The sequence below is a fragment of the Novosphingobium sp. RL4 genome, from assembly GCF_035658495.1.
GTDB lineage: Bacteria > Pseudomonadota > Alphaproteobacteria > Sphingomonadales > Sphingomonadaceae > Novosphingobium.
In genome coordinates this window covers 402699-460369 of the sequence record NZ_CP141945.1, presented here as the reverse complement: position 1 = coordinate 460369, position 57671 = coordinate 402699, and the positions used below count along the sequence as shown (strand labels likewise).

General features: G+C 65.0%; 46 protein-coding genes (2 of these 46 cut by a window edge). 20 read left to right on the top strand and 26 right to left on the bottom strand.

Going from position 1 to position 57671, the window contains the following annotated elements:
- Positions 1-320 carry the 5' end (the start) of a phosphatase PAP2 family protein gene (locus tag U9J33_RS19270; protein WP_420719915.1) on the bottom strand. 730 nt of this gene lie to the left of the window's left edge, so only the first 320 of its 1050 coding nucleotides appear in the window; the start codon lies at positions 318-320; the stop codon falls past the left edge of the window.
- 220 nt (positions 321-540) lie between these two features.
- Between U9J33_RS19270 and U9J33_RS19265 the strand changes: the two genes are divergently transcribed.
- A complete protein-coding gene (locus tag U9J33_RS19265) occupies positions 541-1311 on the top strand; it encodes a S1/P1 nuclease (RefSeq protein ID WP_420719914.1) in 771 nt (256 codons plus the stop codon).
- Positions 1312-1371: 60 nt separating this feature from the next.
- Here U9J33_RS19265 and proP read toward each other — a convergent pair whose 3' ends face one another.
- Both proP and U9J33_RS19255 read right to left on the bottom strand, forming a co-directional pair.
- Positions 1372-2862, bottom strand: a complete 1491-nt coding sequence (gene proP / locus U9J33_RS19260; RefSeq protein WP_054435993.1) for a glycine betaine/L-proline transporter ProP — start codon at positions 2860-2862, stop codon at positions 1372-1374.
- Between the two features lie 236 nt (positions 2863-3098).
- A complete protein-coding gene (locus tag U9J33_RS19255; RefSeq protein WP_324699719.1) occupies positions 3099-5159 on the bottom strand; it encodes an AsmA family protein in 2061 nt (686 codons plus the stop codon).
- A 169-nt stretch (positions 5160-5328) separates the two neighbouring features.
- Between U9J33_RS19255 and U9J33_RS19250 the strand changes: the two genes are divergently transcribed.
- The 6 genes from U9J33_RS19250 to U9J33_RS19225 all read left to right on the top strand — a co-directional run bounded on the left by U9J33_RS19250 (position 5329) and on the right by U9J33_RS19225 (position 14219).
- Positions 5329-5679, top strand: coding sequence for a hypothetical protein (locus U9J33_RS19250; RefSeq protein ID WP_054435994.1), 351 nt, complete (start codon positions 5329-5331; stop codon positions 5677-5679).
- Positions 5680-5835: 156 nt separating this feature from the next.
- Positions 5836-6543, top strand: a complete 708-nt coding sequence (locus U9J33_RS19245) for a TetR/AcrR family transcriptional regulator (protein ID WP_054435995.1) — start codon at positions 5836-5838, stop codon at positions 6541-6543.
- Between the two features lie 170 nt (positions 6544-6713).
- A complete protein-coding gene (locus U9J33_RS19240) occupies positions 6714-9503 on the top strand; it encodes a TonB-dependent receptor plug domain-containing protein (protein WP_324699718.1) in 2790 nt (929 codons plus the stop codon).
- Positions 9504-9519: 16 nt separating this feature from the next.
- Positions 9520-11064: a hypothetical protein gene (locus U9J33_RS19235; RefSeq protein WP_324699717.1), complete on the top strand. Its 1545-nt coding sequence runs from the start codon at positions 9520-9522 to the stop codon at positions 11062-11064.
- Between the two features lie 39 nt (positions 11065-11103).
- Positions 11104-12654, top strand: a complete 1551-nt coding sequence (locus tag U9J33_RS19230) for a long-chain-fatty-acid--CoA ligase (protein ID WP_324699947.1) — start codon at positions 11104-11106, stop codon at positions 12652-12654.
- Between the two features lie 17 nt (positions 12655-12671).
- Entirely contained in the window at positions 12672-14219 is a 1548-nt protein-coding gene (locus U9J33_RS19225; protein WP_324699716.1) for a hypothetical protein, read from the top strand.
- A 61-nt stretch (positions 14220-14280) separates the two neighbouring features.
- Here U9J33_RS19225 and U9J33_RS19220 read toward each other — a convergent pair whose 3' ends face one another.
- From U9J33_RS19220 to U9J33_RS19185, 8 genes are all read right to left on the bottom strand, one after another.
- The gene (locus U9J33_RS19220; protein ID WP_324699715.1) at positions 14281-14880 is read right to left on the bottom strand and encodes a biliverdin-producing heme oxygenase; all 600 of its coding nucleotides are present in this window, start codon (positions 14878-14880) and stop codon (positions 14281-14283) included.
- Positions 14881-14942: 62 nt separating this feature from the next.
- Positions 14943-17177, bottom strand: a complete 2235-nt coding sequence (locus U9J33_RS19215) for a TonB-dependent hemoglobin/transferrin/lactoferrin family receptor (protein ID WP_324699714.1) — start codon at positions 17175-17177, stop codon at positions 14943-14945.
- Between the two features lie 208 nt (positions 17178-17385).
- Positions 17386-18399: a zinc-dependent alcohol dehydrogenase family protein gene (locus U9J33_RS19210; RefSeq protein ID WP_054435999.1), complete on the bottom strand. Its 1014-nt coding sequence runs from the start codon at positions 18397-18399 to the stop codon at positions 17386-17388.
- Positions 18396-19310 carry a polysaccharide deacetylase family protein gene (locus U9J33_RS19205; RefSeq protein ID WP_324699713.1) on the bottom strand — a complete coding sequence of 305 codons (915 nt, stop codon included), beginning with the start codon at positions 19308-19310 and terminating at the stop codon, positions 18396-18398. The genes U9J33_RS19210 and U9J33_RS19205 overlap by 4 nt, the downstream gene beginning before the upstream one ends.
- Positions 19307-20197, bottom strand: coding sequence for a polysaccharide deacetylase family protein (locus tag U9J33_RS19200; RefSeq protein WP_054436001.1), 891 nt, complete (start codon positions 20195-20197; stop codon positions 19307-19309). The genes U9J33_RS19205 and U9J33_RS19200 overlap by 4 nt, the downstream gene beginning before the upstream one ends.
- Entirely contained in the window at positions 20197-20877 is a 681-nt protein-coding gene (locus U9J33_RS19195) for an isochorismatase family protein (protein WP_324699712.1), read from the bottom strand. The genes U9J33_RS19200 and U9J33_RS19195 overlap by 1 nt, the downstream gene beginning before the upstream one ends.
- A gap of 111 nt (positions 20878-20988) precedes the next feature.
- Entirely contained in the window at positions 20989-23211 is a 2223-nt protein-coding gene (locus tag U9J33_RS19190; protein ID WP_185999834.1) for a TonB-dependent receptor, read from the bottom strand.
- 93 nt (positions 23212-23304) lie between these two features.
- Positions 23305-24573 (bottom strand): MFS transporter, encoded by a 1269-nt coding sequence (locus U9J33_RS19185; RefSeq protein ID WP_292636561.1) that lies wholly within the window; start codon positions 24571-24573, stop codon positions 23305-23307.
- 164 nt (positions 24574-24737) lie between these two features.
- Between U9J33_RS19185 and U9J33_RS19180 the strand changes: the two genes are divergently transcribed.
- The gene (locus U9J33_RS19180) at positions 24738-25031 is read left to right on the top strand and encodes a DUF1330 domain-containing protein (protein WP_054436004.1); all 294 of its coding nucleotides are present in this window, start codon (positions 24738-24740) and stop codon (positions 25029-25031) included.
- 47 nt (positions 25032-25078) lie between these two features.
- On the opposite strand, the gene U9J33_RS19175 is transcribed toward U9J33_RS19180, so the two are convergent.
- The 4 genes from U9J33_RS19175 to U9J33_RS19160 form a co-directional block, all read right to left on the bottom strand.
- Positions 25079-25603, bottom strand: coding sequence for a DUF3598 domain-containing protein (locus U9J33_RS19175; RefSeq protein WP_185999832.1), 525 nt, complete (start codon positions 25601-25603; stop codon positions 25079-25081).
- Positions 25604-25676: 73 nt separating this feature from the next.
- A complete protein-coding gene (locus U9J33_RS19170) occupies positions 25677-26363 on the bottom strand; it encodes a DedA family protein (RefSeq protein ID WP_054436006.1) in 687 nt (228 codons plus the stop codon).
- A 70-nt stretch (positions 26364-26433) separates the two neighbouring features.
- Complete coding sequence (locus U9J33_RS19165; RefSeq protein ID WP_185999831.1) at positions 26434-27663, bottom strand: glycosyltransferase family 4 protein; 1230 nt, start codon at positions 27661-27663, stop codon at positions 26434-26436.
- A gap of 103 nt (positions 27664-27766) precedes the next feature.
- Positions 27767-28417 (bottom strand): hypothetical protein, encoded by a 651-nt coding sequence (locus tag U9J33_RS19160; protein ID WP_324699711.1) that lies wholly within the window; start codon positions 28415-28417, stop codon positions 27767-27769.
- A gap of 182 nt (positions 28418-28599) precedes the next feature.
- Between U9J33_RS19160 and U9J33_RS19155 the strand changes: the two genes are divergently transcribed.
- The 3 genes from U9J33_RS19155 (at position 28600) to U9J33_RS19145 (ending at position 33717) form a co-directional block, all read left to right on the top strand.
- On the top strand, positions 28600-29280 hold the full coding sequence (locus tag U9J33_RS19155) for a response regulator transcription factor (protein ID WP_054436018.1): 681 nt from the start codon (positions 28600-28602) through the stop codon (positions 29278-29280).
- Complete coding sequence (locus U9J33_RS19150) at positions 29280-30626, top strand: ATP-binding protein (protein WP_185999830.1); 1347 nt, start codon at positions 29280-29282, stop codon at positions 30624-30626. Before U9J33_RS19155 ends, U9J33_RS19150 begins: the two co-directional genes overlap by 1 nt.
- Positions 30627-30792: 166 nt before the next feature.
- Positions 30793-33717: a TonB-dependent receptor domain-containing protein gene (locus U9J33_RS19145; RefSeq protein ID WP_185999829.1), complete on the top strand. Its 2925-nt coding sequence runs from the start codon at positions 30793-30795 to the stop codon at positions 33715-33717.
- Positions 33718-33813: 96 nt separating this feature from the next.
- Here U9J33_RS19145 and U9J33_RS19140 read toward each other — a convergent pair whose 3' ends face one another.
- Both U9J33_RS19140 and U9J33_RS19135 read right to left on the bottom strand, forming a co-directional pair.
- Entirely contained in the window at positions 33814-34992 is a 1179-nt protein-coding gene (locus U9J33_RS19140) for an amidohydrolase family protein (protein WP_324699710.1), read from the bottom strand.
- Positions 34989-36440 carry an amidohydrolase family protein gene (locus U9J33_RS19135; protein WP_054436011.1) on the bottom strand — a complete coding sequence of 484 codons (1452 nt, stop codon included), beginning with the start codon at positions 36438-36440 and terminating at the stop codon, positions 34989-34991. The genes U9J33_RS19140 and U9J33_RS19135 overlap by 4 nt, the downstream gene beginning before the upstream one ends.
- Before the next feature lie 97 nt (positions 36441-36537).
- On the opposite strand from U9J33_RS19135, the gene U9J33_RS19130 reads away from it, so the two are divergent.
- On the top strand, positions 36538-37374 hold the full coding sequence (locus tag U9J33_RS19130; RefSeq protein WP_132469237.1) for a LysR family transcriptional regulator: 837 nt from the start codon (positions 36538-36540) through the stop codon (positions 37372-37374).
- On the opposite strand, the gene U9J33_RS19125 is transcribed toward U9J33_RS19130, so the two are convergent.
- The 5 genes from U9J33_RS19125 to U9J33_RS19105 form a co-directional block, all read right to left on the bottom strand.
- Positions 37371-37994: a GGDEF domain-containing protein gene (locus tag U9J33_RS19125; RefSeq protein ID WP_324699709.1), complete on the bottom strand. Its 624-nt coding sequence runs from the start codon at positions 37992-37994 to the stop codon at positions 37371-37373. The two genes, U9J33_RS19130 and U9J33_RS19125, sit on opposite strands and share 4 nt — an antisense overlap.
- A complete protein-coding gene (locus tag U9J33_RS19120) occupies positions 37937-39178 on the bottom strand; it encodes an MASE1 domain-containing protein (protein ID WP_420719913.1) in 1242 nt (413 codons plus the stop codon). The genes U9J33_RS19125 and U9J33_RS19120 overlap by 58 nt, the downstream gene beginning before the upstream one ends.
- A 381-nt stretch (positions 39179-39559) precedes the next feature.
- The gene (locus U9J33_RS19115) at positions 39560-41692 is read right to left on the bottom strand and encodes a TonB-dependent siderophore receptor (RefSeq protein ID WP_185999825.1); all 2133 of its coding nucleotides are present in this window, start codon (positions 41690-41692) and stop codon (positions 39560-39562) included.
- Positions 41693-41895: 203 nt separating this feature from the next.
- On the bottom strand, positions 41896-42081 hold the full coding sequence (locus tag U9J33_RS19110) for a YbdD/YjiX family protein (protein WP_054436014.1): 186 nt from the start codon (positions 42079-42081) through the stop codon (positions 41896-41898).
- Positions 42078-44123 (bottom strand): carbon starvation CstA family protein, encoded by a 2046-nt coding sequence (locus tag U9J33_RS19105; RefSeq protein WP_185999824.1) that lies wholly within the window; start codon positions 44121-44123, stop codon positions 42078-42080. The genes U9J33_RS19110 and U9J33_RS19105 overlap by 4 nt, the downstream gene beginning before the upstream one ends.
- Positions 44124-44355: 232 nt before the next feature.
- Here U9J33_RS19105 and U9J33_RS19100 point away from each other — a divergent pair, with 232 nt between their 5' ends.
- The 8 genes from U9J33_RS19100 (at position 44356) to U9J33_RS19065 (ending at position 52949) form a co-directional block, all read left to right on the top strand.
- On the top strand, positions 44356-45459 hold the full coding sequence (locus U9J33_RS19100; RefSeq protein WP_185999823.1) for a fumarylacetoacetate hydrolase family protein: 1104 nt from the start codon (positions 44356-44358) through the stop codon (positions 45457-45459).
- Positions 45456-46223: an SDR family NAD(P)-dependent oxidoreductase gene (locus U9J33_RS19095; RefSeq protein WP_207906131.1), complete on the top strand. Its 768-nt coding sequence runs from the start codon at positions 45456-45458 to the stop codon at positions 46221-46223. The genes U9J33_RS19100 and U9J33_RS19095 overlap by 4 nt, the downstream gene beginning before the upstream one ends.
- Position 46224: 1 nt before the next feature.
- Complete coding sequence (locus U9J33_RS19090) at positions 46225-47085, top strand: SMP-30/gluconolactonase/LRE family protein (protein ID WP_231636023.1); 861 nt, start codon at positions 46225-46227, stop codon at positions 47083-47085.
- Between the two features lie 68 nt (positions 47086-47153).
- Positions 47154-48575, top strand: a complete 1422-nt coding sequence (locus U9J33_RS19085) for a sugar porter family MFS transporter (RefSeq protein WP_054439100.1) — start codon at positions 47154-47156, stop codon at positions 48573-48575.
- Between the two features lie 212 nt (positions 48576-48787).
- Positions 48788-49867 carry an acyltransferase family protein gene (locus tag U9J33_RS19080; protein WP_186000159.1) on the top strand — a complete coding sequence of 360 codons (1080 nt, stop codon included), beginning with the start codon at positions 48788-48790 and terminating at the stop codon, positions 49865-49867.
- Positions 49868-49937: 70 nt separating this feature from the next.
- Positions 49938-50948: a rhodanese-related sulfurtransferase gene (locus U9J33_RS19075; protein WP_185999821.1), complete on the top strand. Its 1011-nt coding sequence runs from the start codon at positions 49938-49940 to the stop codon at positions 50946-50948.
- Positions 50945-51607: a glutathione S-transferase gene (locus U9J33_RS19070; protein WP_185999820.1), complete on the top strand. Its 663-nt coding sequence runs from the start codon at positions 50945-50947 to the stop codon at positions 51605-51607. The genes U9J33_RS19075 and U9J33_RS19070 overlap by 4 nt, the downstream gene beginning before the upstream one ends.
- Positions 51608-51638: 31 nt before the next feature.
- Complete coding sequence (locus U9J33_RS19065) at positions 51639-52949, top strand: MFS transporter (protein WP_324699707.1); 1311 nt, start codon at positions 51639-51641, stop codon at positions 52947-52949.
- Positions 52950-52998: 49 nt separating this feature from the next.
- Here the strand turns inward: U9J33_RS19065 and U9J33_RS19060 are convergent, their stop codons facing one another.
- From U9J33_RS19060 to U9J33_RS19045, 4 genes are all read right to left on the bottom strand, one after another.
- Positions 52999-55233, bottom strand: coding sequence for a TonB-dependent receptor (locus tag U9J33_RS19060; protein ID WP_324699706.1), 2235 nt, complete (start codon positions 55231-55233; stop codon positions 52999-53001).
- Between the two features lie 173 nt (positions 55234-55406).
- Positions 55407-56027, bottom strand: a complete 621-nt coding sequence (locus U9J33_RS19055; protein WP_132469577.1) for an FMN-binding negative transcriptional regulator — start codon at positions 56025-56027, stop codon at positions 55407-55409.
- A gap of 94 nt (positions 56028-56121) precedes the next feature.
- A complete protein-coding gene (locus U9J33_RS19050) occupies positions 56122-57165 on the bottom strand; it encodes a nucleotidyltransferase family protein (protein WP_324699705.1) in 1044 nt (347 codons plus the stop codon).
- Positions 57155-57671: the final stretch of a hypothetical protein gene (locus U9J33_RS19045; protein WP_324699704.1), read on the bottom strand. It continues 647 nt past the right edge of the window; only the last 517 of its 1164 coding nucleotides appear in the window; its start codon lies beyond the right edge, outside the window; its stop codon occupies positions 57155-57157. The genes U9J33_RS19050 and U9J33_RS19045 overlap by 11 nt, the downstream gene beginning before the upstream one ends.

Here is a 57671-nt window from a genome sequence, read left to right as displayed (position 1 = left end):
GGCAGCGCGAAACGCAGCGCGGCGGCCACCAGTCCCGCCGCATAGTACGGCAGGTTGCTGGCGCGCAGCGGATCGATGTGAAGCCGGGCGAAATGCATCAGCACGGACAGGACGACAAGGCTGAGCAGCAGTCCCGCGAGGAAATGCCGCCTGATCGCGGGGCCGCGCACGATGAACGCCTGTGCCGGGCGCGGCGCGGTGGCTGACGGGGCCGTCACCATGCCGGCGGCGCAGGCGGGAACCGGGCCTGCAGGGCCGGGATCGCCGAAAGCCGTGCCGGAAGGAGCTGGCACGGACCAGGATGGCTGCGTCGAAGGCATTGCGTCTTGTCCGAAGGGATGAACGGCGGGCGGGATACGAGAGCGGCGATCAGCCCGAATCGTGCTTAAGGCTCGATGAACCGGACAATCGATGGCGCGCGCCATGGCGTGCGTCCCGTGCAATGTCCACATTTGAAAATCCGGGCGTGGCAGGGCGATAGCGTTGTTGTATGGACGCCCGATGCGTTATCTCACCTTTGCAATCGTTTCCGCTGCCGCAATGGCTTCCCCGGCCCAGGCCTGGGGGCCGATCGGCCATCGCATCACCGGCGCCATCGCGCAGGAGAACCTGAGCGGCATGGCCCGCGCCAATGTCAGGATCCTGCTTGGGACCGAGGATCTGGCCGAAGCCGCGACCTGGCCCGACGACATGAAGTCCGATCCGGCCGAATTCTGGAAGAAGACGGCCAGCCCGTGGCACTACGTCACCGTGCGCGAGGGCGACGCCTACAAGCCGTCCGACGCCCCGCCCGAAGGCGACGCGCTGACCGCGCTTGCGCGTTTCACGGCGACCTTGCGCGATCCGCAGGCCTCGCAGGAAGACCGGCGCACGGCGCTGCGTTTCATCGTCCACATCATCGGCGACCTGCACCAGCCGCTCCATGCCGGTGGCGGAGACGATCGCGGCGGCAACACCGTGAAGGTGACGTGGTTCGGCAATGCCACAAACCTGCATTCGGTGTGGGATTCGGGGCTGATCGAACAGCGATCGCTGTCCTATTCGGAATATGCGGGCTGGCTGTCCCGCGCGATCACGCCCGAGCAGGTCGTGCAATGGAACGAGCGCGACCCGGCCGTCTGGGTGCGAGAGAGCATCGCCCTGCGCAAGACGATCTACCCGGCAGACCCCGCGCTTTCGTGGGACTATGCCTATCAGCACCGCAAGGAGGTGGACGACCGGCTCGAACGGGCGGGCATCCGCATCGCGGCCTATCTCAACTGGATTTTCGACAATCCCGCGCCGGCCCTGCGTCCGGCCAAGCGCAAGTAGCCGCGTGAGCGACGGCGGCGGCGCATATCCGCCGCCATCGCTTCATCTGTCAGCGCGGCGTCAGGCGGGAAGCGCGCCGACCGGGGCGGCAGCGGGTTCGGGCGCACGGGGCATGCTGCTGTCCACCGTGACCGGCTGGTCGCTCCGCACAAGGGCGATCGCCTCGGCCCTGGTCTCCACCGCGGGGGGTGATCCGCGCAGCGGCATCCCGGCGGTTTCCCGGACCAGCAGCATCGTGGCGATGCCGATGGTGGCGGCTGCCATCAGGTAATAGGCGGGTACGAGGGGATCGCCGGTCCGTTCGACCAGCCATGCCGTGACCAGCGGCGTCGTCCCTCCGAACAGCGAGACCGAGAGGTTGAACGCGATCGACAGCGCGCTGTAGCGCACCGGGGTGTAGAACAGCGCCGGCAGGGTCGAGGGCATCGAACTGGTGAAGCAGACCAGCGCCACGCCCAGCGTCATCAGGCCGAGGAAGATCAGCCAGTCGTTGCCGGTGCCGATCAGCAGCATCGAAGGGATCGCCAGCAGGAACAGTGCCGCGCAGGCCCCGATGATCATCGGCCGCCGCCCCAGCCGGTCGCTGAACAGGCCGCCGAGCACGTTGAGCGGCATCATCACCAGCATGACGATGATGATCAGCAACAGCCCCTTGCTCTCCGCATAGCCCATCGTCACGCTCAGGTAATTGGGCATGTAAGTGAGCAGCATGTAATCGGTGACGTTGAACACCAGCACCAGCCCGGCGCACTTCAGAAGCTGGCGCCAGTGGCCCCTGAACAGGGCGCGCAGTCCGGGGCGCTCGCTTTCGCGCTTGTCGGCCTGCTCCGAATAGATGCGGAAGGCGGGCGTTTCCTCCAGCTTCAGGCGCATGTAGAGGCCAAGCAGGCCAAGCGGGCCGGCGATCAGGAACGGGATGCGCCAGCCCCAGGCCAGCATGTCGGCATCGCTCAGCGCGAATTGCAGCGCGGTTACCGTGCCGGCCCCGGCGATGTAGCCGCCCAGCGTGCCGAACTCCAGCCAGCTTCCCATGAGCCCGCGGTTCCGGTCGGTGGAGTATTCGGCGATGAACGTCGCGGCGCCGCCGTACTCCCCGCCGGTCGAGAAACCCTGGACCAGCCGTGCCAGCAGCAGCAGCAGCGGCGCGGCCATGCCGATCTTCGCGTAGGAAGGGATCAGGCCGATGGCGAAGGTGCCCACGGCCATCATCACCATCGTCAGCGCGAGGATCCGGTGGCGGCCGTACCGATCGCCGAGCGGGCCGAACACCAGCCCGCCGAGCGGCCGCACCAGGAAGGCGGCGGCGAACGTCGCCAGCGTGGCGATAAGCTGGACGGCGGGATTGCCGGTGGGGAAGAAGACATGACCCAAGGTGACCGCGATGTAGCCGTAAACGCCGAAATCGAACCATTCCATGGCATTGCCGAGCGCGGCGGCGGCAACCGCGCGATTGAGCTGCGAACGGTCCACCAGCGTGACATCGTCTACGACGAGGTCGCGGCTGGATTTGAACCAGCCGAAATGCGCATGATGCGCATGGGGTTTGGTCATGTACGTCTCCGATGGAACCGGCGCAGGCACGCAAGGGCGCGCCACAATCAGCCGGTGGGAGCGGCCGCAGGGCGGCCGTGAAAGGGTGCGATACCCGTCAGGGCATCAAGCGATGGACCGCCCCCATAGGCACGCCTACCGCAAATGTGGGGCGTTAATGGGCGAGCCGTGCCTCGGCCGGGACGAGGCGCAAGGGGGGCGCCGCGCAAAAATCGCTTTCGTTCGAAAGGTCTCCATCACTTTTTCCGGCTGTCCGCCTTGCCCAGATCGTCGCGCGGCTTGCCCCTGGAGGTGCGCTGCGCGGCGGCTGTCGCCCCGGCGAGGACCGGGCCGCAGGCGGCGGACTTGGCGTCGCCCACGTCCACGAAGGCGAGCAGCCCGGCAACCGGCGTGGCAACCACCGCAAGGCCGAGCCCCACCCCGGCCCGGCCGACCAGCTGCTTGCTGACGATGTCGAGCGAGGGCTTTGCGAAGTGGCCATGAATCCCGACGGGCGACTGGCCGGAGAACAGGCTGAACTTCTTCCCGTCGGCACGGATCGCAAGGTCTACCGCCTCGGTATCGAAGCTGAAGCCACCGCGCCCGGTGATGACGTTCTTGCTGGTGTCGATCAGGATCGGGTCGGCCGCCGCCAGTCCGCCGCGAACGGTGAAGGCCACCAGTCCGCAGTTGATCTCGACCGGCTTCTTGAGCTTGCCCTCGAACATCTTCGACGCGAACGTGCCGAGGTCCAGTTCGGCCAGCTGCACGTTGCGGGTCCAGAACGTGCCTTGCGGCATCACGAAAGCCAGCCGCCCGGATGCGGTGGCGAGGGAATCGTGGATGGTATCGCCGCGCCCCTCCAGCTTGATCCGCCCGCGGATGGTGCCGGAAGTTCCCGCCTCCGCCACGCCGTAGCCCGACAGCAGGCGGCCCATCGGCGTGGGCGAGAGGCGGATATCGTAACTGACGGCGGAAGGGCGCTGGCGGGTGTTGAAAACGAGATCGGCGGACACGTCGCCCCGCGCCATCGAGAATGTCAGCGGCGAAAGCTTGAGCCGGCCCTGTTCAAGCGCAAGCCGCAGTGAGATGTCCTGCACCGGCACATTGCGCGAGCGGACCACGCCGACCTTCCAGTCCAGCCCGGCATCGAAGCGCTGCATCGCCTCCACCGGCAGGGCGGCGTCGGGCAGGACGCGCTGCGCGCCCGCGCCCGTTGCCGCCGCCGCCGCTACCGCGCCTTTCGAGGCGACGATATCGGGATTGTAGCCGATGAACGGAGCGGCATCGACGATGTCCAGCCGCCGCGTGGCGAGGGTGGCGTCAAGCCGCAGGCGCTTGGCGTTGGTCACCGTGAAGCGGCCGGACAGGTCCGACTGGCCGAACGTGCCGGTCATGCCGGTGAAGCGGTAAGTCTCGCCGTCCTTCACCATCTGCGCTTTCAGGGCGTAGCGCCGGGTCTGCGGGATCGCGACGTCGATGATGCCCAGCAGTTCGGAGAGATCGCGGCCCTGCGCGCGCACGCGAAGGGGGACGCGTTCGACATCGGCGATCGAGGGCAGGGTGCCCGATACGTCGATAACGTTGTTCGCCGCCCGGATGTGCGCCTCCAGCGCGTTGCGGCCGCGATTGACCGTGGCATCGGGGGTGAGCAGGCGCGCCTCGACCTGGAACGGGGTGCTGCGCAATGTGCCGGTGCCGCGAACCGCCACGGCCTTGCCGATCCGCGCGTCGGTGGAAACCACGGGATCGACCAGGAGGTCGGCCGTGAGCGGCATCTGCGGGTCGCTGTAGCGGATGCGGGTGCCGGAAACGGCAGCGCGGTCGATGCGCGGGAATTCAAGCGGCTTGCCGGTGCCGGAACTGCCGAAAGTCCAGGTATTGTGCCGGTGTGCGGCATCCCATTCGAGATCGGCCTCGCCCTGCGTCAGGTCAAGGCTGTGAAAGTGCCGGCGGCCGAACAGGAGCGAAAGCGGCGCGATCCGCGCCTCCATGCGGCGGGCGGCGAAGAAGCTGGGCCGTTTGGCCCATTGCGGGTTGGCAACGTCCAGCCCTTCGGCCACGAACTTGATCCGCAGCGGCGCGAAGTAGAGCTGGAAGTCTCCGCTCACGCTGACCTTGCGTTCGGTCATCGATGTGGCGATCCGCTCGAACGAGTGCTTGAGGAAACGGCCCTTGGTCACGAACAGCACCAGCCACACCGCGAAGATCGCGCCGACCAGCACGAGCACGACATTGCGCAGGATGCGCAAGGCGCGCGCCCGGTGTGGATTGCCGGGCGGGGCTTCCCGATCGTCGCTGTGGAGAGGCGCGTCCATGATGCGGCAAAGCGCGCGGGCAGGCCATTTGGTTGCGCCGCCGGGACGCGCCGTGCAACCGATGGGCCGAACTTCGCGCAAATGTGGCGGTTCGCGGGCATGAACGTGCCTTGCCACCTTGTAAGTTTGCCGTAAGCCGAATTGCGGTAGATCGGCATGAGTACCGCAAATGTCCGTTCCGGACGGGCGCGATGGGGGCATGGTCATGGAGAACCGGATGGATTACGAGCTGATCTCCACGACATGCGTGCCCGCTCCGATCGGGTTCTTCATCGTTCATGGAGATGGCGATCCGGCGAAAATGTCGGAGACCAGCCAGATTCTGGCATGGCGGATCGATACTTTCCGGATTCCGGGCCAGATGGTGCCGATGTCGGTGACCTGGCCGGTAACGCTCAACGGCGCGGTCGAGGATTCGGACCTCACGATCCTGCGGCCGGACGGACTTGTCGAATATCCCGACAATGCATCGAGCCGCGAAAGCTCCGATCTCGTGCGCCTGTCCAGCGTCGGGCGCTAGGTCGTAACCGATCGCGAGAGCCTTCGCGCCGGCGATTGCGACAGGGAAATCGTGGGAGGGGCCGGTCTACGGCTTCGACTTGCCGGACAAAATTGATATCTGGGGAAGCAAGCCCGGTCGTGCTTTCGGCCGGAGCAGCATGCCCGGGATCGGTAAGTGACGAAAAAACAGAACGAGAAGAAGAAACCTGCGTCGCGCCGTCCCAATGCCGAGCGGCGCGAGGAATCCATGACGCTGATCCTCGACCATGCCGAGGCGGAATTCGCGTCCAAGGGATACAACGGCACCACGCTGGCGAGCGTGGCGGCCATGGCAGGCGTCGATACCGCGCTGATGCGCTATTATTTCGGCGACAAGGAGCAGCTTTTCGCGGCGGTCTTCCGGCGGCGCGGCCCGCTCATCAATGCCGCCCGATACGAAGCGCTGGAAGCCTATCGCCGGGAATACGGCGACAAGGGAACGCTGGAGGGCCTGATCGACGCCTTTGTCCGCCCCGGTTTCGACATGGCCCAGCGGGACGAGGGGCATCGCAATTACGCGGCGATCGTCGCCTATGTGAACAGTTCGAAGGGCGCGATGCACTCGCTGATGTCCGAGGTGTTCGACGAGGTTTCCCAGGTGCTCATCGCCGACATGCAGCGCCTGATGCCGCAGGCCCCGATCGAGACGCTCTATTGGGGGTATCACTTCCTCACCGGCGCCTTCACGTTCTCGCTCGGGCAGACCGGGCGCATCGACCGGATTTCGAAAGGCGAAGTCCGGTCCTCGGATTTCGCCGGTATCGCCGACCGGCTTCCCGCTTTCGTTGCTGGCGGAATCCGCGCGCTTTGCGCATCGGCGCAGGCTTGCGAAACGGAGCGCTGACGTTCCCGCAAACATCTTTCTTTTTGAGAAAAGAAATATATTGACTCGCGCCGTCCAACGCGAGACTTTCGCCGTCAGGAGATGGATGGGCAGACGGTGCGAAAAGCGCCGCAGACCCACGACTGAAAGGGCGGCGAATGTTTCGAGGGATTCTGCTCGCATCGACATGTGTGCCCGCATTGATCGCGGCGCCGGTCTCGGCTCAGGAAGGAGCGGGTGCGGAAATAGCGCAAGCGGCTGATCGCGCGGCGGCTCCGGCCGATCCGCAGGAGGGCGCCGCCATCGTCGTCACCGGATCGCGCGCCATCCGCGACGGGTCGCAGGCGCCGACGCCGGTGACGGTGATCTCGTCCGATGCGCTCACCAAGGCGCAGCCGGGCCTGATCGCGGAAGGGCTGAACCAGCTTCCCGCCTTCCGCGGCTCCACGCGGCCGACCGGCGGCTTCACCGCCGCTACCGGCCCCGGAACCGGCAGCTACCTGAACTTGCGCAATCTGGGCACGCAGCGCACGCTCGTGCTGGTGGACGGCCGTCGCGCCGCGCCTTCCGCGCGGGATGGCTCCACCGATATCAATCTCCTGCCCGAACCGCTCATAAAGCGGGTCGATGTCGTCACCGGGGGCGCTTCGGCGGCCTACGGGTCCGATGCGGTGGCGGGCGTGGTGAACTTCGTGCTCGACACGCGCTTCACCGGTCTCAAGGCTACATTGCAATCGGGCATTTCCGGGCGGGGCGACGTGCCCACCTACAAGGCCAGCCTCACCGCCGGGCACAGCTTCGCCGAAGGGGGCGGGCGGATCGTCGCCAGCGCGTCCTATTACGATGCCGGCGGCTTGCAGAGCGTCGCCGAGCGGAGCTGGGGGCGGCGGGCCACCGGCTTCCTCAGCAATCCGGCCGTCCCCGGCCAGCTCATCTTCCGCGACGACCTGCGCGCCTCGACCGCGGCGCCCGGCGGGTTGATCCTCAGCGGACCGCTGGCGATGCAGCAGTTCGCGCCGGACGGCACGCTCGTGCCGTTCTCTCGCGGCACCGTGCAATCCGGCCTCATCCAGGTGGGCGGCGACGGCGCGCAAGTGTTCAGCAACCTGTCCGCCGCGATCCGCACGCAAAGCTACTTCGCGCACGGCGAATTCGACGTGACCCCGACGCTGACGCTGTTCGGCGAAGGCAGCCTTGCCCTGGCGCGCAACCACTACAACCAGGTGCAGCAGTTCAACCTCGGCGGCTTCAACGGCTTCACGATCTACAGCGGCAATGCTTTCCTCGATCCCTCCGTGCAGCAGGTGCTGACCGCAACCAACACCCCCGCCTTCGCGATGGGCCGCCTAAACTTCGATTTCGGAGACCCGGCCAACGCCACCGCCAAGGCGCAGACGATGGATTTCAAGGCGGGCTTCCGTTTCACCGGGCCCTCGGACCTGCTGGTCGAAGGGTACTATGGCCACAGCAAGAACCGGACGAAAATCCGGACCGACAACAACGTGGTGCTCGAAAGGCTCTACGCCGCCGCCGATGCCGTGCGCGATCCCGCCAGCGGCCAGATCGTCTGCCGCGTCAGCCTGACCAACCCCGGTCTCTACCCCGGTTGTGTGCCGCTCAACCTCTTCGGTCAGGGCGCGCCTTCGCAGGAGGCGATCGACTATGTGGAAGGCACCGCCGCCTACCGGACGGATTTCACGCAGGACGTGGCCGACATCTCGGTACGGGCGCGGCCGTTCTCGACCTGGGCGGGAGAAGTCTCGCTGGCGGCGGGCGGGCAGTACCGGCGGATCGAGCTCGACCAGGTTTCCGACGACATCGGGCCGAGCGTCAATGATGCTACCGGAATTCGCGGTTTTCCAGCAGCTTACCTCAACCAGCCCGGCGGCTATCTGCTCACCAACGTCTTCCCGGTTTCGGGCGGCTATCACTTGTGGGAGCTCTTTGCCGAAGCCGCCGTGCCGCTGGCGCGCGACCTGCCGTTCCTCCACGCGCTCGATCTCAATGCGGCGGTTCGCTACACCGATTACAGCACCAGCGGCGGGGTGACGACGTGGAAGGCCGGCCTTGTCTGGGAGCCGGTCTCCGGTGTCCGCCTGCGGGGCACGGTTTCGCGCGATATCCGGGCGCCCAACGTGCCCGAACTGTTCGCGGGCACCGTCCAGAACACCGGCTCGGTGATCGAGAACGGCGTCACCGTGCCGATCATCCAGGTCACGCGGGGCAATGCCCAGCTCAAGCCCGAGCGCGCCAGGACCTACACCGCCGGCCTCGTGCTTACCCCCGCTTTCGCGCCGGGACTGACGTTTTCGGCGGATTACTATTCGATCGATCTCGACGGCGTGATTTCCTCGCTGACGCCGCAGATCACGCTCGATCAGTGCCAGGCGGGAGCGACGGCGCTCTGCGCCAATATCACCCGCAACGATGCCGGAGCGATCACGCGCATCGAATCCCCGACGCTCAATCTCAACCGCCTGAAAAGCGCGGGAATCGACTTCGAGATGAGCTACCGCCCCGGCGGCGGGATGCTTGGCGGGGCGACGCAGTTCCGCGTTGTCGCCAGCTATCTCCAGAAACAGCGGCAGGACATCAGCAACGGCACCTCGACCGACCGTGCCGGGGAGGTGGGCCTTACCGCCAACCCGCGCTGGACCGCCACGGGGAACCTCAACTGGACGCGCGGCGCCTTCGATCTTTTCGTGCAGGAGCGCTTCATTGCGGCAGGCCGGTACGACGTGACGCGGCACGAACCGGTGACGATCGAGGACAACACCGTGAAATCGGTCTTCTATACCGACGTTACCGCCTCTTACCGGGTGGGTGAAAAATTCCGTTTCTACGCGACGATCAACAATCTGTTCGATCGCGATCCGCCGCTGGCGCCGAACGGCACGCTGGTGACGTTCATCCCGACGAACCCCCAGCTTTACGACGTTATCGGCCGTCAGTTCACCGCCGGCATCAACCTCACATTCTGATCGCGGAGTATAGACGATGCCGAGTTTCCCGCCTTTGTCACGCCGCGCGGCGCTGGTGGCCGGAGCCATTGCGGCGGCAGGCCTCAACCCCGCCGCACGGGCATTCGCCGCGAAAAATCGTGCGATGGTGCCGCTCCCCGATGCCGAGCGGATCAGGCGAGACTACCAGCAGATGGTGGATTTCGGCCCGCGCCTGCCGGGTAATGCCAATCACTTGCGGTTCGTGGACTGGCTGGGCCGGGAACTCACCGCGGCCGGCCTGCAAACCGGCCCATGCGAGGCTTATGCCTATCACCGATGGGAGCCGAAGCGCTGGGGCCTCGACCTGATCGAAGGCACGGCGCGGCGTGCAGTCGCGAATGTCGCCTACTTCGTCCGGTCGCAGCCGACCGGGCCGGAGGGGGTGACGGGGCCGCTCGTCCATGCCGGTGAACTCGGGCCCAATGGTCCCGCGGATCTGCCCGAATTTGCGAAAGGCAGCGTGCTGGTCTTCGAGGCGCATCTTCCGCGCATGGCGCTGAGCAGCATAGTCCACCCGCATTTTATCCACTTGCGGGGGGAAAGTGCGGCGGACGTGCTGGATACGAATTATCACCGGCTCTGGACGATGCCCTCGTTCCAGATGGACGATCTTGCAGCACGCGGCGCGGCGGGCGTGGCGATCATTCTCGATGCTTCATCGGCAATGATCGCGGGCAATTTCTCGCCCCATGCCTCTCCCTACAAGGCAAAAGTGCCCGCGTTGTTCGTCGGCCAGGACCAGGGGGAAGCCTTGCGTGCCGCGGCCAGGGCGGGGCGCAGCGCGCACCTCACGCTCGATGCGGAATGGGTGGAAGGGCTGGTGCCGCAGATCACCGCGATCCTCCCCGGAAAGAGCGAGGAAGTGGTGATCGTGGACACGCACACCGATGGCCAGAACTTCATCGAGGAAAACGGCTGCATGGCCGTGCTGCAACTCGCGCGTCATTTCGCCAGCCTGCCGGAGGCGCAAAGGCTGCGCCGGACGCTCGTCTTCGCGGGATGGCCCGGGCACATGAGCGGCGACATGCCCGAAGCGCCCGGCTGGGCGCTTGCCCACCCGGATCTGATGAAGCGCGCGGCGGCAGCGTTCACGATCGAGCACCTTGGCGCCAGCGAATGGGCCGACGTTCCCGGCAAGGGCTACGCGGCCACCGGCCACAACGAGTACATGAACTGGCCGGCCACAGCGGGGCCGCTGACCGAGCAGATCGTTGCCGGGATCAGGCGGCACGACCTGCTGAGACATGCCGTGGAACAGGGGCCGGGCTACACTACCGGGCGCGTGTTTCACAACAGCGGCATTCCGCACGTCGCGTGCATTTCCGGGCCGAACTATCTGCTCGGCATCGCCCCCAACGGCCATATGGACAAGCTGGATGCCGACCTCGCGGCCCGGCAGACGGCGATGATAGCGGAAACGATCAAGGCTACCGATCGCTTCTCGCTTGCGGAATTGAAGGGCGGTGACGCCAGCCTCGGGGCCGATCCCGTCTCGGGGCCGGACACCGCACGCCGCGCCGCCTGCCCGAACCCTGCCTGACTTCCCTCCTCTGGAGACCCTCTCTTGAATGTTCCCCGGATATTGAACACCCCGGCGGCCGAGGCCTATTCCTGCCCGCTGCTGATCCGCCACCTGCTTGCTAATGTCGCCGGTCAGAGTTCGGCCGAGATCGTCAGCGGAGACTTGCGGCTGACATATCCCGTTTTCACCCAGCGGGTGGCGCGGCTGGCATCGCTGCTTGCCGGAAAGGGCGTCAGGCCGGGTGACACCGTGGCGGTGATGGACTGGGACAGCCACCGCTATCTCGAATGCTACTTCGCGATCCCGATGATGGGAGCGGTGCTGCAGACGGTCAACGTCCGCCTCTCGCCCGCCCAGATCGCCTTCACGCTGGAGCAGTCGGGAGCGTCGCTCCTGCTTTACAACGCCGACTTTGCGCCGATCTGTGCCGAACTGCTGCGCGGACAGCCTGCCATCAGGGAGGCGATCGTCATGGCAGGCACGACTTGCGACGATTACGAGGTGCTGCTGGCAGACTCCTCACCGGATTTCGTCTTTGCGGATTTCGATGAGAACGCGGTCGCCACCACGTTTCACACGACCGGCACCACCGGCGATCCCAAGCAGGTCTTCTTCACGCACCGGCAACTGGTTCTGCATACGCTGGCGCTGTCAGCAGCCCTGGCCAACCAACCCGATGGCCAGGGCATGCGGCGTTCCGACGTCTATATGCCGATGACGCCGATGTTCCACGTTCACGCCTGGGGCATGCCTTATGTGGCGACGATGCTGGGTTCGAAGCAGGTCTATCCGGGCCGCTACGATCCGGCGCGGCTGCTCGCGCTGAAGCGGCGGGAAGGCGTGACCCTGTCTCACTGCGTGCCGACGATCCTGCGCATGTTGCTCGATGCGAATGGGGCGGAGAGCTCATCGCTGGCGCCGTGGACAGTGGTGATCGGCGGGGCCGCTCTTCCGGAGGCGCTGGCACGGGAGGCCCGGCGTGCCGGGATCACCACGGTGGTCGGTTATGGCATGTCCGAGACGGGGCCGGTCATATCGCTGGCGCGCGGCGAGGATGGCGAGGATACCGGAGCGCTCAGCCGGGCCGGATTCCCCATCCCGTTCGTTCAGGCAAGGATCGAGGACGGAAACGGAGGAGAGCTGGTGCTGCGGGCGCCGTGGCTGACGCAGGGCCACGCCACGCAGGCCGCGTCCGATGCCTTGTGGGCCGGAGGCTGGCTTCATACCGGAGATGTCGCGGCGCGCGATCCCGACGGCGCGCTGCGCATCGTCGACCGGCTCAAGGACGTGATCAAGAGCGGCGGGGAATGGGTTTCCACGGTCGAACTGGAAAATCTGCTCGAAGCGGAGGGGAGCATTGCCGAAGCGGCGGTGATCGGCGTGCCCGACGCGAAGTGGGGCGAGCGTCCGGTTGCCTTCGTGGTTGCGGCGGGTGGTTTCGATCCGGGCGCTGTCTGCGATGTGCTTCAGGGGCATGTCGCATCGGGCAGGTTGAGCCGCTATGCCGTGCCCGAGAAAGTGATCGAGGTCGACAGCCTGCCGCGTACGAGCGTGGGTAAGATCGACAAGAAAGCGCTTCGTGCCCTGCTGGACGAGCGGGCGCGGTAAAGGGATAGAGGTGATCGATGCGACGCCGGGCGATACTTTGGGGCAGTGCGATGGGGGCAGCGGTGCTGGGCGGTCTGGCGCTGGTGCGTCCGCGCCGTGAAACGCCGTTGGCACCATTGGAAAGCACGCCGCGGCTGCCGCCGCGGGACAAGCTGTGGACCTGGATCGAAAGCCTCAACGCCTTCGGCCCCCGGCTGACCGCGAGCCCGGCCCATGGCCTCTGCATTGATTACATCGCCGATGAACTGGCAAGCCTCGGGCTGGAGGTACACCGGCAGACCCACCGCATTCGCCGCTGGACGCCGGGCCATGCCAGCCTCACGCTGGCGGACGGCAGCCGTATTCCCGTGGCCGCGCCCTATCCCTATTCGGGCATGACCGAAACCGGCGGCGTGACCGGGGATCTCGTGTGGTTCGACAAGGCGCCAAAGGACTTTTCGGCGGCAAGAGGCAAGATCGCGGTCGTGCCTGTCGGCCGGCTGGACCTGACCACGCTCACCACGCTCATGCTGTTCGAGCGCAAGGCGAGCCTGCCCGAGGGCAGCGCCGATCTGGCCAACGGCGAAGTCGTTCCGGTTCTCGGCCCCTTGACCAACACGTTTCTGCCAAGAGCGCGCGAAGCCGGCGTGCGCGGGGTGATCTGCCTGTTCGAGGGGCTTTCGGAGGAACTGGCAAGCGATCAGGTGCTGCCGTTCACCACGCCCTATGCGGACTGTCCGGCCCTGTGGGTCGGCGCGGGCCAGCGCGCGCGGCTGAAGGCAGCAGCGAGAGCGGGGAGTTCCGCGACCCTCATTCTGGAAGCGGAACTGGAAGACGCTGAAACGGAAACGCTGCACACGGTCCTGCCGGGGCGCAACCCGCATGAGACGATCATCGTCAACACGCACACCGATGGCCCCAACGCCTGTGAGGAGAACGGTCCTGCCGGCCTTCTCGCGCTGGCACAGGCCCATGCGGGGCGGCAGGATCGCCAGCGATCGATCGTCCTTGTCTTCGCCACCGGCCATTTCCAGATTCCGCAGATCGTTGAAGGCCACGGGCAGGCGACTTCCGCCTGGCTGAAGGCCCATCCCGAACTGTGGGATGGCGGCCCGGGACATGCACGTGCCGTTGCGGGGCTGACGCTGGAACATCTGGGCTGCATGGAGTGGAAGGATCGCGGCGAACCGTCCCGGCCGGAGGCGACCGGAAAGCTCGAACGGGAAATCGTCTACACCACGAACCCCGTGATGGAGCAGGTCTACCGGGCGGCCACGTCAGGCCGTACAAAGCTGCGCAGCCTCACCGTGGCGCCGAGGCTGGGTCACCTCTTCCTTGGCGAGGGTTCTACCCTTTACCAGTGCGGGATACCGTCCATTTCGCTGGTGCCCGGCCCCGACTACCTGTGCCAGATACTGCCGGGTGGCGGCCTGGAACGGCTCGACGCCGATTTCGCCTATCAGCAGGTGGAGACGTTCTCCCGCGCGCTTTCCATGCTGGACAGGCTTTCTGCGGCGAATATCGGCGGAATCTCACCGGCGTGGGACAGTCCTGGGGCGAAACTGCTGTCACTCATCCGGCGCTGACCGGGAAACAGCGCCGTTACGAGGGTCCGAAGCCGAACCGTTCGTAACGGCGCCGTTCGCCTCAACCGTAAGCTTGCTCGACGAGGGCGTGAACACGGCGGAAGGCCGCTTTGGCGCCTTCCATCAGGCGAACCTCTTCCTCCCGGTCAAGGTCCAGGCCGTCCAGCGCGCCGGTGAATTCGCGCCAGTGCTGTGCCCGGCCGTCCGGATGTCCGGCGAGGTGGCGGGCGCCGTGGTTTTCATCCAGGCCAAGCGCTCGTGCCATCTTGAAGAGGAATGCCGCTCCGAGGTTGGAGCCTTCCGCGACATAGAGCCATCCCAGCGCAGTGGGCAGGTCGAAGGTTCCATCGGCAAACTGCGCCTCTCCATCGGCAGCGGGAAGAGCGACCTCCAGGTCCGCGATATCCTGGGCGATGCGTTGCAGGCGTCGGCGTCCTTCCAGATCCGGCAGCAGGGCGTCCAGCGCCGGGCTGGCGTAGAGCGCGTCGATGTCGCGGTGGAACTGGTACTGCACCGCCAGGAAGCGGGCATAGTTCTCCACGCTGGCGAACGGTTCGCCGGCCATGATCCGCTTGTCGAGACGGTCGTGGACTTCGCCGGTAGCGGCTTTCAGGCGCTTGGCGCGGCTTGTTTCGGGCGGAGCTTGGAGTGTGGTGTCCATGGTCGGGGAATGTCTCTTCAGGAAAGGCGCTTGGCGGGAACCGGGCGAAAATCGCCCGCCCGTCAGAATGACAGGATCATCGAGAGCTTGTACGTCCGGCCGGGCTGGCTGTAGTATAATTGCGGCACGGTGGAACTGTCCGGGATATCCAGCGCGTTGTAATAGGTCTTGTCGAGGATGTTGTACACACCGCCTTGCAGGCGCAGGCCCTCGAACAGTCCCGGCTTCACCCAGCCCGTGAAATCGACGATGCCGTAGCTCGGCGTCTTGTTGAGCGTCGAGGAGGGGTTTTCCACCTTGTCGCGCGCAGCGGCTAGCGTTGCCGACAGGTCCGCACCGAAGCGCACCTGCCGGTAACCCAGCCCGAGGATGCCGCGCAGGGGTGGAATGGAGTTGAGGTAGGTATCCTCATCCGTGTCCTTGCCGTGCGAATAGGCGATCGAGCCCCAGACGTGCCACTGCGGGGACAGTGCCCACTGCGCGCTGGCTTCGGCGCCGTAGATCCGCACGTGCGCGCGGTTCACATACTTGAACACCCCGAATGGATAGCTTCCGCTGAGGCCGGCTTCCGATGCGGTGGTGGTGATCGTGTCGATGAAATTGTGGTAGTAATTGTCGTAGACGCTGATCTTCGCGCCGCGTTCGGAATCGCCGAACTTCAGGCCGACCTCGTAGCTGTTGCTGGTTTCCGGCTTGAGGTCGGGATTGCCGATGCTGACGTAGCTGCCGGTGCCGCCGTATGTCAGGTATAGCTCAGTGGCTGATGGCGCGCGGAACGCCTGCGACCACTGGGCATAGGCCGTCAGCCGGGACGCAATGTCGAATTCGGCAAGGATTTTCGGCGAGAACCGGGAATCGCTGGATCGGGCGGGCAGCCCTTCGTAAGCGGCGTTTTCCGTATAGCTCGCGGTTTCCTGAGGGCTGCGGCGATACCAGTCGAACCGGAGACCGGGCGTCAGGTGGAAGGCGCCGAAGGTCATGCGGTCCTGCACGAACAGGCCAAGGTCGATGCCGTCCACATCCGGCATGTCCGACTGGTTCACATGGAGGAACGAGCAGGCGTAGATGGCCGCCGTGCAGTTGTCGACGCCTGCGGCATACTGGGTGGTGCTGGTGGCGTAAACCTCGCCGCCGAGGCTGATGGCGTGCTGGACGGCGCCTGTCGTGGCGGCGGCGATGACCGAGCCGTTCAGGCCATAGGATTCGTCCTGAAGGTCGCTGTCGCGGTCGTATGCGCCGGCCGGGGAGGTCAGGCGGGTGGCCTGCGTATAAGTGCGCAGGTTGAGGCGCTGCCAGTACCCTATCAGGTGGGCTTCGCGGATGAACCCATCGCCTTCCGACTGATAGTCGTAGGTTCCGGCGATGCGCTTGCGCTTGTTCTGTTCGAGCGTGGAATAGGCGGAGTAGGTCGAGTTCACGCTGCTGAGCGTGTTCTCGTCATAGCTGCGCTTGAAGATTTCGCCGCTCAGGCCAAGGCGGTGGCCGTTTCCGAGATACTGGTGGACTTTGACCAGCAGGTTTTCCTGATCGTAGGCGGCGGGGTTTTTCGCGCTGCGGGTGCTGCCGCTGCCGTAGACATTGCCCCGGTTCTCGGTTTCGGCGCCGTTCTGGTAGCCGCCCTGGATCAGGACCATCGTGTCGCCGGTTCGGAAAGCGGCGGCCTGGTTGAGGTAGACACTGTCACTGGCGCTGTCGTAAGTCGCCTTGCCCAAAGCGCCCTGCTTCTTGCCGCCCGAGAGCAGGTCTTCGGGATCGAGCGTTCGCACCGCGAAGACGCCGCCGAGGGCGCCCTGTCCGAAGAAGCTGGAATCGCCGCTCTTGACCACGTCGATGGCGCTCAGCGAGTTGAAGTCGAATGCGGCGACGCCGCCTTCGACACCGCGCGCACCGTCGTTGAGCCAGGGCAGGCGAATGCCGTCCACCGTCGTCAGCACCCGGTTCGCGTCGAGCCCGCGGATATTGATGCTGAGATTGCTGGAGTTGAAATTGACGCCAGCGTCGATGCGGCGGGCATAGTCGGCGATATTGTCGGCCATGCGCAGGCGCAGCGTTTCCGCCGATGTCGTCGTCGTCAGAACCTCGGGCTTGCCGGCGGCGCTGCGGTCATTGATCGGCGTGGGGTCGATAATGGCGGTGTCCTCGACGCGGACCGAGCCGAGCTGGACCGGCTGGTCAGCCGCCGTATCGGCCGTATCGGCGGCGAAGGCCTGACCCGCCGTACAGATCACGGCCACGGCGCCGAGGGCCGAATTCAGTCTCAAGGCATGGACGAGCGCCCGCCGGGTAGGGGAAATCATTTATATCATCCTGCTGCTAATGATTCGCAGGAGCGTTATCTGCCAGATGTCTCTCCCTTATTTCAATCGCCGGAAAGGAAAAGTTTCACAGGGATACAAAAGCGCTCACAAGCCCGGAAAATTCCGTGGATTGCCTCGGGAAAATGCAAATGCCCGGCCGCATCCATCGATGTGGCCGGGCATGATTGCCGCACGATAGAGGCCCGCGTCAGGTCACGCGGATCAGCACCTTGCCGAGGTGATTGCCGGATTTGAGGTATTCGCAGGCAGCCTGCGCTTCGTCGAAGCCGAACACCCGGTCCACCACCGGGGCAAAGGCATTGGCCTCCATGGCGCGAAGCAGGCGCACCAGCATGCCGCGGCTGCCGGCGGCAATGCCCTTGATGGTGAGGTTCTTGCCGATGATCGCGCCGTAATTCGGCAGCGGTCCGTCTGCCGCACCCACACCCACAAGGACGATCCGGGCATTGACCGCACAGGCATTGATCGACTGGGGCAGGGTATGTTGACCGCCGGTTTCAGCGACGATATCGGCCCCGCGCCCGCCGGTCTGCTTCATCAATTCGGCAGCCCAGTCCGGATGCGTGGTGTAGTTCACCGTGAAGTCGGCCCCGGCCTTGCGGGCCTGATCGAGCTTGTCGTCGCTTGACGATGTGATGGCGACGAAGGCGCCGCTGGCCTTGGCGATCTGCAATGCGGCCATGGCGACGCCGCCGGTGCCCAGTGCAAGCACGATGTCGCCGGCCTTGACCTGGCCGACTTCGACCACGGCATGCCAAGCCGTCAACGTTGCGGCGGCAAGAGCCGCGGCCTGTTCGTCGGCCAGGCTGTCAGGCACGCGGACCAGCGCCGAGGCGGGCACCTTGAGGTATTCGGCCATCCAGCCGTCCTGGGTGATGCCCACGTCCGATCCGAAGTAGCGCATGTCGAACGGACCGTCCTGCCAGGCGATGAAGTGCGAAAGCACCGCGCGGTCGCCCACGGCGATCCCGCTGGCGCCTTCGCCCAGCGCGACGACTTCGCCGATGCCTTCGGAGAAGGGCACCCGTTCTTCCGGCTTCCTTGCGCCGTATCGGCCTTCGAGAATCTGGAGGTCGCGATTGTTGAGCGAGACGTAGCGGACCTTGAGTACCGCTTCGCCGGGCCCGGCCACGGGATCGGGGCGGGTAACCGGGGTAAGCGAGGACAGACCGTCCTGCGCGCCGAGTTGATAGGCTTTCACATCTGGCTCCTGAAGCTGTCGAGAATGTCGGATCCGCGCGCGAACCATGTCTGAGGGCGCGCGGCGAGGTCCGCCAGCAGGCGCTCGAAAGCGTCCATGCGGTAAGGCAGGCCGATGATGTAGGGGGTGAGGTGGAGCGGCAGCAGCCGGGCGCCCTGCGTTTGCGCCTCCGCGCTCAACCAGTCGTGCGCGTCGAGGATTTGCGTGGCGTAGCTGTCCACCGATTGCTGCTGGACGTTGAGGATCTGCCGGTCCGAGAGTTCGTGGTTGAGCGGCAGGTTCACCAGGCCATTGGTGAAAGTCCACGGCACTTCGTCGTTGGCCCAGTCGCAGCAGTATTCGATCCCGGCTTCCATCAGCAGATCGGGCGTGGCGAAGCTTTGCGAGCGCGCGATCGAATGCCAGCCGCGCGGAGCCGCACCTGCCACGTCCGACAGCGCGGCGATGCTGTCATGGATGAGCGCGCGCTCGGCGTCCACCGGCAGGGAAGAGGCGATGGTGCCGTTCATGTCGGTGGAATGGGCAATGATCTCGTGCCCGGCATCCACCACGTCACGGATGATCGAGGGATAGCGCTGCGCAATCGCGCCGTTGGCCGCGATCGAGGCTTTCACGCCCGCCTTGGCGAAAGCGTCGAGCAGGCGGTAGAACCCCACCCGCGTGCCATATTCTCGCGCGGTGTAGTGGCGATAGTCCGGATAGGCGGTCTGCATGTGTCCGGGCGCCCGGAACGGCGTGTCGCCCGGCGTGATCGGGAACCATTCGAGGCTGACGACGATCCAGGCCGCCACGCTTTTGCCGTCCGGCCAGGCCAGCGGCTTGCGGCTGGGCAGGGTGCTGAAAGCATAGAGATCGTGGTCGTAGCCGAGGCGGCGCTTCGGATATTCGATATAGCTGGGGTCGAGGGTCATGCGATGGACTCCCGGGCATGAGCGGCTCTCCACGCGTCGGCGATGTCGCCGGAGCGGGTGATCCAGGCGCGGCCGTCCGCGGCGATGTGGCGCAGGACTTCCTCGAAGGCGCCAATGCGGTGGGGCTGGCCGATCAGGTAGGAATGGAGCGGGATGCACATGACCGTGCCGGACGGTTCGTCGGCAAGGCGCTCATATTGCCGGATCAGCGTTTGCGCATATTCGCGCGGGCTCATGTTGTAGATGAAGAAGCCGTAGTGGTCGTTGACTTCGAGGCTGTAGGGCATCGAGATAAGGTCGCCGCTAGCGGTGTTGACGGGCTGGGGCTGGTCGTCGTGATAGAGATCGCAGGTATAGTCGAGCCCGTATTCGGCGATCAGATCCAGCGTGCGCGGCGTATGGGTGAGCGCCGGGGCGAGCCAGCCGCGGATCGTCTGGCCGGTGGCCTCGCGCACGGTGCGGATCGAATCCTCGATGATCGCGCGCTCTTGCGCTTCGTCCATGCCGTAGGAGTAGCGGGTGTTGTAGATGCCGTGGCTGAAGAACTCCCAGCCGCGCGCGTTCGCGTCCGCCACCACTTCGGGATGATGCTGGCACAGCGCTACCGAAAGGCTGACGGAGCCCGGGAAGCCGTGCTTGCTCATGACCTCGGCCATGCGCCAATGCCCGACGCGGTTGGCATGGTCGCGGTGTGCGTAGCCCACGACGTCGGGATGCGGTTTCGCCCATGACTTGCGGTGCGGGTTCGCCGGAGGGTCTATCTCGTAATATTCGAGATTGGGCGAAACCCAGACGGCGACCTTCTTTTCGCCGGGCCATGAGAATGGCGCGCGATCGCGATAGGGCTTGAAGTCGTAAAGGCCGGGATCGGCCTGTCCCTCCTGCATCAGCGCGCCTCCAGCCAGTCGATCACCGTCTGCACCGGCTCCACATCCGCATATTTGAGCTGGAGGTCGGTGAGATTGGCGAAGTGATAGCTCTCGTGCTTGTCGGCACAGGTCTCCACGGGAACGATGGTGCGATAGCCCCTGCTGAGACTGTCCACCGCCGTGGCGCGGATGCAGCCCGAAGTGGAGCCGCCGGTGATCACCACCGTATCGACCTTGTGCCAGACGAGCAGGCTTTGCAGCGGTGTCTCGAAGAACGCCGAGGGCATGCGCTTGGTATAGACCATGTCGGCCGGATCGATCTCGCAGCGCTCGTCGAACGCATGGCGGCGGCTTTCGTACCTGATGTTCTGGAGCGAATCCGGCGTATCCGTGCGCGTGCCCCAGACGCCGGCGTCGCTGGCATCCTCGGCATAGGCGACGTGGGTCCAGATCACGGGCATGCCCTTGGCGCGGGCAAGCGCGGAGATCGTGTTGGTATATTCGATCTGGCGCGGATCGGTCTCATACGCGGTCTTGAATTCGTCGATCCGGGTGTAGGCGTTCTGGAAATCGACATTCACGATCGCCAGCTTCTCTCCGAAGCCGAACTTCGTGCGGGCGGGGTTCGCCATGACTTCTTCGAATATCTGCCGCGCGGTCTTGCCGTCGCTGACCATCCGGGTGCCGACGATGCTCATGGAATATACCTCGTTCAGGAAAAGGGCGCCCCGCGATAGGAGCGCGCCAGCCGCGCGGTGTCCGCTGGGAGAACAGGGCTGTCCGACCTGCGGACACCGCGCGGCCTGGGGTCAGATCTGGAACTTCACGCGCACCGTGTAGCGGCGCGGATCGCCCGGGAAGAGCGAGAGGAAGTTCGCGGTAACCGTTTTCTGGTCGGTCAGGTTGGAGACCTCGAAGGCGATCTTCATCTTCTCGTCCATGGTCGTGTAGCTGACAGCGGCGTCCACGTAGTCCTCGGTCTGCGTGGTCGTGGTGTTCAGCACCGCCACCCAGTAGGGCGAGTTATGGCGCCAGGTCACGGAAGCACCCAGCGAGCCGTCCAGTGCTTCCACCGGCTGGTCATAGGCCGCGCCGCCGCTGAACTGGAAGGTCGGCACGCGCACGGGCTTGTAGGCGGTGGTGAGCGTGGTCGATGTCGGCACGATGTAGGTATATTCGCCGTGCATCAGCGAAGGATTGGCGAAGAGGCTGAAATTGCCGAACTTCGCAGTGCTTTCGATCTCGATGCCGTAGGCTTCGAAAGTGCCGGCATTGAAGGGAAGCTGCGATATCACGCCGGTGATCGGGCTGGTGACGGCGGCAGTGACCTGGAGGTCCCTGGTCTTGGCGTAATAGCCGGTGGCGTTGAAGCGCAACTTGCGGCCGAACAGTTCGGACTTCACCCCGCCTTCGAACGACCACGTCTTCTCGGGATCGAACATCACCGCATTGTACGGCGCGGCCGAACCGCCGTTCCAGCCGCCGGACTTGAAGCCGTTGGTGGCGGAAGCGAAGACCATGACGTCCGGGTTGATCTTGTAGTTGAGCGCCACGCGCGGGGTGAACTTGCGGAATGTCCGCTTCAGCGGAATGCCGTAAGCGGCCACTGCGGCGCTGTCGTATCCAAAGCCCGGGAATTCGTCCGAGGCGAGATAGCCGACCTGCTTGGTCTCGATCGTGTAGCGCCCGCCTGCGGTCAGGGTCAACTGCCGGGTCAGGTCGAAGTCTGCCTGCGCATAGACCGCGCCGGTTTCGGTCTTGGGCAGGAGATGCTGGTCCTGAACGAGATTGAACGCCGTGGTCCCGCCGGAAAAGCTGGTCTGGCGATCGTCCGATTTCTCATTGAGATAGAACAGGCCGGTGACGAGGTGAACGCGGTCGCCGAAGAGATCGGCATTGTACTTCAGCTCGCTCGACCACTGCTCGTGCGTGCCGTTGTCGGTGATGATGTAGCCGGCGTACTTGTTCACCGCGTTGGCGCTATATTCGTTGATGTAGCCCTGATCGAGGTGGCGGTAACCGAAGATCCAGGTCAGCGAACTGCCTTCAAGGTCGTAATTGACGTTGGCGCTGAGTGCGACGTTCTCGGACAGGTTGCAGTTGCCCGCTCCGGTGGAGAGCAGGTTCTGCGCGTTGTTGCCGTTGCAGCGCGTGGTCGGCAGCCCCGAGGCGGTTTCGTAGAAGACCGGGCGGGTGGTGGCGGCGGGCACGTAGGGGTTTTCTCCGGCGACGCTGCGCAGGCCCGCATATGTGCCGGAGTTGCGGGTATATTCGGCGGCAAGATCGATGGTGAGCCGGTCGGTCGGCAAAAGCCGGACATCGCCGCGCAGGCCGTAGCTGCTCTCGCCGTTGAACCAGTCGCCCGTGGTGATGTTCTTCAGATAGCCCCGGTCCTGCACGACATAGCCCGACAGCTTGGTCAGGATCCCGTCGGTCAGGGGCAGGTCGGCGGTTGCCTTGACGGTGTACCGTTCATAGGAGCCCGCGCTCATTTCCATCTTCATGCCGGCGGTGTCGGAAGGCTTGCGCATGATGACGTTGATGGCGCCGCCGGTGGTGTTGCGCCCGAACAGCGTTCCCTGCGGACCGCGCATGACTTCCACGCGCTCGGTATCGAAGAAGGCGTAGTTGTTGGCGTTCTGGCGGGCGACATAGACGTCGTCGACATAAGTGGTGACCGGCGCGTCGAAGGTCGGGGTGGACTGGCTGTTGCCCAGGCCGCGCAAGTAATAGGCATTCGCCGAGGCGAGGCCCGCATTGTGCTGCGAAACCATGCCCGGCACGAACTTAGATGTGGAGATGGCATCCTGGACATTGAGTCGTTCCAGCATGGCTTCGTTGAAGGCGGTGACCGTTACCGGCACGTCCTGCAGCTTTTCCTGGCGGCGCTGCGTGGTAACGACGATTTCTTCGAGCCCGCCGGTCTTCGCGCCGGTTTCTGCGGGTGCTTCCTGCGCCTGAGCCTCGGCCTGAACGGAGGCGAGGCTGAGCGGCATGAGTATCGTGGAAAGGAGCAGTCGGTAATCGGTCATGGCGATTCCCTCATGGAATGGCGACCATTCGCCGAATGATATTGTTATAATGATATATCAATATGTCAAATAATTGACGCAGTATTTCCGGATTCAGCTAAACCGCGGATATCGGCCGAGAAACAGGAAGCCGGCGGCGCTGATCGGGAGGATGATGGCGCAAGCGATGAGGGCAGGGGTGAAATCGTGCGCGGCATCGCGAATCATCCCGAACACGAGCGGCGCGAAACCGGCGCCGATCGTGAAGCAGACGTAGAACAGGCCGTAGATCGCGGCGTAGGATCTCATCCCGAAATATCGTGCCGTCAGATAGGCCACGACATCGAACTCCACGCCCAGCGCAAAGCCGATCAGGAAAATGGCGAAGCCGGCGGTGGCAGGGGCGACATGCCCTCCCGAAAGGATGAGGCAGGAAGCCACAGGCACGCTCAGGATCACGAAGGCGACGGCGGGCGCCCAGAAACGGTCGAGCAGGAAGCCGCCCACCAGCCGTCCGGTGATCGATGCAAGGCCGATCAGCGGGGTCAGCCTCACGATCGTTGCGGCGTCGAGGCCCTTGTCGCTCAGGATGGATTCCAGGTTGGGCGGGGTTCCGGCCAGCGCGAACGACAGCGGAACCAGCAGCAGCGCGATCAGCCAGAACCGCCACTGGCGCAGCGCCTCGCCTCGGGAATATCCTGAAATCGGCGTGATCGGGTCAGTGTTTCCGGTGTCCTGCAGGTCGGCGGGGGAAGGATCACGGAACAGCAGCAGCGTGATCGGCGTGGCGACCAGTAGCGGAAGCGCGCCCAGCACGGCGTAGCCGGTCCGCCAGCCGTAATCGCCGATCACCCAGGCGAGTACGGGCTTGCAGGCGATGCCGAACAGGCCCGTGCCCATCATGGCGATGCCCAGTGCCAGCCCGCGATGACGGTCGAACCAGCGGTTCACGGTGCGGGTGAACGTGATCGGCAGGCTGCCCGCGCCGACGGCCGCGGCGACGCCCCAGGTGACATAGTACTGCGTGAGCGAGCCTCCCAGCGTGGCGAGCGAGATGTAGGACAAGCCGAACAGGGCAAGAGAGGCGGCCGAAACCGTCCTGGCGCCAAAGCGCTCGCACAGCAGCCCGGCGATGGGGGCGGCCACCAGCAGGGCCAGCGTGGTGATCGTCAATCCGCCCATGATCTGGCCCATCGACCATCCGAATTCCTGCGCGAGGTGAGGGGCGAAAATTCCGAAGGTGTAGAAAGGCAGCGATACGAGGCCGCTGCCGATCCCGATCAGCGATGCCAGCAGGATCGTCCAGCCGCGCGCGAATTCGCCGTCGGCGGATGCTCCGGCCGGATCGGGGAAAGCGGCCTGTTCGATCCTGTCTGCCTGCAAGTCTGCCTCCATGAAGTTCTTCAGTCTGGAGGGAACCGCGTCTGGCTCTGCATTCCCAGCACGGGTGCCATTGCATCCGCACAGCGGATAGCGCGCGGTGCGGGCTGGCCGGAGGGCGCGGGATCGAAGGACTGTTCGCGAACAATCCAGCAGGAGTAGATATAATGGCCGCCTGGCTCGTCGTTACCGCCCACCTCAAGGACCGCGAGGCTTTCATGTCCTGCGGCTATGCCCAGGCCGCTGCCGAGGCGCTGGTCAATTATGGAGGAACTTACGTCGTGCGCGCGCCCGGCGGCACCGTGCTTGAGGGCGAGGGCCGGGACGGCGGCTCGGTGGTGGTTTCGGAATGGCCCGATCGCGACGCCGCGCTCGCATTCTGGAACTCGCCCGAATACACCGCCGCCAAGAAACTGCGCGAGGGACTGGCGGAAATCTCCGTCACGCTCGTCGGCGCATGACGTGAACGCCCCTGCCGGTCGGGAGCCGGCAGGGGCGCGGTCGCCCGTCAGATGTCGGGCGCGCCGTCGTTGGACCAGTTCTGCCAGTCGCGGGTCACGAAGACCTCGTCGATCAGGGTGCGCTGGTAGCATTTGCCTTCGCGGAACCACTGCCAGGTGCGGGCGCGATGGGTGCGCTCGTCGTTGTTCTGGATCATCTCGTAGAGATAGATGCCGGGCTCGTTGTGGCGGGTCCAGTTGAGGCAGGTCGAACGGTTGAAGTCGTCCGGCTGCATGGCCGCTGCCCAGCCCTTGATGAGATCGTTGTCCCACCAGATCCGGCCATCCTTGTAGACTGCCGGGAAATCGCGGACTTCCACGCGGCCGTCATCCCAGAAATAATGGTTCGTCTGGTGGTAGTGATCCACGCCGTCCTTCTCGAACAGGCGGCAGATCAGGCGCGAGCGGTGCTGGTCGGTCAATTCGCCGGTCTTGGCGTCGTAATAGCGATACCAGCCTTCCCAGACGCCTTCGTTGGATGCCAGCAGCGGCATCGCCTCGCGCACGCCGGGCGTGTTGATGAGTGTCGTCATGAAACCTCCTTTTCAGCTTACCGGCCGGGAGGTTGCGCCATGATCGTGCGGATTGCCCGAAGGGGAGGCGTTGCTATCCGTCCTGCGGACAGCGGCAGGGGGCGTTGCCGCCTTCGAGCCGGGCGCGGGCGCGGCCTCTCTTTCTGGCGCGGCCCAGCAGCCGCGAACCCAGGAACGTCGCGGTCAGCGCGCATCCCGCCAGCAGGAGGGCGCCGAGCATGAGATGCCCTTCATCGATAGACCACTGCGATCCGAAAGTGCCTGCCGCAAGGTAGCCCGGCGCGAACATCAGCGGCACCCACAAGGTGGCCGAAGCGATGTTGGCGATCTGGAACGGGCGGCCGGGCATGGCCAGCACGCCGGCCACAAGGGGAACCGTCGCGCGGATCGGGCCGAGAAAACGGCCCATGAAGACCGCAGCGAAACCGAACTTGCGGAAGAACAACCGGGTGCGGGCCACCGCGGGGCGATGCCGGTTGAGCGGCCAGCGCCGATAGATGCGGGGGCCTATCCTGTTACCCAGGCCGTAGGAAACCCAGTCCCCCAGGATCGATCCGGCCACGGCCCAGATGAAGATCGGCCATGCGTCCAGCGCGTCGGCGCCGATCAGGCCGCCGATCGCCAGCATGACGGCGGTTGCCGGGACGAACAGACCCACGATCGCAAGGGATTCGCCGAAGCACAGAATGCCCACGACAGGGCCTGCCCACATGCCGTGGGCGGAGACGAACTGGCTGGCCTGATCGATCAGGCCTTCCATGTGCCGTGCCGGATCACGCGTGAGACTGGGAGCGGCCGGCCAATGCCGAAAACGGGCATTCCGGGGGAGGTCATGCCGCGAAGGGGATCGCGGCATCGCCGCGTCCGTCCCACGGCTCCAAACTTCGGCCCAGCACGTCCATGTAGCATTCGAGCACCTGATACGATGCGCCGTCCCAGTCGTAAGTGGCGCTGGCATTGCGGGCATGGGCGCCCATGGCAGCCCGGGCTCTTGCGTTGCGGGTCAATTCGCGCAGCCCGTGCAATGCCGCCTCCATGTCGCCCTGGGGGAAGAGGATGCCCGAGCCTCCCTGAAGCAGGTTGCGCCCGCTGGGCACGTCGATGCAGACGGTGGGCACGCCAGATGCCATGGCTTCCAGCGTCACGTTGCCGAAGGCTTCGGTCGTGCTGGGATTGAGGAAGATATCGGCGCTGGCCACTGCCCGTCCGAGTTCCGGTCCCATGAGGTGGCCGGCGAACCGGGCTTGCGGCAGCTTCTGCTCCATCCATGATCGCTCCGGGCCGCCGCCGACCACGAGCGGCCGGATCGGCAGGCCTTCGCGTATCAGCCGCTCGCACAGTGCGACATATTCGGCGAGCCCCTTCTCGCGAACGAGACGGCCGAAGTGGAGAATGGCGACCTCGCCGTCCGCGATCCCGAGCTTGCGCCGCAAGGCCATGTCGCGGGCGTGAGGGGTGAACTGGCTGCGATCGACGCCTCGCCCCCAGATGCGCGTCCGTTCGCCGAGACCGGCCTCGCCGAACTCGGCGGCGATGGCCGGCGTGGGTACGAGGATGCGGTCGCTGCGGCGATAGAAGCGGGAAAGGTGGCGTTCCATCGCGGGCCGCAGCAGCTTCGCGCCGTAGAAAGCGGCATACTTTTCGAAGCGCGTGTGCAGGCTGGATACCACCGGAATGCCCGCGTCACGGGCGAAATTCTGGGCGGTGGTCCCGGTCCAGTCCGGCGCCGACACATGTATGATATCCGGCGCGAAGGCGGAAAGGTGCGCGCGGATGCGCCGTGGCATGCCCAGGCCAAGGCGATAGTCTTCGCGCCCCGGTATCCGGATCGACGGCACCGGGACAAGCGTTCCTTCGGGCGCGAAGGCGGGCGTCGGCGAAGTGGGCGAATAGACCATGACCGAGCAACCACGCCGTTCGAGATAGCCGACGAGACGGTTGAGCGCCTGGTTCGCGCCATCGCGAACGTAGTTGTAGTTGCCCGAGAAAAGAGCGACGCGGGGCCGCTGGCGGGACTGGCCGGATCGATGTGATCTCGGCGCTGGATCGATATGCGGCATCACTTCCTGATATTTTTCGATGTTTCGGCTGCCGTTGCCGAGGTTTGTTCGGGCCCTGCGCGACCTTTGCTTACGGCAACCTTACAAGGGCGGACTATTTGCCTCAGAGTTCCCGGATGACGCGCAAGCCCGCCTGGGGCCTCCACCCCAGTTCGCGCTGGTGCGCCGCGCCTATCCCCGCCTGCATCGAAAGGCGAGGCGCGATGTCCTGATGAAGCTGCGGCATGATGAGCAATTGGCGCCCGGCGCCGCTCTGGAGGTTGAATTCGATACCCAGGGTCGTGGCAGGCGATGCGTCGTAGAACGTGGAATGGTTGAGCAGCGCCCTGCTTCGGCCACCTTTGGCAAAAGTGACGTCGCCCGCGCCGGCCATGGCCATCATGCTCCAGCGTGCGTTGAAGCGGTAGCCGACGAGATAAAGCAGGCTGCTTTCCCAGCGGCCGCTTTCCCGATTGTAGAGACCCAGGTACTGGACGCCGTGCACGCCCTTTCCGCCATCGAGCGCGCCGAATGTGCCCTGCAGGCCGAGCTTGTAATCTGTGATATGGCCATCCTCGAATGGCAGTTCCAGTTCGACCGCCAGCCCGTCGGCCACCGCAAGTTCGATTTCCGGCGCCCATTCGACCGCGCGGTCGGGGCCGGACAGGCGGGTCTGGGCCAGGGTGTTGACTTCAAGCTCGCCCGCGCGTGCACCGAGCGGGCGGACCATGTCGAACACCATCGGCTCCGCTATCTCGGGATAGTTCTGAGCCATTGCCGGTGCCGTCTGCAGAAAGGAAATCGCCGCGAGAACAATAAGGGCCGGGCGCATCGATCGGACACTCCTGTTGCGCCATGGCCTCGTCGCCGCGATATGGACGACATGACAGATAACCATGGCAATGTCCGGCTGCCCGCAGCATGGTCCAACTTACCGCGACCTTACTGGAGCCGTTCATGCGACTGCTGATCGTCGAGGATAATCCTGATCTGGCCGAACTGATCGGCACCCGCCTGCGCGAGGCGGGCTTCGTCAACGACATCGTTTCCACCGCGGAAGACGCGCGGCTGCTCGTCGAGGCGGGCCATCACGCGGCCCTGCTGCTCGATCTCGGGTTGCCGGACCAGGACGGGATCGCCTTGCTGAGGAGCCTGCGCGCGGCGGGGCATTTCCTGCCGGTGCTGGTCCTGACAGCGCGCTCTTCGATAGCGGATCGGGTTGCCGGACTGAATGCGGGCGCTGACGACTATCTTCCGAAGCCCTTCGCGGCGGAGGAACTGGTCGCTCGCGTGGCGGCGCTGCTGCGGCGCGCCACGGGGGAGAACGGCGTGGAAATCGCGTGCGGCCGCTTGCGCTACGATGTCTCGTCCCAGACCGTGAGCGTCGATGAACACGCCATCGTCCTGGCCCCGCGCGAGATCCAGTTGCTGGATCTCCTGATGCGGCACCGCGACAAGGTGGTGCGCAAGACCCAGATCGAATCCGCGTTCTTCGGGCTCGGCGATGAATTTTCCTCGAACGCCGCCGAAGTCAGCGTGCACCGTTTGCGCAAGCGGCTTCAATCGCTGGACGCCGGCGCCGAAATCGTGACGGTGCGCGGCCTCGGCTATCTGTTGCGGGCTTCGCCGGAGCACTGATGCATACTCACTCGATCCTGCGGCGCATCCTGCTCCTTCATGCCGCGGCCACGCTGGTGACCGCAGGATTGGTGGCCTTCGGCGCGATGATGCTGTTCAACAGCACCAGCGATCGGCTGCAACGCCAGATCCTCGACGAATATGCCGACAAGATGCAGACCGGGCTTCATCGCAGCGAAAGGGGCTGGAGCATTTCCGACGAAGCGGCATCGGCGCTTCGGGGCGGCGGCAGCAGTTTCAGCTTCTGGATCATCGATCACGACCGTCAGGTCGCCATCGAGAACTTGCGGTCCAATCCTTCGCTGATCGTGCCGACGCGCGCCGGAGTGGTCTATTTCAAGCGGGTGCGCGGCTCCAAGATCTATTCGGGGATGAGCGTTCCGCTTGCGGGCGAATCTGGAACCTGGCTCGTCATCGTCCAGAATCTCGATCATCCTGATGTCATCTTCGATGATCTGCGAACCCAGGTCCTCCTGGCCGGGGCCGGTCTTCTCGCGCTGTTCCTGGTCGGGCTCCTGGCGCTGGAGGCCTATATCGTGCGGCAGTCGCTGCTGCCCGTCAAACGGGCCTCGCGCGAGGTCGAGCGGGTCTCTCCCTATCAATTGCAGCAGCGCGTGGATATCGATGGCATGCCGGCCGAGGTGCTGCCGCTGCTGCGCGCCTTCAATGCGGCGCTTGACCGGGTGGAAGACGCCTATCGCATAGAGCGGAACTTCGCGGCGGATGCCGCGCACGAATTGCGCACGCCGCTCGCCATACTCCGGCTTCTGGTGGAACAGGAGATCACCTCGGGAGGATTGCCGAGGATGCTCCGCCAGATCGACGTGGTGGAGGAAATCGTCGAGCGTCTGCTGCTCGTTGCCGAAGTGGATGCCATGGCGTGCGATCCGGCCGATGCGGTCGATCTGCGTGCGGTGGCCGAAGACCGGGTAGCGGCGATAGCGCCCCTCCTGATCGCGAAGAATCAGGAGATCGAGATTCTCGGCGAAGGTTCGGTGTGGGCTTTCGCCTCGCAGCACCTGGCGGGGCGGGCGCTCGATTCCCTGCTGGAAAACGCGATGAAGCATACGCCGCCCGGTACGCATGTCGCCGTGACCGTGGGCCCGGCACCGGAAATTCTCGTGGCGGATACCGGTTCGGGCCTGCCTGCGGACGATCGCCGCCTGTTCGATCGCTTCGCTTCGGCCCGGCGAGACCTGACCCGCAGTTCCGGGCTCGGTCTGGCGATTGCCGATGAACTGATGGCCAAGGTCGGCGGCGAACTGGTTGTCTGGGCGAATAGCCCTAACGGCGCGGTTTTTCGGCTTCGCTTCTGTCCGGCCGGGCAGAACGCCGAGGAAATCTAGCCCCTCATGCGGCGTGTTGACCACCCGTATCGGCGATCCGAGCCTGTTGGGGCGACCGTGGCCGATAGGACACGATCTCAGGCGAGATATAATATTTAGTATACGGTATTTGACATCCCCGGAAATGTGACGCAAAAATGGCGTCATTCAAAAGGGAGTCAAACCCATGAGGGGTCGTCAAACGAAATTTTATTGCGCTGCCGCGCTGGCCGCGATCGTCGCCGGCACCGCGCACGCACAGGAAGCACCGGCCGGCGAAGGCGCCGCCGCCGACATCGTCGTGACCGGCACGCGCATCAAGCGTCCGGACCTCGAAAGCAACAGCCCGCAGACCGTCGTCGGTTCCGACGAGTTCCGTTACCAGGGCGCCACGACCGTCGAGCAGGTGCTGAACCGCCTGCCGCAGTTCACCGCCGACGCTAACGAGAACGTCTCGAACGGCTCCGACGGTACGTCGAAGATCAACTTGCGCAACCTCGGTTCGCAGCGCGTGCTCGTCCTGATCGACGGCCAGCGCATGCTGCCGCAGCAGGCCGTCAATCTCAACTTCGTGCCGAGCAGCCTGGTCGACCGGGTCGACGTGCTGTCGGGCGGCGCCTCGGCGGTCTACGGTTCGGACGCACTTTCCGGCGTCGTCAACTTCGTGCTCAAGAAGGACCTCGACGGCGTGCGCATCGACGCGCAGGCCGGCTTCGCGCAGCACACCAACAACAACGGCGCGGTTCGCGACATCGTTAGCGGTCGTGGCTACGATCTCGCGCCGAAGTCGGTGATCGACGGCGGCAAGCAGGACATCACGATCTCGGCCGGCAAGAACTTTGCCGACGGTCGGGGCAACATCACCGTCTACGGCGGCTATCGCAGCTTCAGCCCGGTCCGCCAGTCCAGCCGCGACATTTCGTCCTGCGCGCTCGAACAGATCGATCAGGCGGGCACCGGGCTCTATTGCGGCGGCTCCAGCAATACGCCTTATGGCACGATCACGCCGCAGGCCCAGGGCAATCCCTATCTCAACAAGGCGCAGGTCAACAATCCGGACGGTTCGCAGACCTTCCTGCCTTACGGCGACGGCAGCGCCTACGCCTACAACTACGCGCCGGACAACTACTTCCAGCGCTCTGACGAACGCATCACGGCGGGCGGCTTCGCGCACTTCGAAGTGAGCAAGGCGGTCGAGGTCTACGGCAGCTTCATGTACATGCGGGACCATACGTTCTCGCAGGTCGCGCCTTCGGGCATCTGGGCCGGTCGCACGTTCGACATTTCCTGCAACAACCCGCTGGCGAGCGACAGCCAGCTCCAGGTGATCTGCGGCAGCGCCGCCGGAACCAACACGACGGCCCCGGCATTCGTGGCCTATCGCATGACCACCTCACCCCGCCGGGACGACCTGACGTACAACGATTATCGTTACAGCGCGGGTGTTCGCGGCGATATCGGCGGCGGCTTCAGCTACGATGTCAGCTACCTCTATTCGCTGGTGAAGTATCGTGAGAGCTATCTCAACGATGTTGACCAGAACAAGGCGGCAGACGCGCTGAACGTCGTGAACGTCAACGGCGTTCCCACCTGCCGGTCGGTCATCACCGGCACCAACCCGAACTGCGTCCCGATCAACGTGTTCCAGGCCTATGGCGTCACTGCCGATCAGGCCGAGACGCTGTTCTCGACCAGCAACACGTCTTCGCGCAATTCGCAGCGGGTATTCTCCGCCACGCTGAGCGGCGATCTTGGCGAGCAGGGCATCACCGTGCCCTGGGCCAATCGCGGCGTCGGTATCGCTCTGGGTGCCGAACAGCGCCGCGAGACGCTGAACTTCTACGCCGACGAAATGGCGCAGCAGGGCGGTGCGACCAATTCCGACGGCATCATCAACGTGAAGGAAGCCTACGGCGAAATCGAAGTCCCGCTGATCGAGGACAAGCCGTTCTTCCGCTCGCTGACGATCAATGGCGGCATCCGCTACTCGGCCTATGACAACAAGCAGAATTCGACGGGCTTCAAGTCCAGCTTCAACGTCGTCACCTACAAGGGCGAACTGAGCTGGCAGCCGGTTGACGACGTTCGCCTGCGCGGCAGCTACAACCGCGCGATCCGCGCACCGAACATCACCGAACTGTTCGCTTCGCAGTCCGTCGGGAATGTCAGTGGTACAGATCCTTGCGCCGGTGATACGCCTTCGGCTACGTTGGAAGCCTGCCAACTCAGCGGCGTAACGCCTTCGCAATACGGCTTCATCGCCGAATGCCCGGCCGACCAGTGCTCGTCTCTGGGCGGCGGCAACCGCGACCTCAAGCCGGAAACGGCGGACACCTGGACGGCCGGCTTCGTGCTGACGCCCAAGGCGCTGCGCAATTTCTCGCTCTCGGTCGACTATTACACGATCAAGGTGAAGGACTACATCGGCCAGATCGCACCTTCGCTGATCATCAGCCAGTGCATCCAGACCGGCGATCCCTACTACTGCAGCCTCTTCCGCCGTAACCCGACCTCGGGCGTGATCTTCGGACAGAACAGCGGCTACATCGTTTCGACCACGCTCAATACCGGCTCGCTCAAGACCTCCGGCATCGACGTGAACGCCGATTACACGTTCAACGTCGGCAATGCCGGACGCATGAACCTGAGCATGGTCGGCACCTACCTGATCAACCAGATCGCAGAGCCGCTTCCGGGCGCGGGCACTTACGACTGCAAGGGCATGTTCGGCTACACCTGCGGCCAGCCCAATCCGGAATGGCGCCACGTTGCGCGCATGACCTGGATGGCTCCGGGCGATTTCACGGCCTCGCTGTCCTGGCGCTATATCGGCGGCACGAAGCTGTCGAGCCTGTCGGACAATCCGTTCCTGACCGGCACGCCCAGCGTGGTGAACCGCAAGATCGATGCCTATAACTACTTCGATCTGTCGCTGACCCAGGTGATCGACAAGCAGTTCACCCTGCGTGCGGGCGTGAACAACCTCTTCGACAAGGATCCGCCGGTTCTCGCCGCAGGCCTGCTCCAGAGCTTCGGCAACGGCAATACCTATCCGGGTGTCTACGACGCGCTGGGCCGCACGATCTTCGTCGGCTTCACCGCCAACTTCTGATCCAGGAGGGACGGCGACTCCTCCTGTCCCTGGGGTCGCAGTCATCAGGAAGGCCCGTCCGGTCGAAAGACCGGGCGGGCCTTCTGGCGTGCGGGGTCAGATCGCGGCGGCAGGGTCTGAGGAGATGCCGTTGCGGACCACGAGGCGTTCCGTTGGCGGAGCGGCCACGGCGGCTGCGGCATTGGGCGCCCGGATCGCGACGAAATCGGCCCGCGCGCCGGGAAGCAGCCCATGGCCCTCGCGGCCGATAGCGGCGGCGGCTTCCGTCGTGGCCATGGCCAGCGCGATTTCCAGATGTGCGTCCGTGTGGAAGCCCGAACGGTAGCCGATCAGCATTGCCCGCTGCAGCATGTCGCCATTGCCGTAAGGCCACCAGGCATCGCGGATATTGTCGTTTCCGGCAAAAACGCGCACCCCTGCCGCGCGCAGGCGCAGGATCGGCGGAAACGCCCGATCTCCCGGCGCATTGGTCATGATCGCAACGCCGGCATCGGCAAGGGCGCGGGCGGTACTGTCGACCAAGTCGTCCGGAACATCGCCCAGCGCATAGGCGTGGCTGATCACGACCCGGCCGGCCATGCCCAATGCCCGCGTCCGTTCGGCGATGCGCAGGATCTGCCGGATGCCGCCTTCACCCGCTTCGTGGAGATGGATGTCGATCCTGGCTCCGCGCCGCTCGGCGATGCCGAAGACCACGCCGAGATGCCCTTCAGAATCGCCGTCCATGCCGAGCGGGTCGATCCCGCCGATCACTTCGGCCCCCTCCCTGATCGCGGCGTCGAGCACGTCGGCGGTGCCGGGGCAGGTGAGGATGCCCGCCTGCGGAAAGGCCACCAGTTCGATATCCATGTGGCCGCGCCATTTCTCCCGCGCGGCCATCACCGCGTGGAGATGAGATAGGCCGGTGGTGGCATCCACGTCCACATGGCTGCGCATCGCCACGGTGCCGAGGCTGGCGGCCTGGCCGATCAGCACGTCGGCCCGCACCGTCACCGGCCGGACATCGGCAAGCATGGCCTTCTCCACCGCGAGCCGCTCCCGCAGGCTGGCGGCTGGGCGGTGGGGCTGCCATGTCTCACCGAAGAAGCTCTTGTCGAGGTGGATATGGCCATCGACGAAGCCCGGCACCACAAGGCGCCCTTCAAGGTCGATGGTTTCGGCGGCACGTTCGCCCGGCAGGCGAGGGCTGATCTCGATGAACCGTCCGCCCGAAACCGCAAGGTCAGCGGCGCTGCCGTCAGGCAGCAGGGCATTGGTGAAAAGGCGCTCCATCATTGCGCGGCCTGCGCGTTCCATGCTGCGACCTTGGTTTTCGTCTGCACCAGCATGCCGTCAAGAGCGGCCCGGTCATAGACTTTGCCGTCCATCACCACGGCATGGATCGCGCGCGTCGCGGCAATGTCCTTGAGCGGATCGCGATCGAGCAGGACGAGGTCGGCGGCCATTCTCGGCTTTATGGCGCCGTAGCGATCCAGCTGGCCAAACCAGGCGGGGCCGGCCCGCGTCGCCGCCGAAAGCGCCTGAGCCGGGGTCAGGCCTTCGGCCACGAACAGCCCGAGTTCATCATGCAGGCCCTGTCCGGGATAATTGAAGGAGTTGAGAAATCCGGCATCCGTTCCGGCGATGATCGTCACACCTGCCTTTTCCAGCAGCGGGAGAATGGCGGCCATGCGGTTGAAATGCTCGTGCCGCGCGGCGATACCCGCAGCATCGGCCTGCGCCGCGCGCTGGACGCGCCATTCGTAGGTCTTGCGCAGCTTCGGGCCGATGTAGGCGAGGTAGGGATCGTCTGCGTGATCGTCGCTGTCGAGCCAGGCGATCACGCGGCTTCCGTTGAGGGTGGGCGTGACGAACACGCCCTTTGCGGCGAAGTCGCGATAGGCGGCCATGGCGGTGGCGGTATCGAACCCGCTGTCCAGCATGCGGTTCGCTTCGGTACGGTCAATCCGGCCCGCGGCGAAATCCGCGGCGATGCGGGCTTCGTCCTTGACGCCGGCCTTGTATGCATAGTCGAGATGCTCGATCGAACTGATGCCCGCATCCACCGCCTGGCCGACCGTCAGCGCCATGGGTATGTGCCCCGAGGAACGCAGCCCTCGCGCCTTTGCCTGCGAGACGGCGTAAAGGAACAACTGCGGATCGAGCGTGCTGTCTGTGATCTTGACGAAATCGACCTTGTCGCGCTGTTGCAGCCGGGTAAGCGCGGCGTCGACATCGGCCTTGCTGCCGACTTCGATGGTGCCTTTCCAGATCGGAGCGATGCCTTCGATCTTGGCGCCGGAAGTCAGCAGGCGCGGACCGAACAGGTCGCCGCTCGCGATTTCACCGCGCCAGGCCAGGACCTGATCGGGCAGGTCGCCCGAACAGTCGCGTATCGTGGTGATCCCGTTGGCGACATAGAGGGGCAGGAGAGCCTTGTTCTCCTCGACCAGTTCGGGCCCTCCGCCGAAGTGGACGTGCATGTCCCAGAGCCCGGGAATGAGGAAGCGGTCTTTCCCCTCCACCACGTTCTGCGCCTGCCACTGGCGTGCGATTTCCCTGTCCTTGCCCACGGCAACGATTTCTTGCCCGCGCAGGACGACTGCCTGCTCCTTCTCCGCAGCGGCGTGCTCGACATCGATCACGGTGACGTGCCGGATGATGACGTCCCCCTGGCTGACCGCTGCTATCGCCGGGGAGGTGGTGGCCATCAGCGCAGCGACCAGCGGGGCAAGACACTTCATCGAACAACTCCTTTGTGACGCATTGCAATCTACAAATCGGGCGTGATATTCACAAATTAGATGTTGGAATGAATATTATCCATTTCAGGAATGACGCTTGCTCGACCCACGCCTTCTTCGCAGTTTCGTTGCCATTGCCGATGCCGGGCACTTCACGCAGGCGGCCGAACGGCTGGGGATGACGCAGTCCACGATCAGCCAGCAACTTGGACGCCTGGAGGATGCGGCCGGCCATCCCCTGATCGACAGGCATTCCCGGCCAGTGCGCCTGACCGTGATGGGAGAAAGGCTGATCGGCCATGCCCGCCGCATTCTCCAGCTCGACGAGGAAGCGCAGACCCTGCTGCGCGATCCGGCAGGAACGGCCGCGATCTCGATCGGGCTGCCGGAAGATCTGGCTTCGCCTGCGATGACCGAAGCCTTCTCCAGTTTCGCGGGACACAGCAGTCGCACGCGGATCGATGTCACCACCGGTCTTAGCCGCGATCTTGCCGCGCGCTACCGTCAGGGTGAGTTCGATGTCGTCATCGTCAAGGAGGCCCGGGCATCGGCAGATTGCCGTGGCAGCTTCCCGGAGCCGCTGGGCTGGTTCCGCGCCATCGATGATGCGGGCGAAGATGCCGGCCCTTTACCCCTCGTGGCTTTCCCGGCGGGCGGCCTCTACCGGGAGGCGATGTTCGAGCAGCTCGAGGCGGAGGGCCGCCGCTGGTATGTCGCCTTTTCCGGCAGCAGCCTGCAAAGCGTGCTTGCCGCCGTTTCCGCCGGGCTGGGCGTGTCGCTGCTGCCGCTTGCGGTAACGCGCGGAAGCCGGCTGCGGCAGGATGAAAGGTTCGGCGGCGTCGCGCCGATGGTCGTCTCGCTTTATGCGCGCGAGGATCAGGGGCCCGTGGCCGGACTGACCGAGCGCATGATCGCGGTGCTGGCGGCGCGTTAGCCCACTTGCCTGAGGCGGTTGCGGCCTTCGTTCTTGGCCTGATAAAGCGCCCTGTCGGCTTCCGCGAGCAGGCCCTCGCGGTCCATGCCCGCGACATGGTTCGTAAGGCCGATGCTCACCGTTACCCGCTGGAGATCGAGCGGCGCCCAGTCCAGCTGCTCCACACTCCGGCGGACGCGTTCGGCCACGGCGAATGCCATTTCCGTGCTTGTCGCGGGAAGGATGACGACGAATTCCTCTCCCCCGACCCGGCCGACGAAATCCGACCCGCGCAAGGTAACGGCGCACGTCTGCGCCACACGGCGAAGCACCTGATCGCCAACGGCATGGCCGAGACGGTCGTTGATCTGCTTGAAGCGATCTATGTCCAGCGAGGCGACGGCGAGCGGCGTGCCGTGCGCTGCGGCCTGATCCACTGCGGCGTCCAGTACGATCATCGCCTTTCGCCGGTTGGCGATGCCCGTGAGCGGATCGGTTTCGGCAAGCTGCATGGCCTGATCGGCCATGGCTTCGGCACGGGTACGGGCATGGGTGAGTTCCATCGCCGCAAGCACGCGATTGGTCACGTCCTGGAAGATACCGAAGATGGCGACGGGCTTGCCGTCATCCCGCAGTTCCACTTCGCTGCAACTGTAGACGTAGCGGATGGCGCCATCGGCACGGACGATGCGCGCCTCGAAATCGACCGGCTGCAGAGTGTCCAGTGAGCGCGTGAGCGCGTGAGCGCGTTATCGACGAGCACGCGGTCTTCGGGATGATAGAACTCTATCGCATTGTCGAGCGAAGGCGGACGCTCCGGAGGGAGGCCGTGAATGCGATAGACCTCGCTTGACCAGAACAGCCGGCGTTCCAGCAGTTCCAGTCGCCAATGCCCCACTTTGGCGATGCTTTCGGACATTTCCAGCCAGCGCTTGCCGCGTTCCACCTCGCTGAAGCTGCGGTCCCGCGTATTGACGAGCGCGGCCAGCGGCAGGGCGGAAGCGAGCAGCGTGAACAGGTAGAACTGAAAGAACAGCACTTCAGCCGGATGGCTGGCGTGCATCAGGCTGATCGGGCCATGTTCCTGCCAGATAGCCACCGAACCGATCGCTGCGATCATCAGCGTGCTGCAGGTCGCTCCGGTCGGACCGATGAAGTATGTCGCCATGAGGACACTCAGCAGCGGCAGGAACAGCAGCGGATAAGTGGACTGCGCAAAGACCACCGCAGAAGTGACGCCGACGAGCAGGAGCACCGTGGCCGTGCGCGTGGCATCGCGAATGCTCATGCCGGATCGCGGCTGGCCGTCCCCCCGCATGAAATTCATGATGAGCGGCACCACGATCATGATGCCGAGGCTGACGGTCATCAGCCAGGAAATGAACATGTGGCCGAAACCGTCGCCGATGAGCAGACTGGCTATCGTCGCGCTGACGGTGGCCGCAATGAGGGCGGCGCAGCAGAAACGCATAACGGCGGCGATGCGGAACAGCGAGCCGTCCTGTTTCTCGATCCCGTTCATGATCTTGAACGCGATGATCGCTTCGATCACGTTGGCGAAAGTGAAGCCGGCGGCGAGCACGGAATTTCCCTGAGGCGTGAAATTGGCCGCAAAGCTGGCCATGGCGATCGCAAGCACGATCCAGCGTCTCTCGCCCGGTGCGGCCAGCAAAAGCCCTGCAACGCCGACCCCGCTGGACGGCCACACTGTGGCGATCCCGTCCACGCCTTTGGTAAGATGCAAGGCCGCCGCGGCCATGGCAAAGTAAAGAATGCCGATCCCCGCCGCCAGCGGGATCGTCCGACCAAGTTTCCTGCTACCCACGGAAGCGAGGATAGACGCGGGTCCGGATATTTTCGACTCGATATTGACGAGGCTCGAAAAAATATCGCGTTTCCGATCGGCCCAGTCTGTGCGGCGCGGCGGTTCTGCCTGTCTGCGGCATCATATGATCAGCAGAATGATGCCGATAAGGATCGACCACAAGGCCGCCGTAGCGCCAAGGATAAACATGACATCGAGTCTGCGGGCATTGCCCGAAGTGCGGTCCACATTGGTCATGGCTGGCTGCTCCATAACTGCTGCCTGCAACAACCCCACGGATAATTAACTGCAATCTCTCGTTATTGTTCCCCGAACGCATCGATGCGGGCTCATTTGGCCCGTCAGCCCCGACCCGGTACCCGGATCGGGGCTTCGCGAAGCTTACCAGGTATAGGCGATCGTGCCCTGGACCGTGCGACGGTTGCCGTACCAGCACCAGCTATAGTCGGAGAAGCAGCTCGTCAGGTACTTCTTGTCGAAGATGTTGGTGGCGTTGAGGCCCAGCGTCAGACCGGCGAGCCTGGGGCTGACCTTGGCCAGATTGTAGCGGATCAGGCCGTCGAACACCGTATAGGCGGGGGTGTAGATCGAGACGTTGTCATCGTCGCTGCCGGCATAGACGTGATCGACATGCCGCACCGCGCCGCCGATCGAGAAGCCTTCGAGCGAGCCGGACTTGGGAGCCCAGGCGAGGTTGGCCGAAATGCCGCCCTTGCCGACCGTGGCGAGACCCTTGCCGATCTTGTCGGCGTCCACGTCCTTGAGCGTCTTGACGCTCTGCGTGCTGAAGGCGACGCGGAAGTCGAAGTCATAGGGCAGCGAACCGCTGGCCTCCACCTCGACGCCGCGCGAACGCACTTCGCCGGACTGGAAGGCGGCGTACGTCAGCGGGTTGTAGACCACCACGTTGGTCTGGTTGATCTGGAACCAGGCGCCGGTCAGCAGGATGGCGGTGCCGGGAACCTGGTACTTGGCGCCAGCCTCGATCTGCTTGCCGAGCGAGGGCTTGGCAAGTCCGCCCGTTTCCAGCACCGCGGATTGCGGCTCGAACGAGGTCGAGTAGGTTACGTAAGGCGCAACGCCGAATTCCGTTTTGTAGAGAGCGGCAGCGCGCCAGGTGAACTTTTTGTTGTGCTGGACGGAGCCGCCTTGTTCGAGGCGCGCCCAGTCCTGGCGGCCGCTCAGCGTGACATCGAGATCGCCGAGCGAGATGCGATCCTGCGCATAGATGCCCTGCTGGCGCTGTCGCGTCGCGGTATAGCCGACATCGCCGCCCGGCACGTCATAGGCGGTCTGCGGCGTGTCCATCGTGCCGTAGACGGGGTTGTACACGTCGATCGGAGTTGCCGAACCGAAGGCAAAGAGTTCGTTCGAATGTGCGACCTGACGGTCGACCCCCAAGAGCACGCTGTGCTTGAGCGGACCTGTTTCGAAATGGCCGGTCAGCTGGTTGTCCATCGTCCAGCTGTTGAGGTGTTCCTTGGTCGCATAGGACGCGCGGTTGTAAACCGTGCTGCCAGCCGCCACCGGGGTGCCGGATGTGTAGACGATGCCCAGGCTGCTCTTGACGTACTGGTAGCGGCCAGAGGAGCGGAATGCCCAGTCTCCACCGAAGTCATGGCGCAGGATATAGGTTCCTGCGGCCTGCTCGCGCTTGAAGAAGTCGCCCGGCTCGCCGCCGTAGAACTTGGTCGAGATCTGGCCTTCGGGGCCATTGAACAAGGTGCCCACAGCGGGGAACACGCTGTAGTTGCCATTGAACGGATCGTGCGAATAGGCTGCCAGCAGCGTGAGACTGGTCGCGCTGTTCGCGCCGAGCGTCACCGCGCCGGAAACCGTCTGGCGGCGGCGCTTGCCGTAGCGCTGCTGGGCGTCGGCGCCGTTGACGCTACCGTAGACGCGCCAGAGCACGTCTTCGCCGGCCTTGCCGCCGACATCGCCGTCGAGGCGATAGCTGTTGTAATTGCCGTAAGTGCCGGAAACGGCGCCGTAGAAGTCACGATCGATCGGCAGCTTGCTCTGCTCGGCCACGAAACCGCCCGGGCTTGAGGAGCCGTAGAGCGCGGATGCCGGGCCCTTGACCACTTCAATGCGGTCGAGACGGGACATGTCCACCTGCGGGACCGCATAGCCGCTGGCGCTGCCGAACAGCTTGAGGCCATCGAGGTAGGTCGGCGCATCGAATCCGCGCAGCTTGAACTGGTCATAGACCTCGGCCGAAGACCCGCGTGTTTCCGGGGTTACGCCCGCCACGTAACGTAGGCTCTGGTTGAGGTTCTGGATGCCGAGTTCGGCGATCGTCGCGGCATCGATCACCGAGATCGACTGGGGCGTCTCGGCGATGGGCGTATCGCTCTTGGTCCCGGAAGAGGCGACCGTCGAAGAGCGGTCGCCCTTTACCACGATCGTATCGTCGGCATCCGCGGCATGGGCCAGCGAGGGGAGACTGGAGATCGCCATCATGCCAGTGGCCACTCCCACGAGAAGCCGGCTGCGGGCCGTCGTTCGGAACATTGGTTATGCCTTTCGAGAATACGTCGCGATCGCGCCACTAGTGATACTGCGAATTGATCGCAATATTCCTCGAAGGTTTCCTGTCGGCATCGCAATCGTTTCCCATCCCCTGTCACTTGTTGGCAACAGCAGGCGTGCGGGCACGACTCGGGGGCCGCTCCGGCGGCAGGCGAGTTTTCGTTTTGAAACAGTCGCCGCTGCCTTCAGCAGCAGCGTCCGCCGTTCTTTCCGCCGTAACGGGCTTCCTGCCGGTTTCGGAAGAACGTCGTGTGGTCCATGACCGGAAGCTCGGGGTGATGCGCCTGCATATGGCGGCAATAATCCTCGTAATCCGGCACGCCTACCATGAGTCGCGCGGTGCGGCGCAGGGTGTCTGCCAGCGCTTTCATGCTGCTACGGGCTCCGACGGGATCTCGCTCACTGTCGGCACTGCGCTCCGGCGCGCGGCGATGCAGGTGCGCAAGGTGAAGACCATCAGCGACATCACGACCGCGAGGAACACCGCGACCAGAGCGGCGTCCACCCGGTCGTTGAAGACGATGCGCTGCATCTGCTCCACGGTCTTCGCAGGAGCCAGCACGGTGCCGTTTTCCAGCGCTTCGGAGAATTTGGAGGCATGGGCCAGGAAACCCACGGCGGGATCGGACGAGAACAGCTTGAGCCATCCGGCCGAAAGCGTGCAGACCAGCAACCATGCCATCGGCAGCAGCGTGACCCAGGCAAACCGGTCACGTTTCATGCGGAACAGCACAGCCGTCGCCAGCATGAGCGCGATCGCCGCGAGCATCTGGTTCGAGATGCCGAAGACCGGCCAGAGCGTGTTCACGCCGCCCAGCGGGTCCGTCACCCCCTGGTAAAGGAAGAAACCCCAGGCCGCCACGCACAGGCCGGTAGCGACGAGGCCGGGAACGTGGCTTTTGCGGTCGTTGAGGCCGGGTACGGCAAGCGCCATCAGGTCCTGCAGCATGAAGCGCCCGGCGCGCGTTCCGGCGTCCACGGCGGTGAGGATGAACAGCGCCTCGAACAGGATCGCAAAGTGATACCAGAAGGCTTTCATCGCGGGGCCCCCCACGACGTGCGAGAAGATTTCGGCCATTGCCACGGCAAGCGTCGGCGCACCGCCGGCGCGGGATATGATGGTGTGTTCGCCGACCTCGCTGGCAGTCCGTGAGATGGTGTCGGGCGAGATGGGGAAGCCCATCGCGGTCACGGCATGGGCGGCGCTTGCCGCGTCCGTTCCGATCAGCGCGGCGGGGCTGTTCATGGTGAAGTAGATGCCCGGATCGAGGATCGAGGCCCCGACGAGCGCCATGATCGCCACGAAGGCTTCCATCAGCATCGCGCCGTAGCCGATCAGCGGGGCGTCCGCCTCGCTGGCGATAAGCTTGGGCGTGGTACCGCTGGCGATCAGCGCGTGGAAGCCGGATACGGCCCCGCAGGCGATGGTGATGAACAGGAACGGAAACAGCCCGCCCGAGAAGACCGGGCCGCCACCGGCCGCGAAAGCGGTGAGGGCGGGCATCCTGAGCGGCGGCGCCATGATGAAGATGCCGATTGCAAGCGCGGCGATGGCGCCGATCTTGAGGAAGGTCGAAAGATAGTCTCGCGGCGCGAGGAGCAACCATACCGGCAGCACCGATGCCACCGCGCCGTAGCTTATCAGTATCCAGCAAAGCTGTACCGGCGTGAACGTGAACAGCGGTCCCCACACTGGCGACTGGGCCACCGCCTGCCCGTAGACGATCGCAGCCAGCAGGCCGAGCAGGCCGAGGATCGAGACTTCACCGATCCGTCCGGGGCGAATCCACCGGGTATAGGCACCCATCAGCATGGCGAGGGGTACCGTTGCCGCAACCGTGAACATGCCCCAGGGGCTTTCCGCCAGCGCCTTGACGACGATGAGCGCGAGCACGGCCAGGATGATGACCATGATCATGAAAGCGCCGAACAGGGCGATGGTCCCCGCCCACTGCCCCATTTCCATGCGGATCAGTTCGCCGAGCGAGCGTCCGTCGCGTCGCATCGATATGAACAGGACCATGAAGTCCTGAACCGCCCCTGCCAGTACGACGCCGCCGATGATCCAGAGCGTTCCGGGAAGATAGCCCATCTGCGCCGCCAGTACCGGGCCCACCAGCGGCCCGGCGCCGGCGATGGCCGCGAAGTGATGGCCGAACAGCACGGTTCGGTCGGTTGCCACATAGTCAAGCCCGTCGGCCCGGCGGATCGCGGGCGTTGGCCGGGCAGGGTCAAGTTTCATGACGTGGCGGGCAATGAACAGGGAATAGTAGCGATAGGCGACGAGGAAGCAGCATACGGCGGCCATCACGATCCACAGCGCATTCACGGTTTCGCCGCGGGACAGCGCGACGACGGCCAGGGCAATGACGCCGGCAAGCCCGGTCAGAAGCCATGTGAGGTGCCGCGTCATGCCATTCTCTCCTGCCGTGCGTTCTGCCTGTAACGACACGTTCTTTCCCGCCGGGAACCGGCACGGCCTTCGCTGCACGATTATGTTCGCGATGTGAAGCCCGGCTTTCCTGTTCGCCTGCCCGTGGCAACACTTCGCAATGGCACTTGACAAGGAACCCGTTTTCCATTTGTTAGCGCTATCAAAGAAAGTAATCGGGAGTAGGGAGGGATATGTCGAATCCCGTGATATCATGCCGCTGATGCCGTCTGACTGGGCGCAGGGAACGTTCGTGGGCCGCGCGGACTTTGGGGAGGGGCCTAGCCCGATCCTGGTGCTGCGCGGCGAACTGATCGACATGTCGGGCGTGGTGCCCACGGTTTCGGCGCTGGTCGAGGCGGGCGATTTCTCGGGCGCGGGCGGGGTGCGGCTGGGCGCCTTCGATGCGGCGGCGGTGAACCTGCTCAGCCCGGTCGATCTCCAGTGCGTCAAGGCCTGCGGCGTGACTTTCGCCACTTCCGCGATCGAGCGGGTGATCGAGGAGCGCGCGCGGGGTGACTGGAGCGCGGCGGCCGCCATTCGCGAGCGGCTGGAAGCGCGTATCGGCGGGCAGATCCGCTCGGTGGTGCCCGGTTCCGACAGCGCCGCCCAGCTCAAGGCCGCGCTGATCGAGGACGGGCTGTGGTCGCAGTATCTCGAAGTCGCCATCGGGCCGGACGCGGAAGTGTTCACCAAGTCGCCGGTGCTTTCCACCATGGGCGTGGGCGCCGAGATCGGCGTGCGCTCGGATTCGAGCTGGAACAACCCCGAGCCCGAGATCGCCCTGCTGGTCGGCAGCGACGGCAAGGCCGTGGGCGCGACGCTCGGCAACGACGTGAACCTGCGCGATTTCGAGGGGCGCTCGGCGCTGCTGCTGGGCAAGGCCAAGGACAACAACGCCTCCTGCGCGCTCGGTCCGCTGGTGCGCCTGTTCGACGAGAGCTTCACCATCGACCATGTGCGCGATGCCGAAGTGCGGCTCTCGATCACCGGCGAGGACGGCTTCGTGCTGAGCGGCAAGAGCAACATGGCCGAGATCAGCCGCGATCCGCTCGACCTCGTGCGCCAGACGCTGAGCGAGCACCAGTATCCCGACGGCTTCGTGCTGTTCCTGGGCACACTGTTCGCGCCGGTGCAGGACCGCGACGAGGAAGGCCGCGGCTTCACGCACAAGGTCGGCGACGTGGTGACGATCGAGAGCGACCGGCTGGGCCAGCTCACCAACCGCGTCGTCACCTCGCGCGATGCGGCGCCGTGGAGCACCGGAATCGGGGCGTTTTACGCCAACCTGCTGTCGCGCGGACTGCTCAAGGCATGAAGATCACATCCATGACGAACCATTCGGCCATCTATCCCAGCCTCAAGGGCAAGCGGGTGCTCATCACCGGCGGCGGCACCGGCATCGGCGCGGGCCTTGTCGAGGCGTTTGCCGGGCAGGGCGCCCATGTCGGCTTCCTCGACATCAATGCCCCTGCCGGAGAGGCGCTGTCCGCGGCGCTGCCGGGCACGCATTTCCGCGCCTGCGATCTGCGCGATCTCGATGCGACGGCCGCGGTCCTGGCCGAGCTGGCCGAGGCGATCGGCGGTGTCGACGTGCTGCTCAACAATGCCGCGAGCGATGACCGGCACGGCATCGACGAAGTGACGCCGGCCTACTGGGACGAGCGCATGGCGACGAACCTGCGCCACCAGTTCTTCGCGGCGCAGGCGGTGGTGCCGGGCATGAAGGCGCAGGGCGGGGGCGTGATCCTGAACTTCGGTTCGATCAGCTGGCACCTCGGCCTGCCCGATCTCGTGCTCTACCAGACCGCCAAGGCGGCGGTGGAAGGCATGACCCGGGCCATGGCGCGCGACCTTGGCGCCGACAACATCCGCGTCAACACGATCGTGCCGGGCAATGTCGACACCCCGCGCCAGAAACAGTGGTACACCCCCGAGGGCGAGGCCGAGATCATGGCCGCACAGTGCCTCAAGGCCCGCATCCAGCCCGCCGACGTCGCCGCCCTCTGCCTCTTCCTCGCCTCAGACGACGGCGCCATGTGCACCGGGCACGACTACTTCGTCGATGCAGGTTGGAGGTGACATGACGCCTGAATCCATTCTCAACGTCGGCGCCACGCTGGGCGAAGGTCCGGTCTGGACAGGCGATCGCCTGTGGTTCGTGGACATCAAGGAGCATCGCCTCTACCGCCACGACCCGGCCAGCGGCATGCTCGACATGTGGCACGCGCCCGACCAGATCGGCTGGGCACTGCCGACCGCACGCGGCGACATGATCGTCGGGGTCAAGACCGGCCTGCACCGTTTCAGCCCGGAAACCGGCGACTTCGCGCTGCTGCACAATCCCGAGCCGACCCGTCCGGGCAACCGGCTGAACGACGCTGCCACCGACCCTTCCGGGCGCATCTGGCTGGGCTCCATGGACGACAGCGAGACCGAGGCGTCTGGCGCGCTCTACCGGCTCGACAAGGGGCACTGTGCGCATGCGGGACTGCCGGAGGTGGTCATCACCAATGGCCCGGCGATCAGCGCTGACGGGCGGACGCTCTGGCACACCGATACGCTGGCCAAGACCATCTGGCGCGTTGCGGTGGACGAGGACGGCGCGCTCGGGAAACCGGAACTGTTCGTCACTATCGAGGACGGCGCCGGATGGCCGGATGGCTGCGTGATCGATGCCGAAGGCTGCCTCTGGACCGGCCTTTTCGGCGGCTGGGCCGTCAGGCGCTATGATCCGGCGGGCAAGTTGATGGCTACGGTCAGATTCCCGGTGGCAAACGTCACCAAGATCGCCTTCGGTGGCCCCGACCTCCGCACTGCCTTCGCCACCACCGCACGCAAGGGCTTGTCCGCTTCCGAACTGGAGGCACAGCCGCTTGCCGGCAATCTGTTTATGTTCGATGCCGGGGTTTCCGGATTGCCGGTTCATCTGGCCAACAGCTAGGTTCACGACCTGGGGTCGCATCCAGACACACAGAATATCGAATGATATCGATCAAGGGGAATAGAGGAATGACTGCGGCGCAGACCGGGGGCGAAGCCCGGATCAACATGGCGTTCATTATCGCCATCGTGGCCGTTGCCACGATCGGCGGGTTCATGTTCGGCTACGATTCCGGCGTTATCAACGGCACCCAAAAGGGGCTCGAAGCCGCCTTCGACCTTGGCAAGCTGGGCATCGGCTTCAATGTCGGGGCGATCCTGGTCGGCTCGTCGATCGGTGCGTTCGCGGCGGGCCGCATGGCCGACATCATCGGCCGGCGCGGCGTGATGATGCTGGCGGCGGTGCTCTTCTTCTTCAGCGCGCTCATGGCAGGCGCGGCCGGTTCCTCGGTGATCTTCATCATCGCGCGCATCATCGGCGGCCTCGGCGTCGGTGCGGCCAGCGTGATTTCGCCGGTCTACATCTCGGAAGTGACGCCCGCAGCGATCCGTGGCCGGCTTTCCAGCGTGCAGCAGGTCATGATCATCACCGGCCTTACCGGCGCCTTCGTCGCCAATTTCGTGCTGGCCCGGTTTGCCGGTGGCTCCACCGAGTCGCTCTGGCTTGACCTGCCGGCCTGGCGCTGGATGTTCTGGTTGCAGTCCATCCCGGCCGCGATCTACTTCTTTGCCCTGCTGATCATCCCGGAAAGCCCGCGCTACCTCGTCGTCAAGGGTCACGAACAGCGCGCTCACGCCGTGCTTACCCGCCTGTTCGGCACTGCCGAGGCAGACCGCAAGGTCTCTGAAATCCGGGCCAGCCTTGCTGCGGACCATCACAAGCCCAAGCTTTCCGACCTGATCGACCGTGCCAGCGGCCGGGTTCGCCCGATCGTCTGGGCTGGTATCGGCCTGGCGGTATTCCAGCAGCTCGTCGGCATCAACGTGGTGTTCTACTACGGCGCCACCTTGTGGGAAGCGGTGGGCTTCTCGGAAGACTACGCGCTCCAGACCAATATCCTCTCGGGCGTGCTCTCGATCGGCGCCTGCCTTGCAACCATTGCCATGGTCGACCGCATCGGCCGCAAGCCGCTGTTGCTGATCGGCTCGGCGGGCATGGCGGCCACGCTCGCGACCGTCGCCTACGCTTTCTCCACCGCCGTGACCGGCGCCGACGGCGCGGTTTCGCTCCCCGGCCACAACGGGGTGATCGCGCTCGTCGCCGCCAACCTCTACGTGATCTTCTTCAATATGAGCTGGGGCCCGATCATGTGGGTCATGCTTGGCGAGATGTTCCCCAACCAGATCCGTGGTTCCGGCCTTGCGGTTGCGGGCTTCGCGCAGTGGATCGCCAATGCGGCGGTTTCGGTAAGCTTCCCGGCACTGGCCGTGAGCCCCGGCCTCGCGGTGACCTATACCGGCTATGCCTTCTTCGCCGCCGTTTCGTTCTTCTTCGTCCGGGCCATGGTCAATGAGACCAAGGGCCGCGAACTGGAGCAGATGGAAGGTTGAGTAATCCCAGGGCCGCCGCGCTCCACCGCGGCGGCCCTGGGACTCCGGCATGAATATCCGTTTCGTCGGATCGGAGGGGCGACCGGTCGCGTCGCGCGGCAGCCCCGGTGGCCCTTGGCGGTTTTGATGGTCACAGACCGGATGTGGCCGCCAAAAGGAACGCTGTGCGACAAGCAAACCTCTGGAATGCCTGCGAAGAGCGGGACAATCGTCTGCCGGACAATCTGAACCACGGGGCTCGCCGGTCTCAGGCTATCTCGATCGCGCGCGTGATCTGTATTCTCGGCGTGGTCTACGTCCATGCCTGGACCGGCCTCAGCGGATATGATCTGGAACTCGCACGGGGTAGCGTGCAGGAAGATCTCCGCTGGGTGCTGATGGAAATCTTCGGGCACAGCGCCGTGCCGCTGCTCGGGTTGATTTCAGGCTGGCTGGTGGCCGGATCGCGCACCACGCTGCAGTGGCGCATCCACCTGCGGCGCAAGGCCAGGACGATCCTCGTGCCCATGGTCCTGTGGAATGCGCTTGCGGTGCTGCTGGTTTCCGGTTCCGCATGGTTGTGGCACCTTCCGGCGCCGACGCCGGATTCCGTGCGCTGGGTGGTGGAGGAAATCTTCATCGTCACGCGAAATCCCGACATCAACGTCCAGATGCCTTTCCTGCGCGATCTTTTCCTGTGCATGGTCCTGGCGCCGCTGTTGGTGAGGATGCCGAGCCGCGCACTGGCGGTTCTGGCGATGGGCGCGGCATTCTGCCAGATTTTCGGCTTCGGGCCGCCGGTCTTCATGCGCGCGGCCATTCCGTTCTTCTTCATCCTCGGCATTCTTGCACAGCGCGGCGGCATGGCGGAGCGTGTGGCGAAGGCCCCCCTTGCGTGGAGCGTCTTGCCGTTTGCGCTCGTGATGCCGGTGCAGCTCTATCTTTCGCTGCGGCTTGACGGGCGGCCGGTCGATCTCCGCACTTCGGCGCTGGACCTTGCGGTGCGTGTCGCTGCTGCGGCGGCCTATTGGCGGTTGTCCTGGGCCCTGGCCGGAAGTGTCGCCAAGGGCGCGCTTCTGAAGATGGAGCCTTATGTTTTCCTGCTGTTCTGTTCGCACCTGATCCTGATCTGGCTGGGCGGGCCGGTGCTCGGGGCCCTGTTCGGAAAATTGGGTGCGCCGCTCTATCCGGTGTACCTGGTTGCGCAGCCGCTGATCGTTCTGGGCGCGGTGGTTGTAGTGGGCACCTTGCTTGCGCGGACAGTGCCCGGACCGGCGCGGCTCCTGAGCGGGGGCAGGCTCAGGGCGGCCTGATCCCCTTTCGGCCGGGCCTCTCTGGAATCGCGCCGTTCCCAATGCCGCGATTCCGCGCTATGGGCGCGCCATGCATACTGGTCGTGTCGAAACGGAAGCCTCGGGCGGAGCGGTGAAGCCGTTGCCGCTAAGCGTGGCCGCGCTCTATCAATTCACGCCTTTCGCGGATTGCGACAGCGTGCGCACGCCGCTTTTGCGGCTTTGCGAGGAGCAGGGGATCAAGGGCACCCTGCTGGTGGCGCATGAGGGCATCAACGGCACGGTCGCCGGTACGCACGAAGCGATTGCACGCCTGCTTGAGCATATCCGCGCCTTGCCGGGCTGTTCGGCACTGGACGTGAAGCTCTCCAGCGCCGAGACGATGCCGTTCCACCGCATGAAGGTGCGCATCAAGCGCGAGATCGTGACCATGGGCGAGCCGGACATCGATCCGCTGGCGATCGTGGGCACTTACGTCGAACCGCAGGACTGGAACGCGCTCATTTCCGATCCCGATACGATCGTGATCGACACACGCAACGACTATGAAGTCGCCGTCGGCACTTTCGAGGGGGCGATCGATCCCGGCACGCGCACTTTCCGCGAGTTTCCCGAATGGTTCCGGGCCGAGCGCGAGCGCCTGCTGGGCGAGGGCAAGCCGCCGAAAGTGGCGATGTTCTGCACCGGCGGTATCCGCTGCGAGAAGTCCACCGCGTTCCTCAAGCAGGAAGGCGTGGAGGATGTATTCCATCTCAAGGGCGGCATTCTCAAGTATCTGGAGACGGTCTCCCCGCAGGAAAGCATGTGGCAGGGCGAATGCTTCGTGTTCGATCAGCGGGTGACGATCGGGCATGGGTTGGTCGAGGGCACGCATCTGCTGTGCCATGCCTGCCGCCGCCCGGTCAGCGCGGCCGAGAGCCGGTCGGACCGATACGAGCCCGGGGTCAGTTGTCCGGCCTGCCATGACGAACGCACGGACGAACAGCGCGCCTCTTACCGCGAGCGACACCGGCAGGAGGAACTGGCGGCGGCGCGCGGTCAGGCCCATGTCGGCGCCGTTCGCACGGGCAAAGAGGACGCCGCCGCAGACCGACCGCAGTGACCGCGAACGCGCGCCCCGTCCTCTACAGCTTCCGGCGCTGTCCCTACGCCATGCGGGCGAGGCTGGCGTTGATGATCGCGGGTGCCGGCTGCGACATTCGCGAGATCAAGTTGTCGGCCAAACCGGCGGCGATGCTGGAGGCTTCGCCCAAGGGGACGGTGCCGGTGCTGGTCCTGCATGAGGGCGCGGTGGTCGACCAGAGCATCGATATCATGCGCTGGGCGCTGGCGCGGCACGATCCCGAGGGCTGGCTCGGGCGTGACGATCCCGCGCTGATCGCGGCGAACGACGGTCCCTTCAAGCACGACCTCGATCGCTACAAGTACCCCGATCGTCATGGCGCCGATCCGCTGGTCCACCGGGAAGGCGGCCTGACGTTCCTTCGAGAACTGGATGCGCGGATCGCCCCGGAAGGGCAGCTTTGCGGAAGCGCGCGAGGGCTCGCCGATGCCGCGATCATGCCTTTCGTGCGACAGTTCGCCGCGACCGATCCGGCATGGTTCGGCGGCCTGCCCCTGCCGCATCTCAAGGCTTGGCTCGAAGACCATCTCGGTTCGGCGCTCTTCGCTTCGATCATGGTGCGGTTGTCGCCATGGCAGGAGGGCGATAACGCGGTGCCCTTCGCGATCGGGGATGGACCGTCCGGCCAAATCCAGTAAGGCGGCCTGAAGCGATGATGAGGGCTAAGTGATGGCGACGAAGACGATTCCCGGCGATGTGCCGCAGCAGAACGTCTACCGCAGCAATGCGCGGGTGCTGGTTGCCAGCCTCGTCGGCACAGCCGTCGAATTCTACGATTTCTATATTTACGCCACAGCCGCCGCCCTGGTGTTCGGGCCGCTGTTCTTCCCGGCCCATTCCGCCTCGGTGCAGCAGCTTGCGGCGTACGCCAGCTTCGGCATCGCCTTCATCGCGCGTCCGGTAGGGGCAACGCTGTTCGGCCATTTCGGCGACCGTGTCGGGCGCAAGTCCACCCTGGTGGCGTCGCTGCTGCTGATGGGCGGGGCGACCGTGCTGATCGGCTTCCTGCCGACTTACGAGAGCGCCGGCTGGCTGGCGCCGCTGATGCTCTGCGTGCTGCGCTTCGCGCAAGGGCTCGGGCTTGGCGGAGAGTGGGGCGGCGCGGCGCTGCTCGCGGTGGAGAATGCGCCGCCGGGTTATCGCGCACGGTTCGGGATGTTCCCGCAGCTGGGTGCGCCGGTCGGCTTCATTGCCGCGAACGGCCTGTTCCTCGTGCTGACCATGACGCTGAGCGATAGCGATTTCGCGACCTGGGGCTGGCGCATTCCTTTCGTATTGAGCGCGGTGCTGGTGGGACTGGGCCTGTGGATCCGCTTCCGCCTTTCGGAAACGCCGTCCTTCGCGGCCGTTCTCGAACACGAGCCTGCCCGGTCGATCCCGCTCGTCGAATTGTTCAGGACGCATCTGCGCCAGACCCTGGCGGGGACTTTCGCCGTCGTCGCCTGCTTTGCGATCTATTACCTGACCACCGCCTTCGCCCTGGGATATGGCACGACCACGCTTGGCTATGACCGGCAGGCGTTCCTCGGCGTGCAGCTTTTCGCCATCCTGTTCATGGCGGTCGGCATCGTGGTGGCAGGCTATGCGGCGGACCGTTGGAGTTCGCGCGGCGTGCTGATTTTCGGCAGTGTCGTTGCGGTTATCGTGGGACTGGCGATGGGCCCGATGTTCGGAGCGGGATCGCTGGCGGCGATCGCGGTGTTCCTTTGCCTTGGCCTGTTCACGATGGGGCTGGTCTACGGCCCGCTGGCCTCTCTGCTTCCGCAGCTGTTCAGTGCCCGCGTGCGCTATACGGGGGCGTCGATCGCCTTCAATGTCGGCGGGATTCTGGGCGGCGGCTTTGCCCCGATGATCGCGCAGACACTGGCGGACCGGGGCGGGGTGCTGTTCGTGGGCGCTTATATCTCCGGCGCGGCCGTGCTGACCCTGATCGGGCTCCTGACTATCCGCAAGAGCACCGAACGGGACTTCGTCATCTGACCGGGGCCGCCGGGGCTGGCATGCCTTCGATGGCCGGCGTGTCAGGGCGTCAGAGGCTCCAGTCCAGCTTCACGCCGATCGTGCGCGGACGGATGATCGACCCTGCCGGCACCGCCTGGGACGTGAACGGTGCGTTGAGAATGCCGAACTTGTCGAAGACGTTGTTGGCGAAGGCCATCACGCGGATGTTCTCGCCAAGACCGATCGAGGCGCGAAGGTCGAACACGTTGAAGCCGCCGCGCCTTGCGTCGTTTCCGAAGGCGACCGGCGCCTTCGAAAGGTAGCGGTGCGCGATCTCGAGGCTGGGCGCCCCGGTCACATCCGCCAATTCGAAACGCAGGTTGTTGGCCACCGACCATTTCGACGATCCCGGCAGCGTGGTGCCCTTGTCATAGCCGCCACCGACGGCGAAAGTATCGGGCAGGAACTTGCTGAGACGCGCGTCCTGATAGGTCACGTTCGAGCTGAAGCTGAGGATGCGGTTGACCTGAAGCGCGCCCGAGAACTCGACGCCGTCGATCTTCGCGCCGCCGGCATTGGTGACGTAGGAATAGTAATAGGGTGCGTCGGTGAAAAGGCGGGCCTGGATGTCGTTCCACTCGATGTGGAAAGCGGCCATGTCGATCGTCAGGCGATTGCCGAAGAGCGAGGTCTTCACGCCCGCTTCGTAGTTGTCGACGGTGTCGCTCTTGTAGCTGGTGGGAATGCCCGTCAGGATCGCCGCATTGGGGTTGGGGCCGCCTTCGCGGTAGCCCTGCGAATAAGTGGCATATGCCAGCATCGTCTCTCCGGGCTTCCATGATAGCGAGACCTTCGGCGTGAAGCCGTCTTCCTTCTGCTTCACGCCGAAGCTGGAGGGCGTGATGGTGTAGCTGCCGGGGGCCAGCGAGCCCGGCGCATTGGTGATCTCGGCGGAGTTGCGGGTGTTGTAGTAGCGGCCGCCCAGCGTCAGGGTCACGGTAGGCACGAATTCCCAGGAAGCTTCGCCGAACACGCCCCAGTTCTCGTTGCTGGTGTCGGAGAGATAGCCGTAGATGGCATCGTTCGGGGCGATCAGATCACCCGAATAGCCGCCGTAGAGATCGGGGTTCGCATCGATGAAGTCGGCGGCGCCGCCCTGGTAGATGCGGTCTGCGCTGTGCTTCTTCGCCTTCATGTAGCTGAAGCCGATCAGCCACTGGAACGGGCCGTCGTCCTTCGAGGCGAGGCGGGTTTCGAAGCTCTTGATATTGGCATCGGCCTTGCCCAGCGAATAGGCGGCGTCATCCCCCGTGGTCACGCCGGTGACGTAGGCATAGGGATAGGAGAACAGCGTGGTGTTGTGCTTCTCGGTGATGGAGCCGAGCACCGTCAGGTTCGCGAAGGGCAGTTCCTGATCGAGCCGCAGGCTGTTCATCCAGAAATCGGTCTTCTGGGGTTCGGCGCGCGGCGTGTCGCGGACATAGGGATTATCGAGATCGAGGTAGGTCTGGTCGTCCAGCCTGGTGTCCTGGTAGGTCGTCAGGAACGTCAGCTTGGTGGTGTCGTTGGGGGTGGCGACGAGCGAGCCGCGCAGGCCGCGCGTGCGGTAGTCGTTCGAGCCGTTCACGCCGATGCCCGGATTGTCGAGATAGCCCGCATCCACGCGCTGAAGCGCCATCACCCGCACCGCGAGCTGGTCCTTGACCAGCGGCAGGTTGATCATTGCCTTGGCCGCGTAGTTGAGCTGGCCGGAAGCATTCCTGGTGCTGCCCAGCAGGCCTTCGGCGGCAGCATCGAACTTGCCCGGATCGGCGACGGCGGCAACGTAATTGACCGCGCCGCCCAGTGTCGAGGTGCCGAACAGCGTGCCTTGCGGGCCGCGCAGAACCTCCACGCGCTGAAGGTCGAAGGTGTCTATGTCGGGGATGCCGATCGGGAAGCCGGGCTCCACCAGCGGCACTTCGTTGAGGTAGTAGCCGACCGTGGTCTGGCCCTGTTCGTGATAGGTGGTAGCCGCGATGCCGCGGATCACGACTTCGGAAATGCCGGGCTGATAATCGTTGAAGACGACGCCGGGCAGGCGGGTGATGTAGTCGGCCAGGGAATTGGCGTTCATCGCCTTGAGCTGATCGCCGCTGACGGCGCTGATCGGCATCGGCACGTCGCTGAGCTTCAGTTCGCGCTTGGTGGCGGTGACGATGATGTCGTCCTTGCCCATCCCGGTTTCGGAAGCCTGCTGTGCATGGGCAGGTGCGGCCAGGCCGAGCGCCAGCACCGTCGAGGAAAGGATCGCTCCCTTGATCGTGTTACGTGAACCCATCATTTCAACCCTCATGTTTGTCGTGGCGATCCCGGCCGGAGCCGCTTCTCCATCGTTGATATCCGCCGGACATGCTTGTCCGGCTTCCCTGCCGTTCCCCGGACCCGCGCCCGGGATACTCCTCCATTGCCGTCTTTTTCCGCACCCCCGCGTTACCCGGGGGGACGGGTGCGGCTTCATTCCGTCGCAGCTCCGCCTTGCGACAGGCGTTCGGCGTTGAAACGGGTCATCCAGTCGGCCAGCGATGCATTGCCGGTGCCGGAAATGAGATCGGTGAGGGCTTCCATCGTCTCGTCCTGACCAAGCTTGAAGCTGGCATGCACGGCGCGGACTGTCGCGCGGAAGGCGATGATGCGGTTAAGCATCGGCTCCACCCGGGGGCCGGCGCGGTCGATGGTCCACGGATCGGCCAGCTCCGCCTCCATGGCATTGGAGAGCTGCACGACCGAGGCGCGCGTCTCTTCCTCCACGAAAGTCACATCCACCTCGATGGCGGCGACGGCATAGTTCCATGTCGGAACCCAGGTTGGGTTCCTCACCAGCGATGGCGAGAGGTAGCCTTGCGGGCCGGAGAACAGGACCAGCGCGCGCGGGTCGGCGCGCAAATGCTCCGCCTGAGGATTGGCGCGGGAACAATGGCCCAGAAGCGACACCAGTTCGCCGGAGCCGTTTGTTTCGGCCAGAAGCGGCAAGGGCACCGCTTGGAAATGCCCATCGCGCGCCGAGACCAGCCAGGCGAGCGGATATTCGCCGATAAGCCTGAGCAGGTCCTGGTCGGAGCCGGATGGAAATTTCATGCTGGTACTGTCGCGCCGCGCCTGCACCTCATCAATCGGCCAAAAAGGAAAGTTTCATGGGTCCAAGTGGGAGGTGCGAGCAGGTCACTACGACCTAGACTTTGGCGGGGTTGGTGACGAAAACGATCCGGCGCAGGTTTCGCGCCCAGGCGGCGATGCCTTGCCCGGCCGGTCGATCGTGCTTCCCGGAATGGGGAGGATCGACGAGCATCGCCAGCAGCGTCAGGATCGGAGCCAATCGCGGCCTGTGTAACTGCAGGTTCCGGCGACGGCTCTGCATCGATACCCGCCAATCGCGCCTTTCATGCCCGATCGTCACCCCGAGCCACTGTGACAGTGTCCTCAGCTGGGTGTGGAGCGCGCGCCTGGCCTGCGCCGACGGGAACAGGGCTTCGAGGGCCGAAGGGTCAGGAATTCCGCCACTTTCGGCAATGCGGGCTATGTCCAGAAGGTGTCGCAGGTCGATCAGGCCGCGCCAGTAATCGTGCTCCTGCAACTGGTCGTGGAGAATGAACAGAGCTGCCAGCAGGGTGGGGGAGGGCAAGGCAGCCACGCCGGACCCGACCACATAGGGCAGGCATGATCGCGACAGGGCGGCATGGTCGTGGCCCGGTCCTGCCAGTTTCAGGCGAAAGTGCAGGTCTATGCCGCCGGGGTCCTGGGGGCGGAACAGGTTGACCCCCTGCCACTCCCCGGCGCTGGAGGGGTAGCGCCGATAGCCGACGATCGCCAGCGCGGCGACGGCTTCCGGGCCTGCCTCGTAGGGAACCATGAGGTCGAGATCGGTCAGCAGGCGGTGCGCGCAATCCTCGCCGTTGCGGGCAAGCAGGGCGGCGCCCTTGAGCAGGATCGGCTCGATCGCGGCCTGGTTGAGCGCGGCAACCGCTTCCCGGAGCTGTTCATGCATCCGGCGGTTGCGTATCGCGGTTCGCGCACGTACTTCCTCAAGAAAATGTCTGACTTCGGCCGGGACATCGGTGTCGTCGGCCAGCGCTTGAGCCAGCGCCGGGGTGACGAGGGTGCGATTGGCGAGGCTGAGGATGCCATCCCAATCCGGTGCGACGCCGCGCGGTTCCCTGAAGGCCTCGCCGCGAAGGCATTGGCACAGCGGGCCGAGGGCATTGCGATCATCGTCCAACGAGTGTCTCTAGCTGCCGCGCCCCTTGCTCGGCTTCCGTATAATGCAGGCGCAGCGTGCTGGCGTGCTCCACCATGGCGGCAAGGGCGGCCATGGCTTTCGCGGAACAGCGGCCGCTTTGGGCGAAGCCTTCCGCGAGCAGCTTGCCGAGGCAGGCAGTGACCGAATTGGCAGCCAGCTCATTACCGGAGGCGCTCCCCCGATGGAGATCGACGATCGCGCTGACCTTGCGCCACCGGGTATCGACCGGTCCCGGAAGCGGAAGATAGCGCAGCCATTGGCCGTCTCCGCGCAGCACGGGTTCGCTTGCGGCGAGGCCGGGCGCGATATCCGCCAGTCTCTCCCAGCTTCCGCGTTTGATGGTGACCGGCAGCGGCAAGGGCGCGATCAGGCCGGTCCGGGGATCGAACAGGACGATATCGTCGGACGCGACGGAAAGCGCCGGGCAGGTCGCTGCTGCGGTGACCGCCAGCGTGGATTTCCCAGCGCCGGGGGCTCCGGTCAGC

Bases quoted from the DNA above. Each gene is read 5' to 3' on its own strand.
- U9J33_RS19215 (WP_324699714.1), bottom strand. From the start codon at position 17,177: ATGATTTCCCCTACCCGGCGGGCGCTCGTCCATGCCTTGAGACTGAAT.
- U9J33_RS19145 (WP_185999829.1), top strand. From the start codon at position 30,793: ATGAGGGGTCGTCAAACGAAATTTTATTGCGCTGCCGCGCTGGCCGCG.
- U9J33_RS19090 (WP_231636023.1), top strand. From the start codon at position 46,225: ATGACGCCTGAATCCATTCTCAACGTCGGCGCCACGCTGGGCGAAGGT.
- U9J33_RS19250 (WP_054435994.1), top strand. From the start codon at position 5,329: ATGTCCGTTCCGGACGGGCGCGATGGGGGCATGGTCATGGAGAACCGG.
- U9J33_RS19225 (WP_324699716.1), top strand. From the start codon at position 12,672: ATGCGACGCCGGGCGATACTTTGGGGCAGTGCGATGGGGGCAGCGGTG.
- U9J33_RS19115 (WP_185999825.1), bottom strand. From the start codon at position 41,692: ATGTTCCGAACGACGGCCCGCAGCCGGCTTCTCGTGGGAGTGGCCACT.
- U9J33_RS19075 (WP_185999821.1), top strand. From the start codon at position 49,938: ATGCATACTGGTCGTGTCGAAACGGAAGCCTCGGGCGGAGCGGTGAAG.
- U9J33_RS19265 (WP_420719914.1), top strand. From the start codon at position 541: ATGGCTTCCCCGGCCCAGGCCTGGGGGCCGATCGGCCATCGCATCACC.
- U9J33_RS19095 (WP_207906131.1), top strand. From the start codon at position 45,456: ATGAAGATCACATCCATGACGAACCATTCGGCCATCTATCCCAGCCTC.
- U9J33_RS19220 (WP_324699715.1), bottom strand. From the start codon at position 14,880: ATGGACACCACACTCCAAGCTCCGCCCGAAACAAGCCGCGCCAAGCGC.
- proP (WP_054435993.1), bottom strand. From the start codon at position 2,862: ATGACCAAACCCCATGCGCATCATGCGCATTTCGGCTGGTTCAAATCC.
- U9J33_RS19135 (WP_054436011.1), bottom strand. From the start codon at position 36,440: ATGAAGTGTCTTGCCCCGCTGGTCGCTGCGCTGATGGCCACCACCTCC.
- U9J33_RS19170 (WP_054436006.1), bottom strand. From the start codon at position 26,363: ATGGAAGGCCTGATCGATCAGGCCAGCCAGTTCGTCTCCGCCCACGGC.
- U9J33_RS19055 (WP_132469577.1), bottom strand. From the start codon at position 56,027: ATGAAATTTCCATCCGGCTCCGACCAGGACCTGCTCAGGCTTATCGGC.
- U9J33_RS19255 (WP_324699719.1), bottom strand. From the start codon at position 5,159: ATGGACGCGCCTCTCCACAGCGACGATCGGGAAGCCCCGCCCGGCAAT.
- U9J33_RS19200 (WP_054436001.1), bottom strand. From the start codon at position 20,197: ATGCAGGAGGGACAGGCCGATCCCGGCCTTTACGACTTCAAGCCCTAT.
- U9J33_RS19085 (WP_054439100.1), top strand. From the start codon at position 47,154: ATGACTGCGGCGCAGACCGGGGGCGAAGCCCGGATCAACATGGCGTTC.
- U9J33_RS19180 (WP_054436004.1), top strand. From the start codon at position 24,738: ATGGCCGCCTGGCTCGTCGTTACCGCCCACCTCAAGGACCGCGAGGCT.
- U9J33_RS19140 (WP_324699710.1), bottom strand. From the start codon at position 34,992: ATGATGGAGCGCCTTTTCACCAATGCCCTGCTGCCTGACGGCAGCGCC.
- U9J33_RS19065 (WP_324699707.1), top strand. From the start codon at position 51,639: ATGGCGACGAAGACGATTCCCGGCGATGTGCCGCAGCAGAACGTCTAC.
- U9J33_RS19205 (WP_324699713.1), bottom strand. From the start codon at position 19,310: ATGACCCTCGACCCCAGCTATATCGAATATCCGAAGCGCCGCCTCGGC.
- U9J33_RS19100 (WP_185999823.1), top strand. From the start codon at position 44,356: ATGCCGCTGATGCCGTCTGACTGGGCGCAGGGAACGTTCGTGGGCCGC.
- U9J33_RS19110 (WP_054436014.1), bottom strand. From the start codon at position 42,081: ATGAAAGCGCTGGCAGACACCCTGCGCCGCACCGCGCGACTCATGGTA.
- U9J33_RS19175 (WP_185999832.1), bottom strand. From the start codon at position 25,603: ATGACGACACTCATCAACACGCCCGGCGTGCGCGAGGCGATGCCGCTG.
- U9J33_RS19160 (WP_324699711.1), bottom strand. From the start codon at position 28,417: ATGGCTCAGAACTATCCCGAGATAGCGGAGCCGATGGTGTTCGACATG.
- U9J33_RS19235 (WP_324699717.1), top strand. From the start codon at position 9,520: ATGCCGAGTTTCCCGCCTTTGTCACGCCGCGCGGCGCTGGTGGCCGGA.
- U9J33_RS19150 (WP_185999830.1), top strand. From the start codon at position 29,280: ATGCATACTCACTCGATCCTGCGGCGCATCCTGCTCCTTCATGCCGCG.
- U9J33_RS19190 (WP_185999834.1), bottom strand. From the start codon at position 23,211: ATGACCGATTACCGACTGCTCCTTTCCACGATACTCATGCCGCTCAGC.
- U9J33_RS19165 (WP_185999831.1), bottom strand. From the start codon at position 27,663: ATGCCGCATATCGATCCAGCGCCGAGATCACATCGATCCGGCCAGTCC.
- U9J33_RS19060 (WP_324699706.1), bottom strand. From the start codon at position 55,233: ATGATGGGTTCACGTAACACGATCAAGGGAGCGATCCTTTCCTCGACG.
- U9J33_RS19195 (WP_324699712.1), bottom strand. From the start codon at position 20,877: ATGAGCATCGTCGGCACCCGGATGGTCAGCGACGGCAAGACCGCGCGG.
- U9J33_RS19105 (WP_185999824.1), bottom strand. From the start codon at position 44,123: ATGACGCGGCACCTCACATGGCTTCTGACCGGGCTTGCCGGCGTCATT.
- U9J33_RS19155 (WP_054436018.1), top strand. From the start codon at position 28,600: ATGCGACTGCTGATCGTCGAGGATAATCCTGATCTGGCCGAACTGATC.